This window comes from Actinospineispora spinosispora DSM 44797, assembly GCF_000429025.1.
Lineage (GTDB): Bacteria > Actinomycetota > Actinomycetes > Mycobacteriales > Pseudonocardiaceae > Pseudonocardia > Pseudonocardia spinosispora.
On sequence record NZ_KE386833.1, the window covers coordinates 66,417 to 122,132 of the forward strand.

56 protein-coding genes (1 of these 56 cut by a window edge) are annotated in these 55,716 nt (G+C 70.2%); 27 read left to right on the plus strand and 29 right to left on the minus strand.

Translation table 11 applies throughout. The features are described from left to right. Positions 1-571 precede the first annotated feature (571 nt). The 4 genes from G406_RS0123895 to G406_RS0123910 all read right to left on the minus strand — a co-directional run bounded on the left by G406_RS0123895 (position 572) and on the right by G406_RS0123910 (position 5,109). Positions 572-2,314, minus strand: a complete 1,743-nt coding sequence (locus G406_RS0123895) for a CocE/NonD family hydrolase (RefSeq protein WP_037078289.1) — start codon at positions 2,312-2,314, stop codon at positions 572-574. A 29-nt stretch (positions 2,315-2,343) separates the two neighbouring features. After that, entirely contained in the window at positions 2,344-3,606 is a 1,263-nt protein-coding gene (locus G406_RS0123900; RefSeq protein ID WP_028935710.1) for an MFS transporter, read from the minus strand. Between the two features lie 64 nt (positions 3,607-3,670). Further along, on the minus strand, positions 3,671-4,429 hold the full coding sequence (locus G406_RS0123905) for an SDR family NAD(P)-dependent oxidoreductase (protein WP_028935711.1): 759 nt from the start codon (positions 4,427-4,429) through the stop codon (positions 3,671-3,673). Positions 4,430-4,521: 92 nt separating this feature from the next. Continuing rightward, positions 4,522-5,109, minus strand: coding sequence for a TetR-like C-terminal domain-containing protein (locus tag G406_RS0123910; protein ID WP_028935712.1), 588 nt, complete (start codon positions 5,107-5,109; stop codon positions 4,522-4,524). A gap of 127 nt (positions 5,110-5,236) precedes the next feature. Here G406_RS0123910 and G406_RS49420 point away from each other — a divergent pair, with 127 nt between their 5' ends. Further along, complete coding sequence (locus G406_RS49420; protein ID WP_051342578.1) at positions 5,237-5,821, plus strand: hypothetical protein; 585 nt, start codon at positions 5,237-5,239, stop codon at positions 5,819-5,821. Positions 5,822-5,847: 26 nt separating this feature from the next. Here G406_RS49420 and G406_RS0123920 read toward each other — a convergent pair whose 3' ends face one another. Genes G406_RS0123920 through G406_RS0123930 form a run of 3 tightly spaced genes read right to left on the minus strand, consistent with a single transcriptional unit; the run spans position 5,848 to position 8,746 of the window. Next, entirely contained in the window at positions 5,848-6,969 is a 1,122-nt protein-coding gene (locus G406_RS0123920) for a VOC family protein (protein ID WP_028935713.1), read from the minus strand. After that, complete coding sequence (locus tag G406_RS54495; RefSeq protein WP_051342579.1) at positions 6,969-7,946, minus strand: LLM class flavin-dependent oxidoreductase; 978 nt, start codon at positions 7,944-7,946, stop codon at positions 6,969-6,971. The genes G406_RS0123920 and G406_RS54495 overlap by 1 nt, the downstream gene beginning before the upstream one ends. Next, on the minus strand, positions 7,943-8,746 hold the full coding sequence (locus G406_RS0123930; protein WP_342666238.1) for a fumarylacetoacetate hydrolase family protein: 804 nt from the start codon (positions 8,744-8,746) through the stop codon (positions 7,943-7,945). Before G406_RS0123930 ends, G406_RS54495 begins: the two co-directional genes overlap by 4 nt. 163 nt (positions 8,747-8,909) lie before the next feature. Here G406_RS0123930 and G406_RS0123935 point away from each other — a divergent pair, with 163 nt between their 5' ends. After that, on the plus strand, positions 8,910-10,676 hold the full coding sequence (locus G406_RS0123935; RefSeq protein ID WP_028935715.1) for an FAD-dependent monooxygenase: 1,767 nt from the start codon (positions 8,910-8,912) through the stop codon (positions 10,674-10,676). Positions 10,677-10,742: 66 nt separating this feature from the next. Beyond that, positions 10,743-11,468: a GntR family transcriptional regulator gene (locus G406_RS49430; protein ID WP_051342580.1), complete on the plus strand. Its 726-nt coding sequence runs from the start codon at positions 10,743-10,745 to the stop codon at positions 11,466-11,468. Positions 11,469-11,542: 74 nt separating this feature from the next. Here G406_RS49430 and G406_RS0123945 read toward each other — a convergent pair whose 3' ends face one another. Next, entirely contained in the window at positions 11,543-11,761 is a 219-nt protein-coding gene (locus tag G406_RS0123945; RefSeq protein WP_028935716.1) for a helix-turn-helix domain-containing protein, read from the minus strand. A gap of 159 nt (positions 11,762-11,920) precedes the next feature. Between G406_RS0123945 and G406_RS0123950 the strand changes: the two genes are divergently transcribed. Then, positions 11,921-13,228: a cytochrome P450 gene (locus G406_RS0123950; protein ID WP_028935717.1), complete on the plus strand. Its 1,308-nt coding sequence runs from the start codon at positions 11,921-11,923 to the stop codon at positions 13,226-13,228. Positions 13,229-13,253: 25 nt separating this feature from the next. Here G406_RS0123950 and G406_RS49435 read toward each other — a convergent pair whose 3' ends face one another. The 3 genes from G406_RS49435 to G406_RS49445 form a co-directional block, all read right to left on the minus strand. Further along, positions 13,254-14,342 carry a lactonase family protein gene (locus G406_RS49435; protein ID WP_051342581.1) on the minus strand — a complete coding sequence of 363 codons (1,089 nt, stop codon included), beginning with the start codon at positions 14,340-14,342 and terminating at the stop codon, positions 13,254-13,256. Positions 14,343-14,370: 28 nt separating this feature from the next. Further along, positions 14,371-15,678: an MFS transporter gene (locus G406_RS49440; RefSeq protein WP_051342582.1), complete on the minus strand. Its 1,308-nt coding sequence runs from the start codon at positions 15,676-15,678 to the stop codon at positions 14,371-14,373. 260 nt (positions 15,679-15,938) lie between these two features. Next, positions 15,939-16,538 (minus strand): DUF308 domain-containing protein, encoded by a 600-nt coding sequence (locus G406_RS49445; RefSeq protein ID WP_037078296.1) that lies wholly within the window; start codon positions 16,536-16,538, stop codon positions 15,939-15,941. A 112-nt stretch (positions 16,539-16,650) separates the two neighbouring features. Between G406_RS49445 and G406_RS49450 the strand changes: the two genes are divergently transcribed. Beyond that, positions 16,651-17,292, plus strand: coding sequence for a TetR/AcrR family transcriptional regulator (locus tag G406_RS49450; protein WP_051342583.1), 642 nt, complete (start codon positions 16,651-16,653; stop codon positions 17,290-17,292). Positions 17,293-17,391: 99 nt separating this feature from the next. After that, positions 17,392-17,883 carry a flavin reductase family protein gene (locus G406_RS0123975; RefSeq protein WP_028935718.1) on the plus strand — a complete coding sequence of 164 codons (492 nt, stop codon included), beginning with the start codon at positions 17,392-17,394 and terminating at the stop codon, positions 17,881-17,883. Between the two features lie 124 nt (positions 17,884-18,007). Here G406_RS0123975 and G406_RS0123980 read toward each other — a convergent pair whose 3' ends face one another. The 4 genes from G406_RS0123980 to G406_RS0123995 all read right to left on the minus strand — a co-directional run bounded on the left by G406_RS0123980 (position 18,008) and on the right by G406_RS0123995 (position 21,527). After that, positions 18,008-18,883, minus strand: coding sequence for a dioxygenase family protein (locus tag G406_RS0123980; RefSeq protein WP_028935719.1), 876 nt, complete (start codon positions 18,881-18,883; stop codon positions 18,008-18,010). A 46-nt stretch (positions 18,884-18,929) separates the two neighbouring features. Further along, positions 18,930-19,688 carry a 2-keto-4-pentenoate hydratase gene (locus tag G406_RS0123985; RefSeq protein ID WP_028935720.1) on the minus strand — a complete coding sequence of 253 codons (759 nt, stop codon included), beginning with the start codon at positions 19,686-19,688 and terminating at the stop codon, positions 18,930-18,932. 5 nt (positions 19,689-19,693) lie between these two features. Beyond that, complete coding sequence (locus G406_RS0123990; protein ID WP_028935721.1) at positions 19,694-20,473, minus strand: 2-keto-4-pentenoate hydratase; 780 nt, start codon at positions 20,471-20,473, stop codon at positions 19,694-19,696. A gap of 112 nt (positions 20,474-20,585) precedes the next feature. Next, the gene (locus tag G406_RS0123995; RefSeq protein WP_028935722.1) at positions 20,586-21,527 is read right to left on the minus strand and encodes an NAD(P)-dependent oxidoreductase; all 942 of its coding nucleotides are present in this window, start codon (positions 21,525-21,527) and stop codon (positions 20,586-20,588) included. Between the two features lie 116 nt (positions 21,528-21,643). Between G406_RS0123995 and G406_RS49455 the strand changes: the two genes are divergently transcribed. Then, positions 21,644-22,681, plus strand: a complete 1,038-nt coding sequence (locus tag G406_RS49455) for a LacI family DNA-binding transcriptional regulator (protein WP_037078298.1) — start codon at positions 21,644-21,646, stop codon at positions 22,679-22,681. A gap of 41 nt (positions 22,682-22,722) precedes the next feature. Here G406_RS49455 and G406_RS0124005 read toward each other — a convergent pair whose 3' ends face one another. Both G406_RS0124005 and G406_RS49460 read right to left on the minus strand, forming a co-directional pair. After that, positions 22,723-23,649: an amidohydrolase family protein gene (locus tag G406_RS0124005; protein WP_156935130.1), complete on the minus strand. Its 927-nt coding sequence runs from the start codon at positions 23,647-23,649 to the stop codon at positions 22,723-22,725. 8 nt (positions 23,650-23,657) lie between these two features. Further along, a complete protein-coding gene (locus tag G406_RS49460; protein ID WP_051342584.1) occupies positions 23,658-24,869 on the minus strand; it encodes an acyl-CoA dehydrogenase family protein in 1,212 nt (403 codons plus the stop codon). Between the two features lie 345 nt (positions 24,870-25,214). Here G406_RS49460 and G406_RS0124015 point away from each other — a divergent pair, with 345 nt between their 5' ends. The 3 genes from G406_RS0124015 (at position 25,215) to G406_RS0124025 (ending at position 29,707) form a co-directional block, all read left to right on the plus strand. Further along, complete coding sequence (locus tag G406_RS0124015) at positions 25,215-26,690, plus strand: 2-hydroxymuconic semialdehyde dehydrogenase (RefSeq protein ID WP_037078301.1); 1,476 nt, start codon at positions 25,215-25,217, stop codon at positions 26,688-26,690. Positions 26,691-26,746: 56 nt separating this feature from the next. Then, complete coding sequence (locus G406_RS0124020; RefSeq protein ID WP_051342585.1) at positions 26,747-27,799, plus strand: PEP/pyruvate-binding domain-containing protein; 1,053 nt, start codon at positions 26,747-26,749, stop codon at positions 27,797-27,799. Positions 27,800-27,880: 81 nt separating this feature from the next. Further along, positions 27,881-29,707 carry a PEP-utilizing enzyme gene (locus G406_RS0124025; RefSeq protein WP_028935726.1) on the plus strand — a complete coding sequence of 609 codons (1,827 nt, stop codon included), beginning with the start codon at positions 27,881-27,883 and terminating at the stop codon, positions 29,705-29,707. A gap of 88 nt (positions 29,708-29,795) precedes the next feature. Here G406_RS0124025 and G406_RS0124030 read toward each other — a convergent pair whose 3' ends face one another. Continuing rightward, positions 29,796-30,602, minus strand: coding sequence for an IclR family transcriptional regulator (locus tag G406_RS0124030; protein ID WP_169736774.1), 807 nt, complete (start codon positions 30,600-30,602; stop codon positions 29,796-29,798). A gap of 104 nt (positions 30,603-30,706) precedes the next feature. On the opposite strand from G406_RS0124030, the gene G406_RS0124035 reads away from it, so the two are divergent. The 11 genes from G406_RS0124035 (at position 30,707) to G406_RS0124085 (ending at position 38,062) form a co-directional block, all read left to right on the plus strand. Then, positions 30,707-31,714 (plus strand): DODA-type extradiol aromatic ring-opening family dioxygenase, encoded by a 1,008-nt coding sequence (locus G406_RS0124035; RefSeq protein WP_084216352.1) that lies wholly within the window; start codon positions 30,707-30,709, stop codon positions 31,712-31,714. Continuing rightward, the gene (locus G406_RS0124040) at positions 31,707-32,540 is read left to right on the plus strand and encodes a DODA-type extradiol aromatic ring-opening family dioxygenase (protein ID WP_028935729.1); all 834 of its coding nucleotides are present in this window, start codon (positions 31,707-31,709) and stop codon (positions 32,538-32,540) included. The genes G406_RS0124035 and G406_RS0124040 overlap by 8 nt, the downstream gene beginning before the upstream one ends. Beyond that, entirely contained in the window at positions 32,540-32,833 is a 294-nt protein-coding gene (locus tag G406_RS0124045; protein ID WP_028935730.1) for a BMC domain-containing protein, read from the plus strand. Before G406_RS0124040 ends, G406_RS0124045 begins: the two co-directional genes overlap by 1 nt. 11 nt (positions 32,834-32,844) lie before the next feature. After that, the gene (locus G406_RS49465; RefSeq protein WP_037078305.1) at positions 32,845-33,180 is read left to right on the plus strand and encodes a BMC domain-containing protein; all 336 of its coding nucleotides are present in this window, start codon (positions 32,845-32,847) and stop codon (positions 33,178-33,180) included. Beyond that, positions 33,180-33,425: a EutN/CcmL family microcompartment protein gene (locus G406_RS0124055; RefSeq protein ID WP_211241250.1), complete on the plus strand. Its 246-nt coding sequence runs from the start codon at positions 33,180-33,182 to the stop codon at positions 33,423-33,425. Before G406_RS49465 ends, G406_RS0124055 begins: the two co-directional genes overlap by 1 nt. Beyond that, positions 33,422-34,165, plus strand: coding sequence for an HAD-IA family hydrolase (locus tag G406_RS0124060; RefSeq protein ID WP_028935732.1), 744 nt, complete (start codon positions 33,422-33,424; stop codon positions 34,163-34,165). The genes G406_RS0124055 and G406_RS0124060 overlap by 4 nt, the downstream gene beginning before the upstream one ends. Then, a complete protein-coding gene (locus tag G406_RS0124065; RefSeq protein WP_028935733.1) occupies positions 34,162-34,614 on the plus strand; it encodes a RidA family protein in 453 nt (150 codons plus the stop codon). The genes G406_RS0124060 and G406_RS0124065 overlap by 4 nt, the downstream gene beginning before the upstream one ends. Further along, on the plus strand, positions 34,607-35,380 hold the full coding sequence (locus G406_RS0124070) for a histidine phosphatase family protein (RefSeq protein ID WP_169736775.1): 774 nt from the start codon (positions 34,607-34,609) through the stop codon (positions 35,378-35,380). The genes G406_RS0124065 and G406_RS0124070 overlap by 8 nt, the downstream gene beginning before the upstream one ends. 164 nt (positions 35,381-35,544) lie before the next feature. Then, a complete protein-coding gene (locus G406_RS0124075; protein ID WP_028935735.1) occupies positions 35,545-36,333 on the plus strand; it encodes an SDR family NAD(P)-dependent oxidoreductase in 789 nt (262 codons plus the stop codon). A gap of 26 nt (positions 36,334-36,359) precedes the next feature. Next, positions 36,360-37,154: an SDR family NAD(P)-dependent oxidoreductase gene (locus tag G406_RS0124080; RefSeq protein ID WP_028935736.1), complete on the plus strand. Its 795-nt coding sequence runs from the start codon at positions 36,360-36,362 to the stop codon at positions 37,152-37,154. Positions 37,155-37,246: 92 nt separating this feature from the next. Further along, on the plus strand, positions 37,247-38,062 hold the full coding sequence (locus tag G406_RS0124085; protein ID WP_028935737.1) for an IclR family transcriptional regulator: 816 nt from the start codon (positions 37,247-37,249) through the stop codon (positions 38,060-38,062). A gap of 98 nt (positions 38,063-38,160) precedes the next feature. Here the strand turns inward: G406_RS0124085 and G406_RS54500 are convergent, their stop codons facing one another. From G406_RS54500 to G406_RS0124130, 8 genes are all read right to left on the minus strand, one after another. Beyond that, positions 38,161-38,841 (minus strand): class F sortase, encoded by a 681-nt coding sequence (locus G406_RS54500; protein ID WP_051342587.1) that lies wholly within the window; start codon positions 38,839-38,841, stop codon positions 38,161-38,163. A 13-nt stretch (positions 38,842-38,854) separates the two neighbouring features. Further along, the gene (locus tag G406_RS0124100; RefSeq protein WP_028935738.1) at positions 38,855-39,802 is read right to left on the minus strand and encodes a DUF4397 domain-containing protein; all 948 of its coding nucleotides are present in this window, start codon (positions 39,800-39,802) and stop codon (positions 38,855-38,857) included. A gap of 37 nt (positions 39,803-39,839) precedes the next feature. After that, a complete protein-coding gene (locus G406_RS0124105) occupies positions 39,840-40,568 on the minus strand; it encodes a hypothetical protein (RefSeq protein ID WP_156935131.1) in 729 nt (242 codons plus the stop codon). A 305-nt stretch (positions 40,569-40,873) separates the two neighbouring features. Next, positions 40,874-42,070, minus strand: coding sequence for a CaiB/BaiF CoA transferase family protein (locus G406_RS0124110; protein WP_028935740.1), 1,197 nt, complete (start codon positions 42,068-42,070; stop codon positions 40,874-40,876). Then, a complete protein-coding gene (locus tag G406_RS49475) occupies positions 42,067-43,737 on the minus strand; it encodes an acyl-CoA dehydrogenase family protein (RefSeq protein ID WP_051342588.1) in 1,671 nt (556 codons plus the stop codon). Before G406_RS49475 ends, G406_RS0124110 begins: the two co-directional genes overlap by 4 nt. A gap of 17 nt (positions 43,738-43,754) precedes the next feature. Further along, positions 43,755-45,095 (minus strand): MFS transporter, encoded by a 1,341-nt coding sequence (locus tag G406_RS0124120; RefSeq protein ID WP_084216354.1) that lies wholly within the window; start codon positions 45,093-45,095, stop codon positions 43,755-43,757. A 131-nt stretch (positions 45,096-45,226) separates the two neighbouring features. Next, positions 45,227-46,120 carry a LysR substrate-binding domain-containing protein gene (locus G406_RS0124125; protein ID WP_028935742.1) on the minus strand — a complete coding sequence of 298 codons (894 nt, stop codon included), beginning with the start codon at positions 46,118-46,120 and terminating at the stop codon, positions 45,227-45,229. Between the two features lie 85 nt (positions 46,121-46,205). After that, a complete protein-coding gene (locus G406_RS0124130; protein WP_028935743.1) occupies positions 46,206-47,165 on the minus strand; it encodes an aldo/keto reductase in 960 nt (319 codons plus the stop codon). Between the two features lie 109 nt (positions 47,166-47,274). Between G406_RS0124130 and G406_RS49480 the strand changes: the two genes are divergently transcribed. After that, a complete protein-coding gene (locus tag G406_RS49480) occupies positions 47,275-47,775 on the plus strand; it encodes a type II toxin-antitoxin system PemK/MazF family toxin (RefSeq protein ID WP_084216355.1) in 501 nt (166 codons plus the stop codon). 43 nt (positions 47,776-47,818) lie between these two features. On the opposite strand, the gene G406_RS0124140 is transcribed toward G406_RS49480, so the two are convergent. After that, on the minus strand, positions 47,819-48,823 hold the full coding sequence (locus G406_RS0124140) for a TerC/Alx family metal homeostasis membrane protein (RefSeq protein WP_028935744.1): 1,005 nt from the start codon (positions 48,821-48,823) through the stop codon (positions 47,819-47,821). Positions 48,824-49,186: 363 nt separating this feature from the next. On the opposite strand from G406_RS0124140, the gene G406_RS0124145 reads away from it, so the two are divergent. Beyond that, entirely contained in the window at positions 49,187-49,519 is a 333-nt protein-coding gene (locus G406_RS0124145; protein WP_156935132.1) for a hypothetical protein, read from the plus strand. Positions 49,520-49,591: 72 nt separating this feature from the next. On the opposite strand, the gene G406_RS0124150 is transcribed toward G406_RS0124145, so the two are convergent. After that, on the minus strand, positions 49,592-50,674 hold the full coding sequence (locus G406_RS0124150) for a sensor histidine kinase (RefSeq protein WP_028935746.1): 1,083 nt from the start codon (positions 50,672-50,674) through the stop codon (positions 49,592-49,594). Between the two features lie 17 nt (positions 50,675-50,691). After that, the gene (gene vanR-Sc, locus G406_RS0124155; protein ID WP_028935747.1) at positions 50,692-51,366 is read right to left on the minus strand and encodes a VanSc-type vancomycin resistance response regulator transcription factor VanR; all 675 of its coding nucleotides are present in this window, start codon (positions 51,364-51,366) and stop codon (positions 50,692-50,694) included. An 89-nt stretch (positions 51,367-51,455) separates the two neighbouring features. Here vanR-Sc and G406_RS49485 point away from each other — a divergent pair, with 89 nt between their 5' ends. The 4 genes in view from G406_RS49485 to G406_RS0124175 are tightly spaced (each overlapping or abutting the next) and all read left to right on the plus strand, a layout consistent with a single transcriptional unit that may run on beyond the window. Then, positions 51,456-51,788 (plus strand): hypothetical protein, encoded by a 333-nt coding sequence (locus tag G406_RS49485; protein WP_051342589.1) that lies wholly within the window; start codon positions 51,456-51,458, stop codon positions 51,786-51,788. Continuing rightward, positions 51,785-52,711, plus strand: coding sequence for a M15 family metallopeptidase (locus G406_RS0124165; RefSeq protein WP_245607205.1), 927 nt, complete (start codon positions 51,785-51,787; stop codon positions 52,709-52,711). The genes G406_RS49485 and G406_RS0124165 overlap by 4 nt, the downstream gene beginning before the upstream one ends. Beyond that, the gene (locus G406_RS0124170) at positions 52,711-53,409 is read left to right on the plus strand and encodes an ABC transporter ATP-binding protein (RefSeq protein WP_028935749.1); all 699 of its coding nucleotides are present in this window, start codon (positions 52,711-52,713) and stop codon (positions 53,407-53,409) included. The genes G406_RS0124165 and G406_RS0124170 overlap by 1 nt, the downstream gene beginning before the upstream one ends. Further along, positions 53,409-55,716, plus strand: the 5' portion of a protein-coding gene (locus tag G406_RS0124175; RefSeq protein WP_028935750.1) for an ABC transporter permease. Its footprint extends 167 nt past the window's final position; 2,308 of the gene's 2,475 nt are visible here — the first part of the coding sequence; its start codon is at positions 53,409-53,411; its stop codon lies off the right edge, out of view. The genes G406_RS0124170 and G406_RS0124175 overlap by 1 nt, the downstream gene beginning before the upstream one ends.

The following is a 55,716-nucleotide window of genomic DNA, read 5'->3' on the forward strand; positions in this document are numbered from 1 at the left end:
GTAGCTCTGCGAGGTGGGCCAAAGTAACCACAGAGACTCATGGGACTACGCGATCGCGTGGGGGCGCAGCCACCTGCGGCATGCACGTACACCACTCCCATCCCCGCGATCCTGGTCACGCCAAGTGCCGGCCAGGATCGCGAGGGAAGGGGAGCTGCGCGGCGCTGTTGTTGGTCACGGCTGCGCCGCGCCCTTCACGGTCTCGGGGTGCACCGCGCTCGTTGCGTGCACATGCCCAGCACCAAGATCGCCCCACCTGTCACACACGTAACGGCCAGGGCGAGGCGGTACAAAAGTGACCATTGAGACTTCTGGGACTCAGCGCAACGCGCGAGGGCGCAGTCCGATGCGCAAAGAAAGCGCCATCGGTCCGCCACCACCTACGGCGTGCACGCACAGCTGCCCCTTTCCCCGCGATCCTGGCTAAGCACTTGGCGTGGCCGCCCGCTGTCAACCCTGAAACCTCGCCCCCGAGCCCGTGCAACCAGGAGCCTGCGCGAGGCCGGCGTCAGCCGGGGGTTGAGAGCGGGCGGCCACGCCAAGACAATGTGAGCCAGCGGGGATGAACCACTCACCCCGGAATCACCGGCAACAGGACATAGGGACGCTGCCCGGCGCGGCTGCTCAACGTGGTGCGTCCGCTGTAGTCGGGGTGGTCGCGGTCGCCGGGCAGCTCGTGCCAGTACGCGCCGCTGCCCCGCAGCTCCCGGCCGTAGGTGAGTTCGGGTTCGCCGGGTAGGTCGTGGGTGTAGTCCTGGCCGCGCACCGAGAGCCCGATGCGGTGACCGGCGGGCGCGACGATCGACAACGGCCAGATTTCGACGTCGACCTCGTAGGTATCGCCGGGAGTCAGCGGAGACGGTGCGGTGTGGGAATGCCAGGGGCGGTAGGGCAGTGACCGGTCGGTGTCCAGGGCTCGGTGGGATACGCGGAGCCAGCCCTGCGCGAGCGGACCGTGCGGCTCGAACGCGGTGGGGAAGAGCACCTCCGCTCCGTCGGGGTCGAACAGGTGCATCGTGACGAACAGGTCCGCGTCCGGGGTGCTCGACGCCACGAACAGCTTGAGGGCCGCCGGTCCGGTGAGCTCGAGCTCCTGGGTCAGCGTGGGGAGGGTGAACAGGATCCCGCTGGACCTTGCCTCGAACGAGACCTCCTGGGTGCCCGCCGACGGCTCTTCGGTGAGCGCGCCCGAGTCGAGGTCAAGGTAGAAGGGCGTCCAGTGGGTGCGGGCCAGAGGCCACTCCTGCTCCTCGCGCACGAAGAAGCTGTCCGGGGTGCGCACTTTCAGCTGTACCGGGGGTCGAGAGTCCCAGCCGTTGTTCTCGCCCTTTAGGAAGTGGTCGAAGAACCGTCGCTGCAGGTCGACGCCGTAGTCGGTGTAGAACTCCGTCCAGTGTTCGAGCCCGTGCACCTCGAGCCACTTCTGTTCGGACGAGACGCGGGTGAACGCTTCGAAGTTGCCGCGCGAGTGCAGTCCCATCCCGCCCCAGTTCGAGCTGGACAACACCGGGACGGTGATCTTCTCCAGCACGGCGGACCGCTCGCGGTAGTAGTCGTCGTCGGTGGGATGGGTCAGTAGAACGTCGTCGATAGCGATGGCGTTCTCGTCGAGTTGGGCCGGGGGGAGCGTCGACTTGCCGGACACGCGGCGACCGGTGTGCGGGTTCACCGGAGCCTCGGCGCGCCCGTGCTGCACCGGCCGGACCTGGTAGGGCATCCAGCTGGGCATGAACTCGGTCGGGATGCCGCCGTGGTGGGTGTATTCGCGGTAGAAGTCGGAGGCGCCTTCCCAGGGGCAGATCGCCGCCAGGTGCGGTGGCGCGAGCTCGGCGACCAGCCACTGGTTGCTGGCGAGGTAGGAGATCCCCAGCAGGCCGACCTTGCCGTTGCTCCACGGCTGGACGCCGGCCCATTCGATGCTCTCGTACAGGTCGCGGCTCTCTCTCGGCGAGAAGAAGTCGATCGCGCCCTCGCTCCCGCCGACTCCCCGGGTGTCGATCCGGACGCAGACGTAGCCGTTCGGTACCCACCGTTCCGGGTCGGGGAACTCCCACACCTGGTAGGCGTTGGTGGATCGGGTGGTGAGCTCCGGATGGTCGTTCATCAGGCAGGTGAACTGGTGTGCGTAACCCTCGGCGAACGGAAGCCCTTTGCCGTAGGGCCCCGCGGCCAGCAGGACCGGATGGGGTTCGTCGTCGTCCGGGCGGAACACGTCCGCGGCCAGTGTCAGGCCGTCGCTCGTGCTGATCCGGACGTCCCAGTCGATGCGCATCCCGTCGCGCTGTTCGCTCTCGGGCAGGTAGTGCTCGCTCATGGATGGTTCCTCTCTTTGTCCGTGGGTGGTCATCGGGTGCGCCGCGTCGGCATGGCGGCCATGGCGACGAGGCCGAGCAGGGGGATCACGCTCAGTTGGACGAGACCGGCGGCCCGCCAGCCCAGGTGCGCCTGGAGCGCGGCGAAGACGTAGCCGGACACGCTGGCCGGGATGTACATCGCGGCCACGAAGAGCCCACTGACCCGGCCGACGTAGCGCACGTCGACCGATCGCTGCATCAACGAGCTCGTGTTCGTGTAGACGATCCCGGTGAAGGCGACTCCCAGCAGCAGCGACAAGATCATCTGGATGGGGAACGGGGCGGCGAAGCCGAAGATGCCGATGCCGAGGACCGCGATCCCGAGGAATCCCGCCATGTTGAACGCGCGTTGGTTCACCCGGTCGGCCACGACGCCGCACAGCACGGAGCCCACCGCGCCGAGACCGAACATGCTCGCCGCCCAGCTCGCCTGCGCCGGCGTGAATCCGTGCGCCTCGCGCAGGTAGGTCGGGTAGAGACCGAGGTAGCCGTAGATGGTGAACCCGCCCGCGACCGCGGCGCACGCGGCGCAGACCACGCGCTGGTTCAGCAGACCCGGAAGTGGCGCGGCCCCGCCGGTGTCGGCCCCGGTGGACCCTCGGCCGACCTCGGTCACCGACCGGGGGACCGTGAGGTACACGAGAGCGAGGATCAGCAGCCCCAGCCCGCCGAAGACGACGAGCGGGATGCGCCAGTCGCCGGTCGCGGACCGCAGCGCCCCACCGAGCAGCGGGCCGGTGAACGCGCCCAGCCCGAACGCCGCGTTGACCGAACCGATCGCCACGCCGCGATGCCGGGCGAAGTACGCGCCCACCGCGGCGTAGAGCGCGGCGTTCTGCATTCCCTCGCCGACGCCGGACAGGATGCGCCAGAGCGCCATGTCCGCGACCCCGACGGCGGCGGCCTGCAGCGCGCAGCTGACCGAGAAGACCAGCAGGCTCGCCAGGATGAGCTTCTTGCGACCCACCCGGTCCGCGAGGTAACCGGCCGGGATTCCGGCGAGGCCCATACCCAGGGTGAAGATCGTCGACAGGGTCCCGGCCTGGCCGCCGGACAGGAGATAGGTCGCCTTGATGTCCGGCAGCAGAACGGCGAAGACCTGCCGGTCCATGGCATTGATGAGATACGACAGGTCGAGGACGAGAAGGATGACCAGCGCGCGCCGCCCGAGGGAGGTCGACAGCGACAGGGATGCGCTGGACTCCGGCCGGGCGGCGACGTCGTTGTCGCGCGCGAGATCAGGGGAGGACATGAGTGGTCTCCTGGGGTGCCGTGGTGACCGGGAGGAGGAGTCGAGCCGGGGTGGGGCCGGATGGTCAGGAAGCGGCCCAGCCGCCGTCGATCAGGAGGCTGTGGCCGTGGACGTACGAGGCGGCGGGAGAGGCGAGGAAGGCGACGGCGGGTGCGATGTCGGCGACCTCACCGACCCGGCCGGCGGGGGTGCTGTCGAGCATCTGTCGCTCGTAGTCCGCGTCCGCGAAGAGATGTGCGTTCATGCTGGTCCGAACGTTGCCGGGGGCGACGGCGTTGACCCGGACGCCCTTCGGCGCGAACTCCGCCGTGAGCGACTTGACGAGCAGCTCGACGGCGCCCTTGGTCGCGCAGTAGGCGCTCGAGTTCGGGAAGCCCACATGGCCGCAGATCGACGAGACGAAGATGACGCTGCTGCCCTCACCCAGGTGGCTCGCGGCGCGGCGGGTGAGCCGGAACGGCGCCCGGACGTTGATCGACCACTGGCTGTCGAGCACGTCGTCGGAGGTGTCGCCGAAGGGTGTCGGGAGGAAGACGCCCGCCGCGTGGACCAGGATGTCGATCGCGCCGAACCGAGCCAGGGCCCTGTGCACGACCTCGTCCGGGGCACCGTCGGCTCCGATGTCGGTCTGGACGATCTCGGCGTCCGCCCCCGCCGAGGTGAGCTCGGCGTGTACGTCGGTCAGCCGGTCGCGGTCCCGCCCCACCAGGACGACCTTCGCGCCCGAGCCGCTCAGCTCCCGGGCGATCTGCGCCCCGATCCCGGAGCTGGCGCCCGTCACGATCGCGACCATGTCGCGCAGAGGCTGCCGCTGACTGCTCATGTGCATCCCTCGTTAATGTAAGAAAACTTGCATTAACGGAAGTATGCGGGCCGCGCAGCACTAACGCAAGGTTTCTTACAAAAGGGGTCTGGTCAGTGCTGGCCGAGTGCTCGGTCCACCAGTTCGGCCAGGTCGGCGTCGGGACTGTCGTAGCCGAAGATGGCCCGCAGGTAGATCGGCGCGAGGATCAGGTCGAAGATCCTCGCCACGGTGGGCGGCTCGTCGTCGGCGGTGCTGCCGTGGTCGATCGCCCGCTGGATCTGGTCGGTGCGCCGGCGTAGGTAGTCCGCCGCGTCGGTCGCCGCCGGCGTTCCGGCTCCTGTGTGTCCGGCTGCGCTGGTCGCGGCCAGCGCACGGAAGAAGGCGAACCCCTCACGGGTCTTGACCTGCGCCGCGACCGCATGCGCCCAGGTCAGCAGATCGCTGCGCAGGTCCCCGGTGTCGGGGAACGGTGACTCCTCGTTGAGCTCGGTCACCGCGACGTCGAGGACCAGCGACTCGACGGTTCCCCAGCGCCGGTAGATCGTCACCTCGTGGACGCCGGACCGCTCCGACACCTCACGGACGGAGACCGTGTCCCGTCCCTCGACGAACAGCTCCCGCACGGCGGCGTGCACCGCCTGCCTGGTTCGTGCCGTCCGCCCGCCGGGACGGCCCCGACCATCGGGTGCCTTCGTCATGGTCCGAAGGCTAGCCGAGCCGGATGTTCTCAGGGTCTCAGGAACACTGGTTGCCGATCCAGGAAGGGGTCGGGCAGGCTCACTGACTCCGCGCCCGAGCCACACAGGAAGTCACGAGGCCGACACGATGACCCGAGCCGCCCGGCTGCTGATGGTGATGTTGCTGTCCCTGCTGGTCCTCACCGGCTGCGGACCGTCGAGCCATTCGGCGGCCGACGGCTCCACACAGGAGTCGATCCCGGCCGACCCGACCGGCACCGCGGCGGACAACCAGCCGATCGACGAGTCGTGCCCCACCAGCAACACGATCTCGTTCGCGAAGACGAAGTTCGTACTCCACTCCGGTCTGGCTTTCGGGGCGTTCCACCGTTACCTCTACAAGCCGTACCAGGCAGGGACGTTCAAGAAGGGCGCGAAGGGCCGGATCGGCGCCTTCGTCAAGGGCGGGCTCGCCGCACTGTTCGTCAAGCGGGAGATCCGATTGGCGAGCGAGGACGTCAAGGCCAACCCGACGCTGTGCAAGGCGATCGCGGCGCCGCTCGGCAAGATCGGTGACGGGGTCAAGGCGGCGCTCGACAAGCTCAAGACCGGCGACGCCAGCGGCGTCACCTCGGTGAACGGGCTCGTGTCACAGGTCAGCGACACGTCGAGCAAGGACGGTGTGGCGATCACCGAGAACGACGATCCCGATCTGACCTCGACCCCGAAGTGACCACGCCGTCGGCATGTCCGGAAGGGTTACGTCCTGGTCACCGTGATCAGGCCGCGCAGACGCTCGAGGTCGAACTCGTTGTTCCCGCGCAGTGCCTCGATGAGTGAGCGCACCTCACCGAAGGTCCCCCGGCCGGCCTTGAGCCCGAGGAAGTCCTTGGTCACCGCCGGGCCCCACTGGGCGAGGCCGGAGGCGGTGAACGGCGACCAGCCGGTCTCGACCGTGTCGTCGAACATGTCGCCGTCGCTGAAGTGTTCGACGAGGAAGCCGTCGGGGTCGCGCCAGTAGTCGAAGATCTGTGAGCCCTCGACGTGCCGGCCGACTCCCCAGGAGTGGTGGTAGCCCTCGTCGCCGAGATGCCGACCGCCGGCGGCGAGTGCGTCGAGGTCGGCCACCTGGTAGGCGGAGTGCAGGTAGCGGTCGGCGGGGCCGAGCGCCATGGCCAGCGTGTGGTGGTCGGCCGGTGTCGCGCCGCGGTCGCAGCGGACGAAGCTCATCGTGGGGCCGCGCTCCCGTTGGCCCTCGTAGTACTGGAAGTCGCTGACGATCAGCCCAAAGTGCTCCAGGTACCAGTTCAGGGTCTCGGAGTAGCGGGTGGACTGCAGGACGACATGCCCCACCCGCTGCACCCGCGCCGGTTCCCTCGGTGGACGCTGGATGGCGTTGGACCGGGCCAGCCGGTGGCCGGAGTTGAAGTCGTGCGGCGCCTGCTGGGGCAGCGGGTCGAGCTGTCTGACGTCGGCGACGACCGACACACGCAGGCCCGTCGGGTCGGTCAGCTCGATGCCGGACCCGCCGAGGGACTCGGCCAGCGGCCGGACCTGACGGCCGGTCCTGCCGGCCAGCCGGTGCAGGTCGGCGGTGGCGCCGGCCAGGAACGTGGGCCCGAGGAACCGTGAGCCCGGACCCTTGCGGATGAGGACGCACGGCGCCCCGGCGTCGGTGCCGCGCAGGTGAAGCTCGCTGTCGGTCCGCAGGGTCGTGCTGAAGCCGAAGGCGTGGGCGAACCGCTCCGCACGGGCCAGGTCCGGTTTCTCGAACTCCAGCCAGGCCAGGTCATGGACCTTCATGATCGGGTTCCGTGCACGGCCGGGATGTTCCCCTCGCCGGGCGCCGTGCTCACTGTGCAGATCGCTGTGGTCGGCCATCAGATGCTCCCCGTCGCGGCCGCACGCAGGGTGGCCGAGTAGTCGGTGCCGACGACCCCGGTGATCACCGGGTTCGTCGCACCGGCCGTCCGGTAGCGCTCGATGCCGCGTTGCACGTCGGCGACGTCGCCGAGCGCGCACAGGCTGTCGATGAACTCCTCGCTGATCGCCTGCTTCTGCGCCTCGCGGTCCGGCGCGGCGGCGTCGTACGCGGCGAGGTCCTTGCCGTATCCGGCCGTCTCGAACATGGCGCGGTAGAACGGCAGCCCGAAGTAGCGGTGCAGCTCGGTGCGCACCCCGTCGAGCATGACCGAACGGTCGGTCCCGACCGCCGCCGGGATGGCGGCGCCGATCGCGAACCCGTCGAGGTCCTTGCCGGCGCGCCGGCGGCCGGTCGTCACCTCGGGCACCACGACGTCGCGCACGTAGTCGGCCGGCGTCGCCCAGAGCAGCACCCCGTCGGCGTGCTCGCCCGCGAGGCGCAGCATCGCCGGGGACAGCCCGGCCAGGTGGATCGGGATGTCCGCGCGCGGGGTGAACCCCATGAACGCGAAGGTGGAGCGCCAGCGCTGCCCTTCCGGCGGCGGTTCGCCGGCCAGGATCGCGCGCACGATCGCCAGGTACTCGCGCATCTCGGGTACCGGCCTGCCGATGTCCTGGCCGTGCCAGCCGCCCATGGTGACCCGGTGTCCGGTGCCCAGCCCGAGCCGGAACCGCCCGTCGGACAGCTCGTCCAGCGTCGCCGCGGTCTGGGCCATCGACGCGGGCGAGCGGTGATAGATCGGCGCCACCGCGGTGCCGAGGTGGATGCGTTCGGTGTGCGTGGCCAGCCCGGCGAGCAGCGTGAACGAGTCGCGGGCGGCGATGTGTGAGCAGAGGACGGAGTCGTAACCGAGCTCTTCGGCCAACCGGGTGTACCCGACCGCCTCGGCGAACGGCACCATCGGCAGGATCTGGCAGCTCAGCGTCTGGTTCACCGGGCCACCAGCGGGTTGCGCAGCTGCCCGACGCCCTCGATGCGGCTGACCAGCGTCGTCCCGGGGGAGAGGAACCGGGGTGGGATGCGGGCCATGCCGACGCCGGGTGGTGTTCCGGTGAAGATCAGGTCTCCGGGCAGCAGCGGGCACACCGCCGAGAGCCGGGCGACCAGCTCGGGCACCGAGAACACCATGTCCCGCGTGCGGCCCTTCTGCAGCACCTCCTCGTTCACCGAGCAGGACAGCTCCAGGTCGTCCGGGTCGGGTAGCTCGTCCGGGGTGACGATCGACGGCCCGAGAGGGCCGAACCCGGGATAGGACTTGCCCAGGGAGAACTGGGGCACCGGTCCGGCCAGCTGCAGTGCGCGCTCGGAAAGATCCTGTCCGACGGTCAGCCCGGCGACATGTGACCAGGCGTTCTCCTCGGCGACGTCGTCGGCCCGACGCCCGATCACCACGACCAGCTCGACCTCCCAGTCGACGCCGGCGCTCGGCAGCCGCACGGTGTCGTACGGCCCGGTCAGGCACGAGGCGAACTTGGTGAACACCGCGGGTGTGGCGGGGACGCCGACTCCGGACTCGGCGGCGTGGTCGCGGTAGTTCAGCCCGATGCCGAAGATCTGCGCGGGACACAGGACCGGAGCGCCCAGCTGCTCGTCGGCGTACGGGACGCCGTCGCCGTCGGGGCGGTCCTCTGCCCATTCGCGCAGCTCGTCCCACCGCGCGAACACCGCGTCCGGGTCGGCGTCGAACCGGCCGCCGCTGGCCGCCTCGACGTCCACCGCCCCCGCCTCGGTCAAGAGTGCTAGTCGTCCGGAAACCCTGGCCACGCGCATCTCGTCAGCTCCTCCTGGATGGCGACCGCTTTTGCTTGAACTTTCAACACAGTGCCTCGGAAGTCTGGCTTCGTCAACGATATTCGCCTAAAATATCGATAAACTGGCGACGGAGAGGGTGGGCGGCATGACGGCAGACAGGGAAGTCCCGGTGCTGATCGTGGGGGCGGGTCCGGCGGGACTGACGCTGTCGAACCTGTTGTCGCGCTACGGCGTCCGCCACGTGCTGGTGGAGAAGCATCCGGGTACGGCGCACACACCGCGTGCGCACATCGTCAACCAGCGGACCGTGGAGATCTTCCGGCACCTGGGCCTGGAAGACCGGCTGCACGCGGTGGCGACCCCGAGCGAGCTGATGGCCAACAACGTCTGGCACACCAGCCTGGCGGGCACGGAGCTGGCGCGCTTGTGGGCCTGGGGCACCGGGCCGGACCGCGCCGCGGACTACCGCGCGGCCAGCCCCAGCCCGATGGTCAACTGCCCGCAGACGTTGCTGGAGCCGGTCCTGCTGGATGCCGCGCGCGAACACCCGGACGCCGAGCTGCTGTTCGAGCACGAGTTCCTGTCGTTCACCCAGGACGGTTCACCCGAGGACGGCGCGGTGCGTGCGCGGGTGCGGGATCGACGCTCGGGCGAGGAGTTCGAGGTGCGGTGTGCTCACCTCGTCGGTGCCGACGGGGCGCGCAGCAGGGTGGTCGAACAGGCCGGGCTCACCCTCGAGGGCCAGGCGGGCCTGGGTGCGGCGATGAACGTGTGGTTCGAGGCGGATCTGTCGAGCTATCTGGCACACCGCCCCGGCGTGCTCTACTGGCACGCCGCGCCGGGTACCCCGTACCTCACCGGCGCCGGCACGCTGATCTGTCACAAGCCGTGGACCGAGTTCGTCATGGTGATCGCCTACGACCCGGCGACGCAGACCGCGCCGGGCACCGAGGAGGTCGCGGTCCGTCACATCCGGCAGGTCGTCGGCGACCCGACGCTGCAGCCGGTGATCAAGGGTTTCGCCGAGTGGACGATCAACCACCTGGTGGCGTCGAGCTACCAGTCCGGTCGCGTGTTCGCCATGGGCGACGCGGTGCACCGGCACCCGCCGACCAACGGCGTCGGGCTCAACACCTCGATGGCCGACGCGTTCAACCTCGGCTGGAAGCTGGCGATGGTGCACCACGGTCGCGCCGACGCCTCGCTGCTCGACAGCTACACGGCCGAACGTCAGCCGGTCGGGCGACAGGTGGTCGACCGGGCGATCCAGAGCCTGGTGGAGATGGAGCAGGTGCACCGGGCGTTCGGGTTCCGTCCCGGCCAGTCCGAGGCGCAGGGCTGGGCCGCCCTCGACGGGCTGTACCAGCCGGGACCGGACGGCGACGCCCGGCGCGCGGACCTGTGCGCGGCCGTCGAACTGATGAACTACCAGTTCAATGCGCACGGCGTCGACCTCGGCTACCGCTACCGAACCGGCGCGGTGGTCCCCGACGGCGCACCCGAACCGACGCCCACCCGCGACCCGCAGCTCTACCACCACCCCACCACCTGGCCCGGCGCCTCGCTCCCGCACGCGTGGCTCGACCGCGACGGAACCCGGCTCTCGACCCTCGACTTGGTCTCCGGTACCCGGTTCAGCCTGCTCACCGGCGTCGGCGGGGAAGGCTGGGCGGAGGCTGCCGCCGCCGCGGGCAAGGACACCGGAACCGACATCGACGTGCACGTCGTCGGCACCCGCGACGGACTGTTCGACTGCTACGGGGAGTGGGGCCGGCTGCGCGGCACCGAGACCGACGGCGCGGTACTGGTCCGGCCCGACCGGCACGTGGCGTGGCGCAGCGGCTCCTACTCCGAGGCGGCCGCGGGTGATCTGACCCTGGTGCTTCGTCGGCTGCTCAGGGCGGCGACGTGAACAGCCCGACACGGCAAATCGCACGCAATATCGACATAGTGCAAAAATCGCGGATACAGTTTCGTGATGTCTGTTGATCGTGTGGCCGACCGTGGGGCGGGCACACGCACCGAAGAGGTCTTCGACGAGCTGCGCGCCGAGCTGCTCAATCTGAACGGGTCCTACCAGCCGGGCCAACGGCTGAAGCTGCTGGACCTGACCTCCCGCTTCGGTGCGAGCCTTTCGGTGATCCGCGAGGCGCTGACCCGGCTGGCCGAACAGGGGCTCGTGGTGGCGAGCCCGCAGCGCGGGTTCCGGGTGCGGGAGCTCTCGGTCACCGATCTGGCCGACCTGACGCGGGTCCGGGTGCAGATCGAGTCGCTGGCCTTCCGCCAGGCCGTCGAGGAAGGCGACGTCGCGTGGGAGACCTCGGTCGTCGCGACCCAGCACACCCTGGAGCGGACCCCGGCGGTCGGCGCCGACGGCCAGTTCAACGAGGGCTGGGCGATCGCCCACCGCGCCTTCCACCGGGCGCTGCTCGCCGGGTGCGGCAGTCCTCGCCTCGAGGTCATCGCGACCTCGCTACGAGATGCCGCGGAACTCTATCGCCGCTGGTACTGGGCACTCACCGACGATCACGCCCGGGACATCCCCGGGGAGCACCGACGGCTGCGTGACCTGGCGGTCGCCCGGGACGCGGATGCCGGCGTCGCGCTCCTGGTCGAGCACATCGAGCGTGCACCGCGCGAGCTCATCGCCTACGCGCGGCAACACGACCTGGGCGCGGGTCCGACCGAGACGGCCACCGCCTGACCGACGGTCGCCGTACGGCTCACCTCGCGCGCACGACGGGGGAGCTGTCGACGGTGTTGTACTTCCCGTACCGGTCAGGACTGTTGTACGGCCCGGAGTGTCTCGACCGCGTGGGTCGGAATCCGGATGGAGCGCCCCACTCGCACCGAGGGCAACTCGCCGGCATGCGCGAGCCGGTAGATCGTCATCTTCGAGACGCGCACCATCGCGGCGACCTCCGCCACGGTGAGAAGCGTCCTGTCTGTCTCGGGCTCGGGGCTCCGCGCCGCGCTCTGTCGGGTCTCGTTGTCCATGAGTGTCCTGTCGCCACCGCTGGGGCAAATGTTACTCATGAGTAGAAGTGACGCATGTTGCCTTACTTGTGCAATCAGGTGGCGCCCGACGTAGATAGTCTACTTGACGATATTTTAGTGTTAGAAGACAATGACGAGGAGCCCACCAGGAGGAGTGCCATGTCAACGGCGACGACGACGTCGGCTGAGGCCACGATGCCCGACGAGATCGCTCGCGCGGTCGTACTGCCGGAGTCCTACGTGGACGAGAAGACGACCAGCTACCCGGCATTCCGGTGGCTGCGGGAGAACAACCCGCTGGGGGTGGCCCGGGTCGAGGGATTCGACCCGCTGTGGATCGTCACGAAGTTCGCCGACATCCAGAAGGTCGAGGTCGACAACAAGACCTTCGGCGTCGGTGAGCACAATCCGATCCTGGCCACCCAGGCGGGCGACGAGTTCTTCCGCTCGATGTCCCCCGAGGGCAAGGTCCGCAACATGGACGTCGTCGTCTACATGGACCCGCCCGAGCACGACAAGATCCGCAAGATCTTCAACCCGTGGTTCCGTCCGGGCAACGTGCGCCGCTTCGAGGACCAGCTCCGTGAGCTGGCCAAGAAAGAGGTCGCCCGGATGATGGACTACGACGGCGAGGTCGACTTCATGGCCGACATCGCGGGATGGTTCACCCTGCGCGCGATCGTCACGTTGTTCGGGGCGCCGATGGAGGACGAGCAGATCTTCATGGACCTGTCGAAGGCGTTCTTCGGCGGTAGCGACCCGGAGGAGAAGCGCGACGACGTCGGGGACGACCCCGCCGCGGCCGCCCAGCAGTGGGCCAACACCGTCCGCGACTTCAACACCTACTTCACCCAGAAGACCCAGGAGTACCGGGGCCGCTCCGGCGAGGACCTGCTCTCGATCATCGCCAACTCGGAGGTCGACGGCGAGCCGATCAACGACGGCTACGCGAACGGCCAGTACATCGCGATGGTCACCGCGGGCCATGACACCACCAGCGCGACCGCGTCGGGCACCATGCTGAAGATGATCGAGCAGCCGGAGCTGCTCTCCCGCGTCGCCTCGGACATCTCGCTGGCACCGAAGCTGGTCGAGGAGGGCGTGCGCTGGGTGTCGCCGGTGAAGCACTTCATGCGCACCGCGCTGTGCGACACCGAGCTGCGTGGCCGCCGCATCAAGGAGGGCGAGCGGCTGATGATGTGCTTCCCGTCCGGCAACCGGGACGAGGAGTCCATCCGGGATCCCGAGGTCTTCGACCTCGATCGCAAACCCAACCGTCACCTGGGGTTCGGCCACGGCGCGCACATGTGCATCGGTCAGCGAATCGCCCGCTCCGAACTGCAGATCTTCTGGGAGGAGCTGCTGCCCAAGCTCAAGTCGGTCGAGCTGGCGGGGGAGCCGAAGTACCTGCAGACCAACTTCGTCGGTGGTCTGAAGAGCCTGCCGATCCGGTTCAAGAAGGCCTGACGCCCTCCGCCGGATGCGGGTCGGATCAGGGCCCGGTCCGGGGCGGCAGGTCGAACAGCAGACTCGCGGGTGTGGCCGCCGTGACGGTATCGACGCGGCTCAGCGTCGATGCGGTCTCGTCGAGCCGGAACGACACGAGCAGGTCGCTGTCCTGGTCGGCGACCACGGCGAACCGTCCGTCCGGGGTGAGCGTGAAGTCCCTCGGTTCGCGGCCCAGCGTGGGCTCGGCGCGGACCAGGGTCAGCTCGCCGGCCGTGCCGTCGACGCGCAGCACCGCGAGGCTGTCGTGGCCCCGGTTGGCCACCAGGACGTGTCCGCCGGACGGTGTCACCCGGATCGCGGACGCCTGGTTGTGGCCGGTGAACCCGTTCGGCAGGGTGGCGGTGACCGCGACCGGCAGGAATGTCTCACCGCCGCGACGCGCGGTGAGCACTGTGCTGTCCAGCTCGTTCACCACGAACAGGTGCTCTCCGTCGGGATGGAACGCGAGGTGGCGCGGCCCGGCGCCGGGAGCGACCGGAATGGTGGCCTCCGGCCGCGCGGTGAGCCGTCCTCCGGGCCCGAGCCGGTAGCTGAGCACCTCGTCGGTGCCCAGGTCGGGCACGAGCAGGTCACCGGTGACCGGGTCGAAGCCGATCATGTGAGGATGCGGGCCGGTCTGCCGGTCCGGATGGATGCTCGAGCCGCGATGGTGGACGGTGTCGGACGACTCGCCCAGGCTGCCGTCGGGCGCGACCGGGAACACGGTGATCGAGCCCCCGCCGTAGTTGGCAACCACGACGAACCGCCCGCTAGGGTCGAGCGCGAGGTGGCAGGCGGCGTCGCCGCCGGAGGGGCGGGAGTTCAGCTCGTCGAGCGCGCCGGTCGCCGGGTCGTGACGATAGGCGGTGACCCCACCGCCCGTGGCGCCCTCGAACCGCTCGGTCTCGTGCACCACGTACAGACGCCTGCCGGTGTGGTCGAAGGCGGCGTAGCTCGGGTTGCGGGCGGTGGCCAGCGGGGTGACTGCCCCGAACCGTCCGGTCGCGGTGTCGTACTCGGCGCCGAGCAGGCCGTCCGCCGTTCCGTCCACGTGCGGCAGCTTCTCGGTGTAGGTGTCGATTACCAGGTGCAACGAGGCCTCCAGCCTGGGATGCGGGGGGCTAGGCCCGACCGCGGGTGATCGTCTCGGTCATCCGGGCGAGCGGGAGGAAGCCGATCAGACAGATGGCGGCGAGCACTATGTAGTGCACCGGGAAGCCGTAGTGCTCGATGATCCAGCCGGCGACGACCGAGGCGAACAGCCCGGACACCCCTACCGCGATGCCGATCATGAGGCCCATCGCTGTCCCCGCCGCCTTCGGCACCGAGTCGATCAGCAGCGCGTACACCACGGGGAAGGGCGCGTTGCGGAACAGTCCCCAGGCGAGCAGCACGATCCAGGCGCTCGTCGTGCCGTGGATGGCGATCATCGCGAGGAGCGTGACCGCCCAGCCGGTGATCAGGAACGCGATCGCGAACTTGCGTCCGATGTGGTCGGACAGCGAGCCCCACAGGATCTGCCCGATCCAGCCGGTCAGCCCGGATGCGCCCGCGATCAGCGCCGCCTGGCTGCCGCTCATCCCGAGCTGGCCGAACTGCGTGGTCAGGAAGGTGACCGCGCCCGCCTCGCCCCACAGGAACAGGAAGATGAGCAGGATGGACCAGCGCACGTTGGAGCTGCGCAGCGCTTCGCGTACCGGCGCCAGTACCGGTCCGGTGAGCCGGGTGGACAGTTCGGGCTGAGGGCGGGTCAGGCCGTTGCGGTCGATCCAGTCGTAGACGCGTTGCTGCTTGGCCCGGGTGCCGATCACCGCCTGCAGGATCATGATCGGGATGCCGAGCAGTGGGATGAGCAGGAAGGCCTCTCGCCAGCTCGCGGTGCTGAGCACCACGGCGATCAACGCACCGGTGGCGAACTGACCCAGTGGGAAACCGATGTGATGCACTCCGACCGCGAAGCCGCGGAACTGCTTGGGCCACCATTCGCTGACGATCGCCACGTTGACCGGCTCGGAGCCACCCCGGCTGATGCCCATGGGGATGCGCAGCAGGATGAACGCCAGGAAGCTGCCCGCGAAGCCGAACGTGAGCACGCCGCCGAGGATGGCCAGGAGCATGGCGATGTTCCAGACCAGCGTGCGCCGGTAGCCGGTTCCGATCCGGTCGGACAGCCAGCCGAAGATCAGCCCACCGGCGAGCAGGCCGGCGTTGAACACCGAGTTGACCGCGCCGGCCTGCGACGTACTGAGCCCGAACTCCTGGGAGATTTGCGGCAGCACGGTCGGCAGGATGCCGCCGTCGATCGCCGTCATCAGGATCGCGCCGCTGGTCACCGCCAGGGTCAGCCAGGAGATCGGATGCGCGCGTGGCATCCAGTGCACGGGCGGAGCGGTGGGCTGTGCCTCGGTGTGGCGAGTCGCGTCAGACATTCGGTGCTCTCACTCCGTTGATCTCAGCGCTGAGCGGCGTGGGGTGGGCGCTGGTTGTCTTTCTGATCGCCCGGTGAAAGACGATACATCAGATCAATGGCTCAAGATATTGCCGAATGCGCTGTACCGCAGAGGGCGAATTTCTCCGATCGATGAGTAAAGAACCTGTTCAAGCGCTGCACACCGTGATGTTTGTGCTGCTACGCGGGCGACGCCACGTCAGATACACATCTGATGGGTATGCGGATTGAGGGTGCAGATCATGCGGTGGTGGCGACTGTTCGCCGAGACCACCACAGGCGAAGCAGCGCGACGGTGAAGAACACCGCGCCCAGCACTGCGTAACCGGGGATGCTGGACAGGCTCGGCTGGCTGGCAGCGGCCTTGGCGATGAAGGTGAATCCCACGATGCAGGACAGACCGCCGCTGATGATCAGTGGCCACTGACCCTGGTGGGAGCGGCGCCGGGCGAGCGCGACGACGAGTTGTCCCAGTCCGGCGACCGTCGCCCAGATGCCCCATACCCGGAGGATCGCCGGCAGGCTGCTCGCGGCCGCAAGGCCCAGTGCGATCGCGGCGGTCACGCTGACCGCGACGTTGAAGGCCAGGCCGGAGCGGGCTGCTCTGGTGAGGGCCTCGCGACGGCTGGTCAGTACGGCGTCGGTGATCACGGCGGCGGCGTCGACGGCGGGATACAGAACGACGAGTACCGCGATCGTGGTCGAGAGGCCAGGCCCGGCGGCGGCCAGCGAGGCGGCCCATGCCAGCGCGAACAGGATTCTTGCCAGGTAGAGGGTGGCGGGCGCGGCGAAGTCCCCTCGCGTGGGTGACTGCGGGCTGGCGGTGTCGTTGGCGACCATTCCGGGTGCTCCTTGATCGTTCCGTGGGTAGAAAGACTGTTCTCTCTCTTTGAGGTTGCACGGACGAGCTCGCCTTGTCAAGAAAGACTGTTCTTTCTGTTATGGTGTGCCGATGACGACCCCGCAGGGTTCCGCCGGACGGTCCGAGGCCCGGGAACGTCTGCTGGCCACGGCCAGCCGGTTGTTCTACCGCGAGGGCATCCGCTCGGTCGGCGTCGAGCGCATCCTGGCCGAGGCCCCCGCCACCCGGGCGACGTTCTACCGCCACTATCCGTCCAGGGACGACCTGGTTCTCGCCTACCTGGGCAGTGTCGACACCCAGCTGCGCGCGCAGGTGCGGGCCGCGATCGACGCCGTTGCGTCCGCCGCCGACGCCGTGCGGGCCGTCGGAGCGACCGTCGCCGACGCGCTCGGCACGCCCGGATTCCTCGGGTGTGCACTCCTGCGAGCCGCGGCGGAGTTCCCGCATTCCGACGATCCGGTGCATCGTGTCGTCGCGGAGCATCGAGCCTGGTTCGCGACCACCATGACCGGCCTGTTCGCGCAGGTCTACGGGTCGGAGCCCGGGCGACCTCGGGTCGACCACGCCGCGCAACACTTCGTCATGCTGCGTGACGGCGCCATGTCCGCCGCCCACATCGACCACGCCGAGGACATCGCCATGGTCTTCCAGCGGGGGGTGGAGGGATTGCTGGCGGTGCTGCACACGGGCCCTGACCATGGCGCGGGTCCGCAGCCTCGCTGGCCGTCATGACCTGAGTCCGACCGCGTCCCGCTCAGCTGGACGAACGCGCTGGGAACGACCCGCCCAAGTGGTTGAATGCTGAACGACCAGGATCGGAAGGGGCGGGGAATGACATCGATATCGCTTCCGGAGGCATTCCGAGGGGTGATGGCGAACGTGGCCCAGCCGGTCACGGTGATCACCGTGAGGGAACGGGGCACACCGTACGGGACCACCGTGGGGGCGTTCACCTCCCTGTCGATGGAGCCCCCGATGGTGCTGGTCTGCCTGGATCGCCGGTCGGACCTGCTCGCCGTACTGCGCCGCGCGGGACGTTTCGGGGTCAACGTCCTTGGCTCATCGCACTCCGAGCTCGCGCTCCGCTTCGCCAAGAAGGGGACCGACAAGTTCCTCGGGGTCGCCTGGGACGACCAGGACGGCCTTCCTCGCCTCGGCGGTGCTCCGGGCTGGCTGGCCTGCGACGTCGCCGACCTGGTGGACGGCGGGGACCACGTGATCGTGCTGGGGACAGTGCTCGCGGCCCAGGCCGCCCATGTCGAGCCGCTGACCTATCACCGGCGGTCGTTCGGGACGCACGCGCCGCTGCGCGAGTCGGCCTGAGCCGAGGCCGGATCGCGTGTGTCACGCCTCGCAGAGCTCCGTGTCGTATCGCAGATGTTGCAGCGTCTGCGACGCGACCTGAGCCTCTGCGAAGTCCGTCCGACGTTATGTGTGTGATGGGGGATCAGGGCCGGCGAGGTGGCCCGGTTCGCTCGAGGACGAGGTCCAGCCGCGCGTGGCGGAAGGGGGCCGGGACGCCGAAGGTCGCCGCCTCCTGCTCGTCCGTGGTCTCGGCGAAGTCGACCACGAGGCTGTCCTTGACCGCGAACACCGCATCCGAGTCGAGGTACGGGCTCCCGGCGACGAACGCGTGGGTCGTCACCTCCCGATGGCCGGGGGCGCTGACGATGAAGTGGATGTGCGCCGGCCGGTAGGGGTGACGTCCGGATGCGGCGAGCAACCGGCCGACCGGGCCGTCGGTCGGGATGGGGTAGTGACTCGGCACCACGGTCCGGAACCAGAATCCGCCCTGTTCATCGGCTGTGAACAGGCCGCGGCCGTTGCCCGCCGGCTGGACGTCCGGCTGCTGGACGTCGTAGAAGCCGTCCTCGGTGCACTGCCAGACGTCCAGGACCGCGCCCGGCAGCGGCTCGCCGTCACCGCCCAGCACCCGCCCGGACACGACACACGACCGGCCGCCGCCCATCTCGTCGATCGAGTCACCGAGCGCCCGCTCTGGCGAGCCGGTCATGTGGAACGGTCCCAGCACTGTGCTCTCGGTACCCGCGCCCTGCCCGTTGATCGTCTCGACCAGTGAGGACACCCCCAGGACGTCGGACAGCAGGATGAACTCCTGACGCGTGTCGGTGCACTGCTTGCCCGTCTCGGTGAGGAAGTCGATCGCGTACTCCCACTCGGCGATCGACAGCTGGGTCTCCTCGGCGAAGGCATGGAGGTGCCCGACGAGCGATCGCAGCAGGTTTCGGAGCCGAGGGTCCGCTGTCGTGTCGAAGCTGGCCTGAACGGCCTTGGTGAACGTACTCGGCGCGTCGTGTGTCATGGTCGTTCTCCCACCTCGAGGGGCCTTGCGCGGTGTGTGGACGGTGTCATCGGCAGGCGAGCTCGATCGAGCCGAGCCGGTCGATCGTGGCGGTGACGACGTCGCCGGGCGTGACGGGCACGGCGGCGGTGAGTCCGCCGGACAGGACGATCTGGCCTGCCAGTAGACCTTCCCCTTCGGTCGCCAGCTGTCTTGCCAGCCAGGCGACGGCGGCGGCGGGATGGCCGAGCGAGGCCGCTCCGGACGCGGTGGCCACGACCACGCCGTTGTGCTCGAACACGACGCCGACGAGTCGTAGGTCGATGCCCGCCTCGGGGCGGGGCGCCCCGACGACGAAGCGGCTCGCCGAGGTGTTGTCCGCGATGACGTCGGCCATGGTGAACGAGTAGTCGCGGAACCTGGAGTCGAGGACCTCGATCCCGACGGCGACCCCTGAGGTCGCGGCGAGCACATCGGCAGCGGTGACCCGAGGGCCGGCCAGGTCGCGGCCGAGCACGAACACGATCTCCGGCTCGCACCGTGGCTGGATGAGCGCGGACGTGTCGAGTGGCGCTCCCATGTCCAGCGCGCCGGCGGCGGGAAGAAAGCCGTAGATGGGGTCGCTCACACCGACCTGAGCCTGTTTCGCCCGCGAGGTCACCCCGAGCTTCCAGCCCGCGATCGGACCGGCGGCCGTGCGCAGTTCGCGCTGGACCCGGTAGCCGGCCGGGATGTCCAGCCAGGGGTGCTGGTCGGTGAGCCTGCCGATCGCGGTCCGGCCGGCCTCGGCCTCGGCCAGCCGGGTCGCCAGTCCTGAGATGTCCATCCCGCTCACGCCACCCTCACCGTGACCGGTCCGAGCCGGTCGAAGTCGGCCCGGAACACGTCGCCCCGCTCCATCGGGACGGCGGCGTGCAGGGAACCCGTCAGGACCAGATGACCCGGTTCGAGGACGGTGCCGCGCTCGCCGAGTACGTTGGCGAGCCAGGCGAGTGCGGCCACCGGGTCGCCGAGCACGGCGGCTCCCGCGCCGGTGTCGATCAGCTCGCCGTTGCGGCTCAGGCTCATCCCGATGAGGCGGGTGTCCATGTCGTCGAGCGGGACGATCCGGCTGGAGACGGCCGCGGCGCCGTTCGAGGCGAGGTCGGCGACCGTGTCCGCGAGCGTGATCCGCCAGTCCGCGATCCGGGAGTCGATGATCTCCAGTCCCGCGACGGCTCCGGCGATGGCGGCCCGGGCCCTGGTGACGGTGACCCCCGGCCCGGACAGCCGCTCACCGAGCACGAACACGATCTCGGCCTCGATCCTCGGTGCGATGAAGCGGTCGAGCGGGATCGCGTCGCCGTCGCGGTAGAGCGTGGATGCCAGCACGGGGCCGTAGTCGGGCGAGTCGACACCGAGCATCGTCCGCATGGCCTCCGAGGTCAGGCCGACCTTGTGCCCGATGACCCGGTCGCCGTCCGCGAGGAGCAGCGCGAGCAGCTCCCGCTGGATGGCATAGCCCTCGTCGACTCCGAGTCCGGGGTCGTCGTCGGTGAACGGAGGTACCGCCACCCGGGTGCGGCGGGCGTCGTAGAGGGCGCGGGCGCGGGCCGCCGGGGTGATACTCACGCTGCGATTCCTTTCAACGATTGGTGCGACGGCTCCAGTTTTTCCTCGTGACCGACGTCGGCAAAGGGCCGCGTCCAGCGCAGTGGGACGTGCCGGCCGCCTGCGCGTTCGCTCAGAAGTCCAGCTCCGGGTCGACGGCAAGACCGTCGTCGACAGGCACGCCCTCGGACCGCAGCGTGATGCCCGACGCCGCGGCCTGCAGGTCCAGGAGAACGGCGAAGTCCTCCTCTGCCCGGCCGCTGCCGATGCTCGCCTGCACGAACGCCGCGGTCAGCGCCGCGAGCGGCAGTGGCACGTCGAGCCTGCGTGCCTCGGCGAGACCGAGGTCGAAGTCCTTGCGCAGCAGGGTGGGGGTGAAGGTCGGCGTGTAGTCGAGGTTGACGAACGCCGGTGTCTTGTAGCGGGTGAAGACCGAGCCCATGACGCTGTTGTTGAGGAACTCCAGGAAGGCGTGCCGTGACACGCCACCCTTCTCGGCCAGCACGGTGATCTCGGCAAGGCACTGCGTGACGACGCCCAGCATCACGTTGTGGGCGATCTTCACCAGCCGTGCCGCCTCGCCCTCGCCCACGTAGGTCGCCGAGGCGCCGATGTGCTCCAGCAGCGGTCGGACGCGCTCGAAGACCTGCTCGGTGCCCGAGGCGACGAGCGTGAGACCGCCCGAGCGGGCCACCGTGCCGTTGCCGCTCACCGGGCAGGCCAGGAACGCGACACCGAGCTCGGCGCACCGTCGGCGCACCTGCGCGGACTCCTCGGTGGCGATCGTGGAGCAGTCCACGAGCACCTCGGGCAGGGCGCCCGGACCCGCCAGCAGGCCCGCTTCCCCGAACAGCACCGCGTCGAGGTCGGCGGCGGTGGACACCATGGTGAAGACCACGTCGCTCGTGCGCAGCTCGGAGATCGAGGACGCCACGGTCGCGCCGAACCTGGTCAGCGGCTCGGCCTTCGCCGCCGTGCGGTTCCACACGGTCAGCGCGACGCCGGCCCGCGCGAGGTTCGCGGCCATTGCGACACCCATCCGGCCGGTGCCTATCCAGCCGACACGCATCTCCATGCCCCACCTCCACTGCAATCGTTTGCTATCGACCACGATGCTCCCTGGTGAGGACCCGGGTCAAGAGTCGGGTCGGAGTAGACCGGCGGGGGTTCAGGTCGCAGTAGGCTGCAGCGATGGCCAGGCCGACCTTGCGTGACGTAGCGGCGGCGGCCGGGGTCCACATCGCGACCGCCTCGCGGGCGCTCAACTCCGGGACCCGGTCCAAGGTCAACGACCAGACCGCCGAGCGAGTGATCGCGGTGGCGGAGCGGCTGGGCTACATGCCGGACCCGGTCGCGCGCAGCCTCAAGACCGCGCGTAGCCGCAGTATCGGGCTGGTGATCCCGGACATCGCCAATCCGCTGTTCCCACCCATCATCCGCGGCATCGAGTGCCGCCTCGAGGCCGACGGCTACGACCTGGCCATCGTCAACACGGACAACGACGCCCGCCGGGAACGACGGCTCATCGAGTCCCTGCTCAGCCGTAAGGTCGCCGGGCTGATCATCGCCACCGCGCGACGCGAGCACGCGCTGCTGGAGGAGCTGCACGCCCGAGGCCTCGCGCTGGTGCTGATCAACCGCGACAGCGAGGGGCTCGACGTTCCCGCGATCACCCCGGCGGACGCGGACGGGATGCGTCTTCTCGTGGCGCACCTCGCGGACCTCGGACACCGGCGGGTCGCCTTCGTCGGCGGGCCCCCCACGACGTCGACCGGCTGGCGGCGGGCACGGGCGTTCGTCGACGCCGTCCGGGAGCACGACCTGGTGTCCCGGGGAGGGTGGCGGACCTCATCCGACTCGTGGAGCATCCCGGGCGGTCACGCGGCGATGTCGGAGCTACTCGAGGACACCACGCCGCCGGCGTTCACCTCGGTGATCGCGGCGAACGACCTGCTGGCGCTGGGCTGTTGTGACGCGCTGTGCGAGCGGGGCCTCACCCCCGGGACCGACATCAGCGTCGCCGGGTTCAACGGCATGGACTTCCTCGACCGGCTGGCCGTGCCGCTGACCTCGGTGCGGATCCCGCACCGAGCGCTCGGCGAGCGTGCGGCCGAGCTGCTCCTCGACCTCATCGGACGCAACCAGGTCGGCTCGGCCACCATGTCGGCCGAGCTTCCGGTCCAGCTCATCCCCCGCGCGTCCACAGCCCCGCCCTCCCCGACCGGCTGAGCCCTCACCGATCGAGGCGCGGTCGGCGGTTCCCCGGTGGGTCAGAGCTTGAGCTCGTCCCTGGCGGTCCCGCCGAGGACCCGCTCCAGGTCCGCAGCTCCCAGGCCGGCCGTCGCCGTCCGGACGCGGCCGATCCAGTCGGTGGCCGTGACGCGTGGGGCGTCGGTGCCCAGGACGAGACGGTCGGCGCCCAGCGAGTCGACCATGAACCGGTAGACCTGAGGATCGTCGGTGAGGGACGTGTCGTAGTAGAGCGTGCGCAGCTCACCGCGCAGGTCGTCGACGAGCCACTGCGTCTGACGCAGGCACTCGGTGATCTCCTCGAAGCGTCGCCAGAGGTAGGGAACCGTGCCGCCCATCGGCGAGATGATCCAGCGGATCGAGGGGAAGCGGCGCGTGACCCCGGACACGACCAGATGGATCGCGGCGAGCCCGGCCTCCTGCGGCCCACCGAGCTTGGGTCCGAGCAGGTAGCTGTCCAGCCCCGTGGACACCGTGTCGGGGGTGCCGACCGGGTGGACGAACACGGTCGTACCGCGCCGGTCGAGCTCGGACCAGAGCGGCTCGAACACCGGGTCGCTCAAGGAGCGACCCAACGCTGTCGTCCCGATCCCGATTCCCGCGAACCCGAGATCGTCGAGGCAGCGCGCGGCCTCGGCCACGGCCGCGTCGATGTGCGGGAGGGGGATGGCGCCGAACGCGCCGAGTCGTCCGCCCCACGGCGCGACGGCGTCCGCGTAGAGATCGTTCGCCAGCCGCGAGACCTCGGTCGAGCCGTCGGCGTCGGCGAAGTACGGCTGGTTGTGTCCGAGCCCGATCAGCTGCCGCTCGAGCCCCGCCGCGTCGAGGTCGGAGAGCCGGTCGTCGAGCTGCGCCGGGTGCTCGGGCCATGCCTTGCGGCCACCGCTGAACCGGGCGAACGCCTCGGTGAACGCCGGTGGGAAGTAGTGCGCGTGAACGTCGATCATGGTCTGCCTCACAGGAGAGAAGTGACGGTGTACGGGTCCTGATCGAGCAGGACCTTGCCGTGCAGCTCACGGGGAACGCTGGCGCCGGTTCCGGCGTGCCGGCTGGCGACGTTGAGGTCCCGGAAGATCCGCTGCAGCGGATTGACGTCGGCGAACGACCCCGCTCCGTGCGCCGAGACGAGCAGGTCCATCGCCTCCTTGATCAGCTGGCTCGCGGTCGCCCCGTCGAGCCGGTTGCGGCTGCGCAGCTGCAGGTCGATGCGGGTACCGGCGCGGGCGTGGTCGTCGATGACCTCGGCGGTGCGGTGGAGCAGCAGATCGGCGACATCGATCTTGTGTGAGGCCTGCGCGATCTCGCTCTGGAACGAGACGGAATCGGACTGCTTCGCGTAGCTGGTGGTCGTCACCGAGCGCTGCGAGGCCTTGTCGCACACGTACTCGAAGGCCGTTCGGATCGCGCCCAGCTGGGCTCCCAGCAGGCTGAGGATCTTGATGCCCACCACGTTGCTCTGATAGAGCGGCTCCTCGGGATAGGCGTCGGCGAGCGCTCCGGACAGGACCTGCTCCTGGGAGAGGATGCGGTCGTCGGGAACGAAGACGTCCTCGGCGAGGACCGTGTTGCTCGCCGTGGCGCGCATGCCCATGACGTGCCAGGTGTCCTCCACCGACAGCTCGTCCATGGGGATGAGCGCGAGGCCCGCCCCGGAGCCCTTGCCGCCGCTGCTGGGGATGCCCATCATCGCCCACTGGGCGATCTGCGAACCCGAGGAATAGCCCCACCTACCGGTCAGTCGCACCCCGCCGTCGACCTGCTCGGCCCGGACGCTGGGTGCCAGTACCGAGATCGTGGCCGCGTTCGGGTCCGATCCCCAGACCATGCGGCGAACCTTGTCCGGGAACAACGCCGCGTGGAGGTTGCCGGTGTTGAGGATGCCGGTGACCCAGGCCGTCGAGGTACAGCCGCGGCCGAGCTCCGCGGTGACGTCCAGGAGCGTGCGCACGTCGGCCTCGTGACCGCCGAACGCCTTCGGAACGGTCAGTCGCAGCAGTCCGCCGTCGCGGAGCGCGGACGCGGTGCGGTCGGTGAGCCCGCGTTCCCGATCCTGCTGCGCGGCGTCCTCCTGGAGCTGCCCGCGCAGCTGAGCGGCGGCGGCGACCAGCCGGTCGTGGGTCGCATCGGCGTCGGTCGGATTTCGAGGGTTGTCGAGAGAGGTGTTCATGGGCCGCAGTGTTCACCTCAGCCGCTGACCGTGACAAACCATTGCAGCCAACTTTCTCGATTGCCCAGGACAGTCGTCCAACCCTGCTGGACAGCGTCAGGTACCAGGCTTCACGCCGAGTCCGGCGTGGTGCTCGCAAACGTTTGTCAGCGCGCGATCAAGGTAGGGGCGTTCGACCGATCCGGCGTCCAGCACAGCAGGACGGGAGCCTGGACCGAGAGGGTGTGACCTGCTGACCTGTGCCCTCATCGCACTGGTGCGCTCGGTCGCGCACACAGGCACCCGCGCACGACACTGACGTCACGACATGCCCGTAGGGCCGGTCTGTCAGGTTCTGGAGATTCGATGGCGACAGTTGCAACGCTGCTCAACGTGGTGGGAGGCCGCGGTGTCGAGGGCGAACGGACCTTCACGAAGGTGAGTCCCGTCGACGGGAGCCTCGTCGCCCAGGTGCACGAGGCGAGTGGCGAGACGGTCGACGCCGCGGTTCGGGCAGCCCGCGACGCGCTGAGCGGGCCCTGGGGGAGGCTACGCACCGTGGACCGGGCCGCGCTGCTGCGCCGGGTGGCTCGCACGGTGGAGGAGCGTGCCGAGGAGTTCGTGGCCGCCGAGGTGGCGGACACGGGCAAACCGCTCGAGCTCGCGCGCAGGCTCGACGTCGCCCGCGCCGTGGCCAACTTCGACCACGCGGCGGACTTCGTCTACGGCACCGAGCGGCAGGAGAGCTACTCCACCGAGACCGGCGACGGGCGGCGCGCCCTGAACTACGCCTACCGCAAACCGATGGGGGTCGTCGCCGTGATCGTCCCCTGGAACCTGCCGCTGCTGCTGCTGACCTGGAAGGTCGCCCCCGCGCTCGCCGCGGGGAACACCGTGGTCGTCAAACCCTCCGAGCTGACACCGTCGTCGGCGACGCTGCTCGCCGAGGCGATGGCCGAAGCCGGGGTCCCGGACGGCGTCGTCAACGTCGTGCACGGCTTCGGGCCCGGTTCGACCGGCGAGTACCTCACCTCCCATCCCGGTATCGACGCGATTACGTTCACCGGTGAGTCCGCGACCGGCTCGGCCATCATGACCGCGGCGGCCCCGAACCTGACCCCTGTCTCGTTCGAGCTGGGCGGCAAGAACGCGGCGCTGGTCTTCACCGACACCGACCTCGGGCGAGCCGTGCGGGGCACCGCGCGCTCGGTGTTCACCAACGCCGGACAGGTGTGCCTGTGTACCGAGCGCGTCTACGTCCAGCGCCCGATCTTCGACGAGTTCGTCGCGGGCCTCACCGACGAGGCACTCGCGCTGGTGCCGGGCCGTCCCGACGATCCGAGGACCGGCATCGGTCCGCTGATCTCACGGGAGCATCGGGCGAAGGTCCGGTCCTACTGCGAGCTGGCGATCAAGGAAGGTGCCACCGTGCACGCCGGTGCTGAGCCGATCCTGTTCGGGAACGAGCTGGACCAGGGTGCGTTCTTCCCTCCGACGATCTGGACCGGGCTGGGGCGGGACGCGGTCACCGTCACCGACGAGGTCTTCGGCCCGGTCTGCCACGTGGCGCCGTTCGACACCGAGGAGGAGGCCGTCGCGCTGGCCAACGGGAGCGAGTACGGCCTGGCCGCCACCGTCTGGACCGGCGATGTCGACCGTGCCCACCGGGTCGCCCCCGCGCTGGACGTCGGCCTGGCCTGGGTGAACTCCTGGTGGCTGCGTGACCTGCGCAGCCCGTTCGGCGGTAACGGCCGGTCCGGGCTCGGCCGTGAGGGCGGGCGGGCCGCCGCGGACTTCTACAGCCATCCCACCAACGTCTGTATCGAGATCGGACCGCGATGACACGGCGCACGACGACTCGCCCCGCCGCTGCCGGCGAGTCCCTGAGGGAGGCCCCCGTGACCGAGTCACACATCGTCTGGATCGACCGCGCCACCGGCGCCGGCAGCGACCTGCTCGGCGGTAAAGGGGCGAGTCTCGCTCGGCTCACCGAGGCCGGCCTGCGGGTCCCGCCGGGATTCGTCGTGACGACGGCCGCGTTCCGCGCCGCGGTCGGCCCCGCATTGCTCGCCGAGATCGACTCGCTCGTCGCGGCAGGCTCCGAGGACGCCGAGCCCGACGACGGTGTCGGCGCCCGGGTGCGCGAGCTGATCGGCTCGGTCCCGTTCGAGGACGAGCTCGCCGAGGCGATCGGCGACGGGTACGGCGCGCTCGGTGACCGTGCGCCGGTCGCGGTCCGCTCCAGCTCGGCGGCCGAGGACTCGGCCGACCACAGCTTCGCCGGGGAACACGACACCCACCTGTGGGTCAGCGGCACGGCCGAGCTGCTCGACCGGATCCGGGACTGCTGGGCCAGCCTGTTCACCGCCCGCGCCATGGACTACCGGCGCAAGGCGGGCCTCAGCGGTGCCGGCGCCTCGATGGCCGTGGTCGTCCAGCTGATGGTGCCCGCCAGGGCGGCCGGTGTGTTCATGACGCTGAACCCGGAGAACGGAGACCGGTCCAAGGTCGCCTGCGAGTCCGTCTGGGGACTGGGGGAGCCACTCGTGTCCGGCACGGTGACTCCCGACCGCTTCTACCTCGACAAGGTCACCGGCGAGGTCACCAGCCGAGACCTCGCGGCGAAGGAGACCAAGGTCGTGCGGGCCGCGTCAGGACAGGGCATCGAGACCGTCGCCGTCGCCGAGGACCAGCAGCGGAGCCCGTCGCTCGCCGAGGAGGAGCTCGCGGAGCTGCTGCGCATGGCGACACTGGTCGAGCGTCACTTCGGCTGCCCCCAGGACGGCGAGTTCGCCGTCGGAGAGGGCGAGGGCGCCGGGAACGTCTTCCTCGTGCAGAGCAGGCCGGAGACCGTCTGGTCCCGCACCGGTCCTCGGCGGGCGACCGGTGACGGCTCGGTCATCGACTCGATCCTCTCGCACCTGGTCCCCGGCACCTCTCCTCGGACCTGATCCCGCCCACCCCACCCATCCCTCGGCGCGCCGTGTGCCGCCGCCGGGGCGTCTGCCCTTCCCCTGAACCAGGAGCGCGACATGGCAGAAGTGAAGTTCCCCAGCCCGTTCTCGATCGAGACGCCCGCCGGCGCCGAAGGCTGGGAGCGGATGTACAACTGGTACCACCTGTTCGCCGAGGACCGCAGGGACCAGGACGAGGACCGGTTCTGGTTCGCCGACCGGCTGCACCACCCCGAGGTGATCCACCCCTACGACGAGATCCAGTGCGAGTGCTGGTGGCAGGCGCTCGGCGCGTTCAACACCCGGGTGTTCGCGATGCCGCCCGCGTTCGGGGTCGACCAGCGCATAGTCAACGGACGGCTGTACATCACACCGGTCGCCGCTCCGCCGGAGCAGATCGAGCAACGCGCCACGGAGTTCGCCGCCAGGGCGAGTCACTACTACGAGAACTGGGACTCGATCTACGGGGAGTGGAAGGAGAAGGTCTCCGCGAAGCTGGCCGAGCTGCGCGCGTTGAGCTTCGCCGCGCTACCCGACCTCGAGCCGATCGAGACCATCCACACCCACCTCGGGCATTCGGCGGGATACCGGATGATCCGCGACTTCGACCGGCTCGTGCAGACGATGTACGAGACCTACCAGTACCACTTCGAGATGTTGAACATCGGGTACGCGGCGTACCTGAACTTCTTCCAGCTCTGCAAGACCGCGTTCCCGGGGATCGGTGACCAGTCGATCGCGCGCATGGTGGGCGGCCTGCGGGTGGACCTCTACCGCCCGGACGACGAGCTGCGCCGGCTGGCGAAGGAGGCGGAGCGGCTCGGCATCGGGGACGCCGTACTGGCCGGCGACTCGGCCGGGCAGCTGTTCGACGACCTGTCGGCGGAGCCGTCCGGACGGGCCTGGGTCGAGGACTGGCGCACGACCGCCGACCCCTGGTTCCTGATCAACACCGACCCAGGGCACCCCGGCGGGTACCACACCTACGACACCTGGGCGGACGATCCCGACATCCCGCTGGTGTCGGTGCAGGAATACCTGCGACGCCTGCGCGGCGGCGAGAACATCGATCGTGACACCGCCGGTGTACTGCGGGAACGCGACCGCATCACCGCCGGGTACCGCGAGCTGCTGTCCCCCGACGACCACAAGGGCTTCGACCAGGCCGTGGACCTGGCCCGTTTGGTGTTCACCTACATCGAGGAGCACGTGCTCTACATCGAGCACTGGATGTGGGCAGCGTTCTGGGCCAAGTCCAAGGAGCTGTCGCGTGCACTCGTCGCGATGGGCGCGTTGGACGACCCGGAGGACATGTTCTTCCTCCGGCGAGGCGAGGTGGCCGAGCTGATCTACGACACGGTTGTCGGCTGGTCGGTCGGGAGCCGGTCGCGCGGGACGGGGTACTGGGGGCCGATCATCGGCGAGCGCAAGGGCATCTTCGCGGCCCTGCTGGAATGGGAGCCGCCGCCCGCACTCGGTCCGCCGCCAGCCGAGATCAACGAGCCGCTGACCGTCATGCTCTGGGGGATCACGACCTCCACGGTCAAGGAGTGGCTGGCCGAGGACGTCGAGGGAGAACCCACCACCCTGCGTGGGCTCGGCGCGTCGCCCGGAGTCGTCGAGGGCCCGGCGCGTGTGTTGCGGCACGTCAGTGAGCTCGGTGCGGTCCAGCCGGGAGAGGTGCTGGTGTGTCCCGCGACGTCACCGGCCTGGGCGCCGATCTTCACCCGGGTCGTGGCCACGGTGTCCGACGTCGGCGGAATCATGAGCCACACCGCGATCGTCTGCCGCGAGTACGGAATGCCCGCGGTGGTCGGCACCGGCAACGCGGTGGCCACGATCACCACGGGCCAACGCCTCCGCGTGGACGGCTCCACCGGCGTAGTCGTGATCCTCCCCGACTGACCTCGCAGACCCTCGTGTCGCGTCGCAGACCCTGCAGCGTCTGCGACGCGACAGGAAGCTCTGCGAACTGATGCCCGACAGGTGGGGATCAGCCGATGTCGCTCATCGGCGCGGGCGTGCGTGCGGTGTGGTCCCGGTACGCGGTCCGGGGGCGCGGGGTTGCCTGTTGGAGGCGGTGGCTGGCGACGGCCGCGGCGTGGGCGACGGTGCGGCCGATCTCCGGTATCCGTGCGGGGGCGAAGGTGGAATGGGGTCCGGCTATCGACAGTGCCCCGGCCGGTTGTCCGTCGGCGCCGACGACGGCGGCCGCGACCGAGGTCCGGCCGCGTTGGAAGGCGCGGCACACCACATGGCCCCGCGCCCGAGCGGTCGCTAGCTCCTCGGCCAACGCCGCCATGTCCGGTAGCGGGAGGTTCTCCTGCGCGCAGATCCGTCGCACCCGCAGGTCCGCATCCGCCGGGTCCAGCGCCGACAGAGCGCTCTTGCCGCACCCGGACAGAAACGCCGGAGCCCGCATGCCCACCCGGTTGATCATGCGTACCCGGGTCGGCCCGGACTCGCGGTGGAGGTAGACGATCCATCCGTCGACGAGCTGCCCGACGTGAAGTTCTTGGCCGGGGCCGCGGTGCACCGCCGAGGTGCTGCCCTCGACCGCCTCGACCAGACCGGTGCGGTCGATGATCAGTCCGCCCAGCTCGAGCAGGAGCGGGCCGAGTCGGTACCCACCGCGCGGGACCGACTCCAGCAGGCCCTCCGCCACCAGGGTCCGGCACAGCAGATGGACCGTGGATCGCGGCAGCCCGGTGTGCTCGGCGAGTGACCGCACGGAGAGCACCTCGAGGGTGGGGCGAAACGCCCGGAGGATCGTGGCCGCCTTGCCCACGGATGCGCTCATGAGGGGAGTCTGCCGCTCCTCGGGGGTGCTGTCTCGCCAGGTGTCCCAGCCTGTTGGACGCAGCGCTGGCCGAGGGCGGGGCCGAGCGGGGAACATCCCGCCCCATGAGCCGGGTCTTCCATGCGCAGGTGGGCAGTGCCCTTTCGCGTTCGCGGCGGCCGGGACCTCCGCCGTCCTCAGGGGCCGTCGCGTCACCGAGCCCCCGCGCGGCGCCCGCCGGCGGCGCGCGGCCCGACGGGGGAATCGTCGCGGGCTACCTGGCCCCGCATCCGCCGCACCTGGTCTACGCCGAGAACCCGCCGAGGAACGAGCCGCGTTCCCGCGGCGGCTGGGACGTGTTGCGCTGGGGCTACCAGGAGCTACGCCGCCGAATGGCCGGGCGCGACCGACCGGACGTGCTCGTCGTGCACGCGCCGCACTGGATCACGATGGTCGGTCACCACGTGAACTGCGTGGCCGATCCCCGGGGCGTCTCCGTCGAGCCGATCTTCCCGAACCTGTTCCGCTACCACTACGACTTCCGCACCGACGTCGAGCTGGCCGAGGCCATCCTGGGGGAGGCCGACGGGCTGGGACTGGTCACCAGCGCCCTGCGCGATCCGGGGGTCCGGGTCGACTACGCGACGATCGGCGCCCTGCACCTGGTCAACCCGGCGTGGGACATCCCGGTCGTGTCGATCTCGGCGAACAACAACCCCTACTTCTACTCCGACGCGTCGCTCGAGGAGATGGAGACGCTCGGCGAGGCGACCCGGCGCGCGGTCGAACGCACCGGCAGACGCGCGGTACTGCTGGCGTCCAACTCGCTGTCGCACCTGCACTGGGACACCGAGCCCGACCTGCCAGAGGACATGTCCCGGGAGCACCCCTACAACCAGCACCAGTACGAGTGGGACATGCGGCTGCTGGACGCGGTGCGCGAGGGGCCGTCGAGCCGGCTGCGCACGCTGATCGGCGAGCACATCGAGCAGACCGAGTCCGAGACCAAAGCGGGCAGCCTCACCTGGCTGCTCTCCGCGATGGACTGGCCGGACGTCGCCGGTGACGTGCTGGCGTACGGCACCGTCATCGGCACCGGCAACGCGGTCGTCGAATGGATGCCCCATGGCTGACGGACTCGTGGCGGCCGCCATCGTGCCCGGCCTGCCCCACCTGCTGGCCGAACGCGACCCGGCACCGAGCTGGACGCGGCTGGCGGACGCGGTCCGGGTGACCGGAGACCGTTTCCGTGACGCCGGCGTCGACACCGTCGTCATGGTCTCCACCCAGTGGTTCACCGTCCTCGGGCACCAGGTGCAGCTCGACCCACATCTGGTGGGGGAGCACGTGGACGAGAACTGGTACGGCTACGACTTCGGCCGCCAGCGCTACGACATGCGGGTCGACACCGAGCTGGCGAGCGGCTGGGCCGACGAGATCGACCGAGCCGGTCTGCAGTCGCGCCGGACCCGCTACGACGGATTCCCGATCGACACCGGCACGATGACCGCGATGGGCCTGCTCGACCCCGCGCGGCGGCTCCGGCTGGCGCTCGTGTCGTGCAATCTCTACGCGGGTCCCGACGCGATGGCGTCGGTCGGAGCCGCGGCAACCGCGTCGGCCCGGACACTGGGTCGCCGGGTCGCCGCCGTCGCCGTGACGAGCCTGTCCTCCGGTCTGATCCAGCGCTGGATCTGCCCGGGTGAGGACCACGTGACCGGTGAAGGCCACGAGCAGTGGGACCGCCGGGTGCTCGATCTGGTCACCGAAGGCAAGCACGCCGACGTTCTGGCACTGCGCGAGGAGTACTCCGCCGAGGCTCAGGCCGACAGCCAGTTCCGCACCTACCCGTTCCTGACCGGTGCGGGCCTGGACCGGCTCGGACGGGGAGAGCTGCTGGCATACGGACCGATCTGGGGCACCGGCGCGGCCGTAGTCAACTGGATGCAGGAGGAATGATGGCCAGAACCGCAGTGGGTTTCATCGAGGCCGAAGGCTTCGTCCCCATCTTCGACGCCGTCGACGCCATGACCAAGTCGACCGAGGTCGACATCAGCGGTGTGGTCCGCCTCGGCGGTGGACTGATCGCGGTCGCGATCGTGGGTGACCTGGCCACGGTCGAGGAAGCCGTGGAGATCGGCGAGGAGACGGCCAGGGCCATCTCCGGACGAGGAGTCAAGTCCATCGTGTTCGCCAGCCCCGCCGATTCGATCGTGGCGCTCGCCGGCGACATCACTCTCATCGGAAGCTGAGGACACCGCACATGGCATCCACCGATCGCGCCATCGGCATCATCGAGACCCGAGGGGTAGTCGCCCTCACCGCCGGGATCGAGGCGATGATGAAGACCGCCGACGTTCGCACCATCGCCGTCGAGCGGGTCAGCAGCGGCTACCTCGCCGCCGCGGTCCAGGGCTCGTTGGCGGCGGTGAGATCGGCGGTCGACGCAGGCTCGGCCGCCGTCAGACAGTACGGCGAGCTGCGCGCCGCGCAGGTCTACCCGAAGCCGCACCAGCAGGCGGGTGCGCTGCTCGAGGGTGCTCCGAACGAACGTCTGCGCACCGCGATCGCGGCGATCGAGGCCGGCGGGTCGTCGTGATGCTCGGCAAGGTCGTCAGCCGGGTCTGGGCGGACCGCCAGATCTCGGGGCTCAACGGACGGCGCCTGGTGCTCGTCGCGGGAATCGGGTCGGACCGCAGGGAGGTGGCGGTCGACCTGGTCGATGCCGCGCCGGGCGTGACCGTCCTCGTCGCGACCGACGAGGCGGCCGCCGCGGCCGCGAACGATCCGATCGTCGACGCCGCGGTCGTCGCGCTCGTCGACGACAGGGAACCGACCCGGTGACCCAGCCGTGCAGCCGTCTCGTCGGGGCCCGCGCGCCCGAGGGCGTCGACCCGGACGCCTCGCGGGCCCGCCGCCGCCACGCACTGCGCCGCACCCGGTCTCCTTCGGTCACGACACTCGTGCTGGATGTGGGCGGGGTGGTCATCCCGACCCTGTTCGAGAGCGCCGCCGCCCAGGGGCTGCCCAGCGGGCCGTTCCCCGGGGACGGGGGCAGGCCCGACCCGGAGTACTCCCTGGTCGAGAACGGTCAGCTGGCCGAGCGCGACTATTGGGCCCGGCTCGCGCAGCGCCGACCGGACCTGGACATCGGGGCGCTCTGGCGGGGCTGTTCGGTGGTGCGTGCGGACGTGACGGCGCTGATCGAGCGGATCGACGGACGGGTGCGCCTGGTCGCGTTCACCAACGACATGGCGCACTGGTTCGGGTCCGACTGGGAGCACACGTTCCCGATCATGCGCTGGTTCGACACGGTTCTGGAGGCCGCTGTGCTGGGAGTGTTCAAACCTGATCCACACGCGTTCCGGGTCGCCGCCTCGGCTCTCGGCGAGGAGCCGTCGCGGTGCCTGTTCGTCGACGACCTGGCCGCGAACCTGGCCGGGGCCGCCTCGGTCGGCATGCACACCGAGCTGTTCGACGTGCGTGCGCCCGCCGCGTCGATGAATCGCGTGGCGTCGAGTCTGGGACTGCCACCGCCCGACGCTCCCCGGCGGGTCTTCTCGGCACCGAGGATCGGTCGATGAGCGGCCGGGCGGAGCTGGACCGTCTCGCCGAGCTCGGTCTCGAGCTGCCGGAGCCGCGCGCGAAGGCCGGCAACTACCTGGGCTGGGTGCGTGCCGGCGACCTCCTGTACCTCTCCGGGCAGGGCGCCGACGGGTGGAACGGCCGGGTCGGCGACAGCCTGACCGTCGATCAGGGATACCGAGCGGCTCGTGCCTGCGGCCTCAACCTGCTCGCGCAGGTACACGACGCCGCGGGTGGGCTGGCGGCCGTCCGGCAGGTCGTGCAGGTGCGCGGCTTCGTCTGTTGCACCGACGACCTGGCCGAGGTTCCCCAGGTGATCGACGGCGCGTCGGACCTGTTCATCGCTGTCTTCGGTGAGCGAGGACGCCATGCCCGTACCGCCATCGGGGTCCGGGCGCTTCCGCTGGGCTTTGCGGTCGAGGTCGACATGGTGGTGCAGCTTGGCTGACCTGGTGGGTGCCCGAACCCTGACCGTGCACCTCGTGCGGCACGGCGAGACGGAGAGCTACGACCACGACGTCGGACTCACCGGGCTCGGCCGGGCCCAGGCCGGGGAGCGCGGAACGGCACTCGCCGACGAGTTGCACGACGGTGACCAGGTGGCCTTCTGTCATCCGCCGACCCTGCGGGCCCGGGAGACGTGTGAACTCGTCCGACGAGCCGTGGTCGATCGGGTGCGGGCGCGAGGGATCGTCGTGACCGACACCGGGACCGTCGTCGAGCCCGGCTATCGCAACGTGCAGGTGTGGGCGGACGGTACGCCGAGGGAACCGACCCAGGTGCGACGTCGGGCGACCGAGCTTCTGGCCGGGACGTCGCTACCTCCGGGTTGGGCCGTCGAGGCCGACCGCTTCTGGCGTGCCCACGACGAGACCGGAGACGCCATGCGCTTCTGGCTCACGACGCCGTTGCTGTGGCACGAGCCCCCCGCGTCGGTCGTTCGGCGCATGCTCGACACGTCGGCCGCGCGCCTCGCGGCCGGGCTCACCGGCCATGTCGTGGTCGGGACCCACTCCGGCTGTCTGCGTGCGCTCGTCTGGTGGGCGGCGGGCGCGGATCCGGGCGAACCGGACAACGGCGCCGAGGTCGTGGTGCGGCTGACGGCCGGTAGCGACCTGGTGAGCGTCGGTTACGGCGGGCAGGAGTGGCGGTGCCGGGCTCCGAACGGTCCTCCCGACTGGTCGGTCGCGCGGGACCAGTGGGCAGGCTCGTGAGCTGAACCGGCCGTTCGGGCCGGATGTCCAGCCCGGTGTCCGTCCCTGTTGGACGGCAAAGTCGCCGAGGTCGTCACACCTGGCTCGGTGGTTCGGCTCGACCGATTTGGTGTAGCGTTCAACTAAATGCAAACGTTCGCATTCGATGAAGGCGAGATCGGATCGTGAAGATCGACTACACCGGCCGGCGAGTGCTGGTCACGGGTTCCACAGGTGGCATCGGCTTCGCCGCGGCCCAGGGCTTTCTGGCCGCGGGGGCGAGCGTCGTGGTCAACGGACGCAGCGCGGACAGGGTGGACGCCGCAGTGGCCAGGCTCGGCGGCCCGGGGCCGGCGGTCGCCGGGTACGCAGGTGATCTCAGTGGCGAGTCCGTGTGTTCCCGGCTGGTCGGGGAGTTTCCGGACATCGACGTCGTCGTCAACAACGTGGGGATCTTCGGGCCGAGGGACTTCTTCGACACCCCGGACGGAGAGTGGGAGCGGTTCTTCCAGACCAACGTCATGTCCGGCGTCCGGCTGGCGAGGGCCTATGCGCCCGCGATGGTCGAGCGCGGCTGGGGGCGCATCGTCTTCGTCTCCTCGGAGTCGGCCGTCAACATCCCGGTCGACATGATCCACTACGGATTCACCAAGACGGCCCAGCTGGCGGTCTCCCGCGGCCTGGCGAAGCGCCTCGCGGGGACGGGTGTCACGGTCAACGCGGTGCTGCCAGGACCGACCCTGTCGGAAGGCGTGGCGGAGATGTTCAGGGAGGACGCCGAGCGGACCGGCCGCAGCCTGGACACACTGGTCGGTGAGTTCATCGCGACCCAGCGCGGGTCGTCGATCATCCGTCGCGCCGCGACGGTGGAGGAGGTGGCGAACATGATCCTCTACGTCGCTTCCGACCTAGCCTCGGCGACGACCGGAGCGGCCCTGCGGGTCGACGGCGGTGTCGTGGACACCATCTTCTGACAGCCGGTTCCGAGGAGGGCACGGTCATGGATCTCGAACTGAACGGGCGGGTGGCGCTGGTGACCGGCGGCAGTCGCGGGCTGGGGCTGGCCATCGCGCGCAGGCTGCTCGGCGAGGGTGCCCTCGTCGAGCTGTGCGGTCGAGGCGAGGCCGAGGGGCGCACGGCGGTACGGGAGCTCGGGGCCGGGGCGCAGTGGTCGACCTGCGACGTCACCGATGACGCCGCGGTCGCCGTGATGATCACCGGGGTGCTGGAACGGCACGGGCGGCTCGACGTCGTGGTCAACAACGCGGGGCGGTTCGGCGGAGGCCCGCTGGCCGAGCTGGAGGACGAGACCTGGCGGGAAGGGTTCGACACCAAGGCCCTCGGTGCGGCGCACACCGTCCGGCACGCGCGTGCGGCGCTCATCGCCTCCGGGAGGGGGCGGGTGGTCAACATCTCCGGGATCACCTCGGCCCTGGTGGTCCCGGGCGTGGCCGTCACCGGGGTGGCCAACGCGGCGCTCACCGCGTTGACCGCCTACCAGGCGCGGGACCTGCGGGAGTACCGGACGACGGTGAACTGTGTGGTGCCCGGCTACACCACCAGCGGAGTGTGGGAGGACCGGATAGCCGCCAGGGCCGAGGTCGACGGCACCGACGAGGCGACGGCCCGAGCGGCGATCCTCGCCGAGCGGGGGTTCGGAGAGGGCGCCCGGTGGGGCACCCCGGACGAACTCGCCTCGGTGGTGGCGTTCCTGGCGTCGGGACCGGCGAGCTATGTCAGTGGTGCCACCATCCGGGTCGACGGTGCGCAGTTCCCGGCGGTCAGCGCGCCGTGACGGTCGGGCCGGCCCGCTCGCGGCGGTGATGTGTCCAGCACCGTGGGACACCCTGGGAGACAGTTCTTCGAGAGGAGCGTCAGACTCCAGACATGAGCGCATCGGTGGGTAAGGCGGCCGTGATCCTGCGGGCTTTCCGCCCGACGCTGGAGGTGCTGTCGGTGCGGTCGTTGGCCGAGTACACCGGCCTGCCCCGGTCCACGGTGCATCTGCTGTGCCGGACCCTGGTGGCGGAAGGTCTGCTGGAGTCGGTGCCGGGTGGTGGATATCGACTCGGTCCGCTCCTGCTCGAGCTCGGCGGGCTGATCATCGACCGCACCGGTCTGGTCGGCGCGGTGGAGGGGAGCGCGGCGGCGGTGCGCCGAGGCCCCGGCCAGGAGCTGCACGTCGGGCAGCTCGTCGACGGCTGGATCGTCTACGTTCACCGGGAGTCGGGGCCGACACGCGTCCGGATGATCAACTGGGTGGGCATGCGGGCGCCGGCCTTTCTGTCCGGGTGCGGCAAGAGCGCACTGTCGGCGCTGGATCCGGCGGACGCGGAGCACCGGGTGCGTCGTCTGTGCGCGCAGGAGGACCACCCGCTGCCGGACATGGCCGCGCTGGCCGAGGAGCTGGCGGCCGCTCGTGTCCGAGGCCACCTGGTGTGCCGTTCCTTCCAGCGTGGCCGGACCTCGGTCGCGGCCACGGTCATCGGTGCCGACGGACAGCCCGCCGGAGCGCTGTCCATAGCCGGACCCCACTCCACCTTCGCCCCCGCGCGGATACCGGAGATCGGTCGCGCCATCGCGCATGCCGCGGCCGTCACCAGTCACCGGCTCCAGCACACGATGCCTCGGTCGCGGGCCTTGGACCGAACGTGGCCGCCCAGCTCCAATCCGGCCCGCGCGTTCAGTTCGCGGGCGCTCTAGCGTCCCGTACCGCCTCGCAGACCGCCGTGTTGTGTCGCAGACGCCGCAGTGTCTGCGACACGACGTGACGCTCTGCGAAGTCGGGCGGCAGGGCGGGGTCAGCCGGGGGCGGCGGAGACGACGATGTTGTCGGCGTACTGCCGGGTGATGGTGTTGAACTCGCCGCCGCAGGTGATGAGGACGAGATGTGGTGGTCCGGTCGTGGTGAACGTGCTCGCGGGTAGGTCGGCCTTCGCGTAGTGCTCGATGCCGGTGACGACGTAACGGTGCGGGCCGAGGTTGGTGTCGAGGGTCAAGGTCTGTCCGACCTGTGCCTGGGCGAGACGGAACAGTGCCCCGGGGCCGTCCTCGGCGGTGTCGACGTGGCCGGCGATCACGACCGCGCCGGGTCCGTTCGGGTCCGCGCCCTGCTGCCACCATCCCAGGGTGCGTGGCTGCTCGGGTATCCCGAGCTCCCCGTTGCCGCCGACCGCCACGGGGACCACGGGCGCGTCGACACCCACGTTCGGCATCCGGACCCGCGTCGGGATGGGCCGGATGGGCTGATCCCACGACGCGGAACCCCGCCAGGACGTGTCGGCCCGCGTCGGCGGCGGGGCGGGCGGTGAGCCGGGCGTGGCCCAGACGAACCCGGCGAGCGCCGCGCTGGCCAGCGCGACGAGCGTGAGCGCCGCGGCTGCCCACAGCGCCTTGACTCGTCGCGCCGGCCGGCCCGGTGCCGGCGCGGTGTGCGGTCGATCCGATGTCGGTGATGACGGGGCGAGAGAGCGCCGTGTCATGTCTCGGCTGGTCCTAGGCCCGGCGGCGCCGCAGGGACAGGCCGGTCGCCACCGCTGCCGCCACGATCAGCAACGCACCCGCGATGAGCTCGGCGCCCGTCGGCGGCCAGGTCGAGGTGGCGGCTTCCCCGCCGCTTCCGGTGTTGACCGACGCGGGTGGCTGCGCGGGGGTCGGCGGGCCGTCCGGGGCGAGCGAGTCGGACGTCGAGCTGAGTCGCACGCCGTCGGGTCCCCGGGTGACCAGCACGGTGGTGCTCGAGTCGGGTGAGACCTGAACGGTGAGCGGGGCGGCGGCCTGGGTCGCGGTCACGGTGAGCGGTCCGGCCGGTCGGGCCTGGTAGGGGGTGATCGTGCCGTACGCGATCTGTTGTGCCGGATCCTGACCCAAGGTCACCGAGATCGGCTCGCCGGTGGCTCCCTGCACCACGCGGACCAGGCCGGTGCCGGGCGGCGGGTTCGCCAGGTTCGCCTGTGCCGCGTTCCCCTGCAGGTCACCGTTCTGCCCGTTGTTGAACAGCACCACTGTGCTGGCCTCGCCGGCCTTGACGTTCACCAGCTTGGTGAGCGTCGAGGGTGTACTGGCCGGGGAACCGGCCGGACGCATCGACCAGACGTACTGGCCGGGTGGCAGCTCCATGAACGGGGTGAGGTTCGGGTATCCGCCGGTGGCGATGTACCTGCCGTCCTGGCCGATCGCGGAGAAGTAGACGTCGAAGACGGGAGCCTGCGGTGCCAGGTGTCCCAGCTGCAGCAGCCCCTTCGACTCGTCGTGTGGGGCCAGTGGGCTGTTCGGATCGGGCCGTGTGGCCGGTGCGTCGGCCGCCGGTGCCGCCTGGGCACCGGGCCCGCCCGCACTGGCGGGCGCGCTGTTGCCGCAACCACCGACGAGCAGCACGGCACCGCCCGCCAGCAGGACCGCGCTCAGAAGCCGACCGACCGGATGGCCAAGTCCAACACGCATTGTTGCTCACGGTCCTTTCGTCAGAGATCAGTGGCTGTCATGAGCCGGCCAGTCCTTGCAACAGGTCGGGCGGTGCGTCGGGTGGGTAGACGACCTGGACACCGGTCGGTGTGGCCGTCACGGCGGCAGGCCGGTAGGGCCCTTCCTGGGCCAGGAAGAACCCGCGTACCGACTCCACCTGGGCCGCCGGCACGTCGAGCATGAGCTGCCTGCGGGGCTGGTCGGCGGCGTCCGGATCGTCCATGGCCGGGAGGTCTCGTACCTGCACCGGTCCTCGCTGGACCAGCACCGCCAGGGTGGCCAGGATGCGCGGGTCGACCTTGCCCGCCGTGAAGAGGTTCTGCACCGGTTCACCGGCTTCGATCCGGCCGCTCCTACTGAGTGCCTGACCGACCGCGATCCGAGCCTGGGTTCCGTCCGCGACCTGGGTGTCGGCGACGGGCGGGCCGGCGATCGGCTGGACGGCGGGAGCCGCGCCGCCGCCCAGCGTGCTGACCGCCACGACGACAGCGATCACCCCGACCAGTACGGCCAGCCCCACCATGTGTGTGGCCCGCCGCGAGAGCCCGGTCTGCTCCTTCTTCGCGTGAACCCCCCGGGGCGGCAGGCCCGGCATCGACGCCGGCTGCTGAGCCCGGCTCTTCTGATGCCGGCCCTCGGCTCCGGAGCGTGCGCGAAGCTCTCCCACGTTGACCCGGGTGCGGGTCTTCTTGGCGCGGTCACCGGAATGGCGATGGCGCGTGGGTCGTGCTGGAAAGCGCTCCACCGGGCAACCTCCCAGAGATCGTCTGCACGATCACACGAGTCGTCTTGTTAACTCACCGTTAACGAGCGCAACACACGTTACAACAGGAGGGAGTGCCTTCGAACCTCCAAAAGAGCCTCGGTGTCCGCCTGATAGCACTAAGGCTCGCGCGAATTTCGCTCTTTTCTGTCACCTGTAGTCAGCAAACGAGTGACGACATGTCCACCACTGGGTGGAGTCCGCCGTCACAGCCGCAGGTTGATAAGGATGCCCTCAGTGGGTTCTCGGGCCGCCTTCGCTAGGTCTCCCGGCCGGCCCGACCACGCTCATCCCCGCCGCAGGATCCGGTCGATCTGCTCGGCGTCGTAGCCGAGGGATTCGAGCACCTCGCGGCTGTGCTGGCCGAGAGTCGGCGGCGCGGACCGCATGGCCGGTCGACGGCCGTCGAAGGTCAGGGGTGACGCGATCTGTTCGAGCGGGCCGACCTCGGGGTGATCCACCGTGCCGATCATTCCGAGTGCCTCGGTCTGCGGGCAGACGTAGACCTCCTCGAGCGTCCGGACGGGAGCGACCGGGACACCCTCGGGTTTCAACAGCCCGAGCCAGTGGGCGGTGGGCCGTGTGCGGATCTCCCCGGAGAGCTGGCGGTTGACCTCCTCGCGGTGGCCGACCCGCCCGGCATTGGTTGCGTACCGAGGGTCGTCGGCGAGGTCGGACCGGCCCAGCGCGCGGCACAGCGATCCCCACTGGGCGTCGTTGCCGACGGCGACGACGAGATGCCCGTCGGCGGTCGGATAGGCCTGGTAGGGCACCAGGCTCGGATGCCCGGAGCCGAGCCTGGGCGGGTTCTGGCCGGTGGCGAAGTAGCCGGTGGCGAAGCTCCCGTGGAAAGCGAGCTGCGATTCGTAGAGCGATGTGGAGACGTACCGGCCGCGTCCCGTGCGTCCGCGTTCCACGAGCGCCGCGAGCACACCGGAGAGACCCCACATCGCCGCGCCGAGGTCGCCGAAGGCGAATCCGGCCTTGACCGGCGGGCCGTCGGGCTCGCCGGTCAGCGACATCAGCCCGGCGGCGGCCTGGACCACCATGTCGTAGCCGGGTTCGTCGCGCAGCGGTCCCGCCTCCCCGTAGGCGGAGATGTGCAGTGCGACCAGGCGCGGGTAGCGCTCGACGAGCGTCGGGCCGTGGTAGAGCCTGGCCAGCGAGCTGCCGGGGCGGAAGTTGTCGATGACGACGTCGCTGCGGTGCAGCAACCGGTCGGCGACCTCCTGCCCGTCCTCGGTGGTGAGGTCGAGGGTGAGGGAGCGTTTGTTCCGGTTGACCGCCAGGTTGTAGGTGGCGTCCGTTCCGTTGAACGGCGGTCCCCACCGGCGGGTGGGGTCGCCGCCCTGTGGATGCTCGATCTTGACGACGTCGGCACCCAGGTCCGACAGTGCCTGGCTCACATAGGGGCCGGCCAGGATCTTGGACAGCTCCAGGACCTGGATCCCGGCGAGCGGAGCGGGTGGGGCGCCGTCCGTCACGAGTGGACCTCCTCCGGGTCGTTGCCGTCGACGACCAGCGCGAGGGCGTTGATCGCCGCGGTCGGGACCTCCTCCGGGGTGAACAGGCGTTGCAGGAAGGCGTGCGCGACGAGGGTCTTGCGCGCCCCGGCTCCGGCCTTCGTCTCCCAGACCGCCTGCTCGACGAGCAAGGTGGCCATGACCGCGTCGCCGAGAGCCTGCGTGTAGTCCCCGACGGCGAGCTCCCGGTCGCCCGGTTCGCGGGCGAGAATGGCGTCACCGCGCTCGCGCAGGCGTCTCCACTGCAGCGCGAGGCGCTCGACCAGCGGATCGGCGTCGGCGACGCCGCTGGAGTCGAGCCGGTCCAGGTAGGTGTCGGCGAGCACCCGGTGCGCGTTCTGCAACCGCATACAGCGCAGCACGTCGAGCGCTACGACGTTGGACGCGCCTTCCCAGATCGAGCCGAGGTGCGCGTCGCGCACGAGCCGGGGGTTGATCCAGTCCTCGATGTAGCCGTTGCCACCCCGGACCTCCATCGCCTCGGCGGTGACCCAGCGGCCGCGCTTGCACACGGTGTACTTCGCCATGGGGGTCAGCACCCGCGCGAGGACGCGGGCACGCTCGTCACCGCCGTCGCCCTTCTCCAGCTGGTCACCGATCTCCAGGACGACGCCGAGCGCGGCCTCGGTGTCGAGCTGCAGGCCGAGCAGGGTGCGACGCATGAGCGGCTGGTCGAACAGCGCCCTGCCGAAGACGATCCGCTGCCGGGAATGGGTGATGGCCTCGTGCACCGCGCGGCGCATGAGCGCGGTGGAGCGCATGACGTTGGAGACCCGCGAGTGGTTGACCATCTCGAGCATCTGCTGGACGCCGCGCCGGAGATCGCCGACGGGACGGGCGTAGGCGTCGAGGAGGCTGACCTCGCCGCTGGCCATCGAATGGGTGCCGAGCTTGTTCTTGAGCCGGTCGATCCGATAGCTGTTGCGGCTGCCGTCCGGACGTAGCCGGGGGAGCAGGAACATGCCGAGTCCCCGGGTGCCTTCGCCCTGCCCGGGGACCTGGGCGAGGGTCAGGATGACGTCGGCGGTCACGTTGGAGCAGAACCACTTGCGGCCGGACAGGGTCCAGTGGTCGCCGTGGTCGGTGGCGACGGTCGCGGTGCGGCCGAGGTCGGTGCCGCCGTCCACCTCGGTCATGAACATCGCCCCGGTCGCGTGGGTGACGGGGTCGATCGAGGTCAGCGCGTCGATCTCGGCGCGGAACGACTCCGGGTCGAACATCTCCAGCACCCTGGCGGCGGAGTCGGTCATGTTGATCGGGCAGCCGAGGCCGTACTCGGCCTGGGAGAACAGGTACGACAGGGCGTACTTCACGACGTGCGGGGCGGACCCGGACCAGCCGAGCACACCCCGGTGGGACAGCGCGGCCAGGCCGAACCGGCAGAACCCGGCTTCGACCAGCTCGCCGTAGGCGGGGTGGAAGTCGACCTCGTCGATGCGCTCGCCCGCCGGCGAGTACTGCCGCAGGGTCGGCACGTGGATCTCGGCGGCCGCGGCGAGGCGGTCGAGATCACCGGCGGCCAGCCCGCCCAGCTCGGTGATCACCGGTTCGAGGCGTGCGCGGTCGTCGGGCATCAGGTAGCGGTCCAGCAGGGGACGGAGCGCGGGGTCCAGGTCGGCGAAGTTCACGGATTCCTCCCCGTGGGTCAGTGCGCCGGAGCGGGCGCGGTCGCGGAGTGCTGCCCGGTATCGGGGATGCGACGCAGCAGCGGGACGAGTGCGGCCAGCGTGATCCCCACGTAGGCCAGGCCGAGCGCGACGACCGACCAGATGGTCCCGGTCGTGGTGAGCAGCAGCTGGCAGACGAACGGCGCGGTGCCGGAGAACAGCGTCGCGCACAACTGGTAGGACAGCGAGATGCCGGTGTAGCGGACCTCGGTCGGGAAGGCCGGGGCGAGCATGCCCGCCATGACCGCGTAGTACATGGCGTGCGGCAGCGTGGCCAGCGTCATGCCCGCGACCGCCCACCAGAACGAACCGGTCTGGACCAGCACGAACAGCAGCGGCAGGAAGACGATCTCGGGGAGCAGCATCCAGAACACCGCGCGCTTGAGGTCGATCCGGTTACCGAGGACCGCGCCGAACGGCTGACCGATCACCTGCACCGCCAGTGAGAGGGCGATGATGGTCAGGAACACGGACCGGTCGAACAGCGGAGTGTCGCCCTCGGTGGCCCAGGACAGCACGAACGTGCTCTTGACGTAGGTCAGTGCGACCCCGGCGACGCCGGCGAACACCCCCAGCGCCACCAGCCCTGGGAAGCGGGTCAGAACGACCTTGGCGGGCAGCCCGGTGTCCTTCTTCTGCTCCAGCAGCCTGGTCATCTCGGGCGTCTCGCTCAGCTGGAGCCGGATGAACAGCCCGACGATCATCAGGGCGGCCGAGGCCAGGAACGGGATGCGCCATCCCCACTCGATGAACGCGTGGTCGGGGAGCTGGGCGACGGCGAGGAACGACAGCGTGGCGAGGAGGTTGCCGACCGGGGAGCCCTGCTGGGCGAAGGCCCCGTAGAGCAGCTTCTTGCCCGGCGGTGCGTACTCGGTGGCGATGAGGACCGCCCCGCCCCACTCGCCGCCGACCGCGACCCCCTGGATCATGCGCAGCACGACCAGCAGGATCGGTGCGAGCACACCGATCTGGGCGTAGCCGGGCAGCAGACCGATGCAGATGGTGGCCAGTCCCATCATCACCAGCGTGATGATCAGCGCCGACTTGCGGCCGTGCTTGTCGCCGAGGTGCCCGAAGATCAGGCCGCCGAGCGGACGGGCGAGGAAACCCACCCAGAAGGTGCCGAACGCGGCGAGCGTCCCGATCGCGGCGGGTGCGCCCGCGAAGAACACCTTGCCGAACACCAGTGCCGCGGCCGAACCGTAGATGTAGAAGTCGAACCATTCGAGCGTGGTGCCCGCGAAGGCGCTGATTCCGGCGCGGCGAGCGTCACGGGTCATCGTGGCCGGCGCCGGGGGACCGGTGCGCTGCTCGGTCATGGCGTGCTCCTCTCTGAGCCTGCCTCCTCGGGTCGCGTCGGCGACCGAGGATGTGTGACCGGGACACCATGTCATCGCACATTAGGATTGGTCCAAGACCAATCCTGGCGCGCGGTGAGCTGATTTCCGACTCAATCCGTCGGTGTGGGCAGTGCCTGCTCCGCGACGTCCAGCACCGCGCGCAGGATCGCCGAGTCGTCGTTGTGCCGCCACACCAGGCAGACCTGCAGTACCGGAGCCGGTTCCTCCAGCGGTACGAACACCACGTGATCGAGCCGGATGGTCCGTGCCGCCTCGACGACCAGCGCGACACCGACCCCGGCGCCCACCATGGCGAGCAGGCTCAACGAGTCCGGCGCCTCCTGTACGACTCCGGGGCTGAACCCGGCCTCCAGGCACGAGCGCATCGCCAGCTCGCGCACCTCCGAACCGCGACCGGAAGGGAACGCCACGAAACGCTCGTCGGTCAGATCGGCGAGGGCGACCGAAGGTCGCTCGGCGAACGGGTGGACGTCGGCGACCGCGACCATCAGCGGATCCCGCCGCACCAGGCGGGTGGCGACCCCGCGCGACCCCGAGACGGACGCGAACCCGAGGTCGAGGCTGCCGTCGGCGATGCGGCCGACCGTCTCACCCGAGTACTGCGGGCCGTGCAGCGCCAGCTCGATACCGGGAAGCCGCCCGGCGACCGCCCGGGTCAGGACGGGCAGCGTCACCGCACTGCTGACCCCGGCGAAGCCGAGGGACACCTGGCCGACCTCGCCGTGGCCCGACGTCCGGGCGGCCCTGCGGGCCACCGATGCCGAGGCGAGTACGTCCCTGGCCGGTTCGAGGAAGGCACGGCCGGCCGCGGTGAGCCGCACCGAGCGGGTGCTGCGTTCGAACAGGTCGACACCCAGGTCCCGCTCCAGCAACCGGATCTGCTGGCTCAGCGGCGACTGCGACATGTGCAGCCGCGCGGCCGCCCGTCCGAAGTGGAGCTCTTCGGCGACCGCGACGAACCCGGCGAGGTGCCTCAGCTCCATGTGACCTCCCTGCGCGGTCACCGAGATTATCGCGGAACACGTCTCAGTGGAGCGGAGGATCGACCTCGGAGCGCACCTGGTCGCGTCAGGACGAGGCCGCGTCCAGGAGCTGCAGCTCGGCATCGGACAGATGAACGTCGTCCATGGCCACCAGCGCCGGCAGCTGGTCGACGGTGCGCGCGGACGCGATCGGCGCCACCACGGTCGGTTGCTGCGCGAGCCAGGCCATCGCGACCGTCGCCATCTCGATTCCTCGGGCCTGCGCGACCTGTTCCACCGCGGCGAGCACCCGTACGCCACGCTCGGTGTCGGCGTACCCGCCGGCGAGCCCCGGCATGTTCCGGACGTTCTCGAGGGTCTTTCCCGGACGGTACTTGCCGGTGAGGAAGCCGGACGCGAGCGCGAAGTACGGCACGCAGGCCAGTCCCTCCCGCTGCACGATGTCCCGCCTCGCCCCTTCGTAGGTGTCGCGTGAGACGAGGTTGTACTGCGGCTGCAGCGCCACGTAGCGGGCGAGGCCTTCGCGGTCGGAGAACTCCAGCGAGGCGGCGAGCCGTTCGGGGCTGATGTTCGAGGCGGCGATGGCGCGCACCTTGCCCGCCGTCACCAGGCCGTCCAGCGCGCCGATGATGTCGTCGACCGGGATCGCCTCGTCGCGGTCGAAATGGGTGTAGTACAGGTCGATGTGATCGCTGCCCAGCCGCTTCAGGGACTCATCCGCGGCCGCCTTGATGGTGGCCGGCGCGAGACCGAGGTAGTCCGGGTGGTCACCGACCTTGGTCGCCACGACCACGTCATCGCGGTTGCCCCGGGCGGCGAGCCACTCGCCGATGATGGTCTCGGACTGCCCCGGCACGTTGCCCTGCTCGGTGAAGTAGTTCATGTACGAGTCGGAGGTGTCGATGAAGTTGCCGCCCGCGCCCACATAGGCGTCGAGGACCGCGAACGACTGTTCCTTGTCGGCTGTCCAGCCGAAGACGTTGCCACCCAGACAGAACGGTGACACGAGGAGATCGGACGGGCCGAGGGCGCGAAGTTCAGTCACACCGCGATCAACGAGTCGTTCGTGTTCGATGTTCCGGGCTCGCCGGTCGCGAATCTGAGGGGCTGCTGAGGCCCGCGCGGCGACCCTGATTGCCGGACGGGGTGGGAGCATGGTCGTCATGCCCGGATTCCTGGACTCGCTCCCACCGCTGCTCGCCCGCGCCCTCCGCTCGCTGCGCCGGTCGGGCCGCCCGACCGCGTCGAGCAGCTCGGTGGTGCGCGATCTCCCCACCGCCGAGCGGTCCCGGCAGATCGTCTACGCGCCGGACCCGGACGGAGGCGCCGACCCGGGGGAGATCGTCTGGGCGTGGGTGCCCTTCGAGGAGAACGACGGGCGCGGCAAGGATCGGCCGCTGCTGATCGTCGGCCGCGCCGGCACCGGTGCGCTGCTGGGGTTGATGCTGTCCAGCCAGCACGACCGGGCGGACGACCGCGACTGGCTGCCCATCGGCTCGGGTGGCTGGGACCGGGAGGGCCGGGAGTCTTTCGTGCGGCTGGACCGTGTGTTCGAGGTGCCCGAACACGGCATCCGGCGGGAGAGCGCGGTGCTGGCTCGGGACCGGTTCGACCGCGTGGCGGGTGAGCTGAGGGACCGCTTCGGCTGGACCTGATCCGCCGACGGACCGGCGGCACCGTCCACTGTGACCGTCGGGCTCAGTGCTCGGAATCGCGCTCGCGTGCGGTCGCACGCAGGGACCCGGCGTGTGCGGTCAGCGTGGAGTCACGCCTGGTCTTGACCAGGCTGGCCACCGTGACGATCACCAGCACGCCGATGATCACACTGAGGCTGACCGGTGTGGAGATCTCCGGCACCGACGCGCTGATGTCGACGTGGGCCCAGTGCATCGCCAGCTTCACCCCGATGAACACCAGGATCACCGCCAACCCCGCCGACAGGTACACCAGCCGATCCAGCAGGCCCTGTACCAGGAAGAACAGTGCACGTAGCCCGAGCAATGCAAAGGCGTTGGCGGTGAACACGATGTACGGCTCCTCGGTCACCCCGAACACCGCGGGAATCGAGTCGAGCGCGAACAGCAGGTCGACCCCGCCGATCGCGACGAGCACCACCAGCAGCGGGGTCACCATCCGGCGCCCGTCGACCCTGGTGAAGATGCGGCCGCCGACGTAGTCGTCGGTCACCGGGAGCAGTCGCCGCGCGCTGCGCACCACCACGTTGTTCTCGACGTCCGGGTCCTCGTCGCGGTGCCGGAACAGCTGTACCCCGGTGTAGACCAGCAGAAGCCCGAACAGCAGGAACATGAAGGAGAACAGCGACAGCAGCGCGGCCCCGAGCGCGATGAAGATCGACCGCATGACCAGAGCCAGCACGATGCCGAACGTCAGCACCTTGTGCCGGTGTTCCTCGGCCACCGCGAACGTCGTCATGATGATCACGAAGACGAACAGGTTGTCGACCGAGAGGCTCTTCTCGACGATGTAGCCGGCGAAGTACTGCGTCCCGGCATCACCCCCGTAGGCCGAGGCGAACCACACCCCGAACACGATCGCCACGGCCACGTAGAAGACCGACCACAGCACGGCCTCGCGGAACGTCACGCGGTGCGGCCGCCAGGCGGCGACCGCGAAGTCGACGGCGAGTAGCAGTAGCACAAGGCCGACCGTGACCGCCCAGGTCAGCCAGCTGATCTCGAGCATCGAGTTCCCCCGTCACACATGCAGGTGCCCTGACAACGAGCCACGCCGTCCGCTCGTTCCTGACCTGATCGTCAGTTATACCCCTCCGACCTCACCAACCTCACCGGCCACATCGACCCCACTCCGCGAAACCCTCGGGCCGCGTTGGCCAAACTCATGATCACCACCGCCTCATGGCTGTTTCTCGGCTGAAAAACAGCCATGAGGCGGTGGTGATCATGAAAATGACCGTCCGTCGTGGTAACGACTGGGATGGAAGCGACGAATGTTGGGTTAGGTGTTACGCCGCGCTGGGCATTCGCCACGTCGCGGTCGAGTGCAGCGGTCCACGTCCATGAACGGTTCCAGCGAGCAGGAGATCCCGTGAGCCAACCCGCACCCCAGCCCGCCGCCCCTGCCCGGCGGAACACCGCCGTGCTTGTCCTGTCCGTCCTGCTGGTGTTGTCGTTGATCGGTGCCGCGGTCACGACGACACTGTGGCTGAGCACCAGCCAGCAGCACGGACAGGTGACCGCCCAGCTCGCCACGCGCGACGGGGAGCTGGCCGAGGCCAGGAAGTCCCTCGCCGAGGCCAAGGCGAAGCCGGTCGAGGTTCCGAATGACGGAGCGGGTCTCGCCAGGTGCCAGGATGCGCTCCGTCAGATGATGGCGGGCGGTGTGGAGAACGGGATGCTCCAGTCGGCGTGCGGAATCTGACGGGCCGGGTCGAACCTCGCCCGGACGGAGTCGTGCCCCGCGTAACGAGACAGGCCTTCGGCGGGTTGACCGTCAGGTGCCGGAGTGCGCCGGGGGCAGTCGCACGGTGACACGCAGGCCACCCTCGGCCAGCGGGGTGAGCGTGAGGGTTCCGTCGTGTGCCTCGGTGATCCTGGTGGCGATCGCCAGGCCGAGCCCTACTCCCGCGTGGTCGGCGCGGGTGCGTCCGGTGCCGCGCTGGAACGGCTCGGCGAGCGTGGACACCAGCTCGGGGGCGAGCTGCTCACCGGTGTTGTCGACCACGAGAGTCACGCAGTCCGGGTGGACGTCGGTTCTGACCAGCACGGTGCCGTGTTCGGGCAGATTGTGGACGATCGCGTTGTGCACGAGGTTCGTCGTCAGCTGCAGCAGCAACGCCTGCGAGCCGGTGGTGGGGGTGATGTCGCCGGACGTCTCGATCCTGACGCCGTGCTTCTCCGCGAGCGGCAGGAGCGTCTCGGTCGCCTCCTCCGCCAGCAGGGACAGGTCGACCGTCTCCCGGGTGAACGAGCGTCGGTCGGCGAGGCCGAGCAGTAGCAGCGCCTCGGTGAGGTTGATCGCGCGGGTGTTGACGACCTGGAGCCGGTCGACCAGTTCGCCGGTGTCGTGGCTCGGGTCGTTGCGGGCGACGTCGAGCAGCGTCCGGGTGATGGCCAGCGGGGTGCGCAGCTCATGGGAGGCGTTCGCGGCGAACCTGCGCTGTTCGGCGACGTGCGCCTCGAGGCGCGCGAGCATGGTGTCGAAGCTGTCGGCGAGCTCGCGGAACTCGTCCGCGCGCCCGGGCAGCCGGATCCGGTGGGAGAGCGAGCCGGTCGCCGCGGTCCGGGTCGCCTCGGTGATGCGGGTCAGGGGCGCGAGCATGCGGCCGGCGAGGATCCATCCGCCGACGAGACCGAACACCAGCAGGAACGCCAGCACCGCGGTCGCCGCCGGGATGAAGATGACCGGGCCGAAGTTCCCGGGGACGAGCACGCGCCCGAAATCCGAGAGGTGCGGCACGAACGTGATGGCGGGCCTGCGCGGCAGGAGGAACATCCACACCGCGGTGAGCAGCAGGACCCCGGCCAGCATGAGGAACCCCGCGTAGCTGAGCGTGAGTTTGAGGCGAACGCTCACGCCGGGCTTCCTGTCGCTCACCCCGGGGCCCCTTCGGTGTCGATGCGGTAGCCGACGCCTGCCACGGTGGCGATTATCGCGGGCTCACCGAGGCGTTTGCGCAGCGCCGAGACGGTGATGCGCACGGCGTTGGTGAACGGGTCGGCGTTCTCGTCCCAGGCTCGTTCCAGGAGGTCCTCGGCGCTGACGACACCGCCCTCGGCGGCGACGAGCACTTCGAGCACGGCGAACTGCTTGCGGGTGAGTGCGACGTAGCGGCCCTCCCGGTAGACCTCGCGGCGGAACGGGTCTAGCCGCAGTCCGGCGATCTCCCGCACCGGTGGCCGGTTGTGCACGCGGCGACGGTCCAGCGCCCTGAGCCGGAGCACGAGCTCGCGCAGCTCGAACGGCTTGGTGAGGTAGTCGTCGGCACCGAGTGAGAAGCCGGAGGCCTTGTCGTCGAGGCGGTCGGCGGCGGTCAGCATCAGGATCGGCATGCCGCTCCCGGAGGCGACGATGCGTTCGGCGACCTCGTCGCCGGAGGGCCCGGGGATGTCGCGGTCGAGGACGGCGATGTCGTAGGCGTTGATGGCCAGCAGCTCCAGGGCGGTGTCGCCGTCGCCCGCGATGTCGGCGGCGATCGCCTCCAGACGCAGCCCGTCACGGATGGCTTCGGCCAGGTAGGGCTCGTCCTCGACGATCAACACGCGCATGGTCCCGGGATGCTACGAGGCGGCGCATATCGCCGGCATATCGAAATCCGGATACGTGCCGGCAACACCACGCTGCCTTGACTGTGCACATGACCCACAACGGATCAGCACGCGCAGCGGCCCGGCCCCCGGCCTCCCCCTCGGCACCGGCCCGGCGCCTGCTGGCCACCCTCGCCCTGGCCGCACTGATGAGTGCGGGCTGTTCGAACGCACCCGCCGAGACCCCCACCCCGGCCACGACCCCGAATCCCGAGCTGACCGCGAAGCTCACCGAACTCGCCCGGTGCATGCGTGACAACGGGGTGAAGGACTTCCCTGACCCCGGCGCCGACGGGAGCATCCAGTACCAGGGCGACTCACCGGAGTTCAAGGCCGCGGGCGAGAAGTGCCACGACATCCTTCCCGGGAAGGGGAACGGATGAAGCGGGCGAGCCGGGTGCCGGCCGCCCTGGTCCCCGTTGCCACGACCGAAGTGCTGGTCGGTCGATCTCGTGACCGGCGCGACGATCGCTTCGGCGATTCTTCCCCGACCCAGCCCATGACGCTCGCCCCGTGCCGGGCGGGGCGGGGCGTCGGCGATCACCGAGGACGTCTCTCCGAGGTCACCGACCGGCGTATGTCGGCGGCATGCCGACAGTCGCCTCCGCCGCGTCGTCCACACAGCGGCCCGGTCCACCGCGTGGTCCACCGTGAGCGGCCGCGGGCATCCACCCGTCTCGCTCGGTCGGCGATCCTGGTCCTGATCGCGGTGGCCGTCGCCTCGGCGATCGCGGTCCTCGGCTACCAGCTGTCGACGCCGCCCGATGTCGGCGCGCACTCGGCGGAGGCGGGCGACAAGCCGAGGCGTCCTCCGTCACCACCCGGTGGTTCCCCGCTCGGCGACCGCGGCGGCGCACTCGGCAGGGCCGATGGTGCCGTCTCCGGCGAGGTGACGGTCTTCGACTCCGTCCCGGCCGTGGCCAGGCTCGACCCGGCTCTGCTGACGGCACTGCGCACGGCTGCCAGGGACGCCCGGCGCGACGGGGTCACGTTCCACGTCAACAGCGGCTGGCGTTCCGCCCGGTACCAGGAGCAGCTGCTGCGCGAGGCCGTCTCCGAGTACGGCTCGCACGCCGAGGCCGCCCGGTGGGTCGCCACGGCGGACACCTCCCGGCACGTCTCCGGTGACGCGGTCGACATCGGGCCGGCCGATGCCGCGGCATGGCTGTCCGAACACGGCGCCGGGTACGGGCTGTGCCGGGTCTACCGCAACGAGCCCTGGCACTTCGAACTCCGCCCCGCAGCAGCCTCTCGCGGCTGCCCTCAGCTGTACGCCGACCCCACACACGACCCGAGGATGCAGTGATGACCAGCGACGTCGAGGCCACCACCACGCTGGCCGCCAGCGCCAGGGGACTAACCAAGGTGTATGGCCGGGGCGACGCCGAGGTGCATGCGCTGCGCGGTGTCGATCTCGATCTGCCCCGAGGCAGGTTCACCGCGATCATGGGGCCGAGCGGATCGGGCAAGTCCACGCTGATGCACTGCCTGGCCGGGCTCGACCGGGCCGACCGAGGCACGGTCACCGTGGCGGCCACGGAACTGGGATCGCTCGACGACGACGCGCTCACGATCTTCCGCCGCGAGCACGTCGGGTTCGTGTTCCAGTCGTTCAACCTGCTGCCGATGCTCACCGCGGAGCAGAACATCGTGCTCCCGCTCGAGCTGGGCGGTCGCCGGGTCGACGACGCGGCGACGGAGCGCGCGCGCACGCTCGCCGAGATCCTCGGCGTGGCCGACCGGCTCGGTCACCGGCCCTCTGAGCTGTCCGGCGGCCAGCAGCAGCGGGTCGCGATCGCCAGGGCCCTGATCACCCGGCCGGACCTGCTGTTCGCCGACGAGCCCACCGGGAACCTGGACAGCGCCACATCCGCGGAGGTGCTGGAGCATCTGGGCCGGTCGGTGCGCGAGCTCGGCCAGACCGTCGTGATGGTCACCCACGATCAGGACGCGGCGGCCCAGGCCGACGACGTGGTCACCATGCGGGACGGGGGGATCGCCTGATGCGCACCGTGTTCCGCGCCTCGCTGCGCACCCACGCCCGCCGCTACCTGGCCGCGGCGGTCGCGGTGCTCGTCTCGGTGGCCTTCGTCGTCGTCATCGGTGTGCTCACCGCCGGAGCGCGTGCCGGGATCATGGAAACCGACGGGTCGCCCTACCGAGGCGCGGACTACGTGGTCCGCGCCGACCCCGCCGCACCCGCCCGTGGCCCGGCATGCTGCCCCGAGCTCATGGACCCGTCGGCCGCGATCGGGCTCGTCGAACGCCTCGGCCACAACGCGGCCGGGCTCGGCCGGATCCTGCTGCCGGCGCACGGACCGGACGGCGCCCCGCTCGGTGTGGGCGAGGACAGGGGAGCAACGACCGTAGGGCCGATCGCCGACGCACCGGAGCTGCGCTGGCAGAAGCTCTACGCGGGCCGCTTCCCGATTCGGCCGGGCGAAGCGGCCGTGCACGTCTGGGACGCGCACGCCTGGCACGTGGCGGTCGGGGACCGGATCCGCGTCGGCGAGGGCACCGACGCGACGGTCCTGGACGTGGTCGGGCTCGTGGAGTCGCCATCGACCTGGACCCAGGCCTCGGTGTACGTCACCTGGTCGCAGTACCTGCGGTGGCGGGACCAGCCCGACTTCATCGTGGGGGAGGTGGCGGTGCGCGGCGACGTCGGCCGGCTCCCGGACGCCACGATCGCATGGCCGGCGCGGGAGTACGTGGAGCGATCACTGACCAAGCTCAACAAGGGCACGGACGCGTTCGCGGTGATGTCGTCGCTGTTCGCCGGTGTCGCGCTCGTCGTGTCGGTCCTGGTCGTGGCGAACACGTTCTCCATCCTGTTCGCCGGTCGCCTGCGCGACTTCGCGCTGTTGCGCTGCGTCGGCGCGACACGGCGGCAGGTGACGGCGTCGGTACGCCGCGAGGCGGCCGTCCTCGGGGTGCTCGCCTCGCTCGCCGGGACCCTGGTCGGTGTCGCCCTCGGCTACACACTGATCGCCGTGATCAACACCCTGGCGCCCCGAACCCCGATGGCGGCGCCAGCACCGCCCGTGCCGTGGCTGGTGGGCGGGTTCGCGGTCGGCCTGCTGGTCACGATGGTCGCGTCCTGGTTGCCGACCAGGCAGGTGGTCCGGGTGCATCCGCTGGCCGCGCTGCGTCCTCGGGCCGCGCTCGACGTGCACACGGCCACCGGCCGGGTGCGGCTGCTGCTCGCCGCGCTGCTCGTCGTCGCCGGACCGGTGCTGCTCGGGGCCTCGATGATCAGAGGCAGCAGGGTGCTCATGGTGGCAGGCGGTGGAGCGCTGTTCACCGGCATCCTGCTGTTCGGGCCGGTGCTCGTCCCTCGTCTGGTCCGGGTCGTCGGCGCGCCACTGGCGGGGCCGGCCGGGCGGCTCGCGGTCGAGAACGCCGTGCGCAACCCGCGCCGCACCGCCGCCACCACCGCGGCCCTGCTGGTCGGGGTCACCCTGACCACCGCGGTACTCACCGGTGGAGCCACGTGGCGGGCGGCGATGGACTCCCACCGCGACACGCGGCTGCCCATCGACGCCACGCTGACCTCACTGGGCACGCCGGTCACCACCGATCTCCTCACCCGGGCGCGTCGGACTCCCGGTGTGGAGCAGGCCATCACCGTCGACGGCACCGTCGGCCACATCACCGGGTGGGACGCGCCGATCCCGATCCTCACCGCACCGGACGCGGCGCGGGTGGCCCGCGACGGCGGGGCGTTCGCCCAGGTCGAGCCGGGGACGATCCGACTCGACAAGGAAGCCTTCCGGTCCTCTCACACACAGCTGAACATCCAGCCCAGTGGCCGTGTCACGGTGCGAGTCGGGGATCGCGGTGTGGAGCTGCGCGTCGTCCTCCTCGGCGGTTGGGGCCAGGCGGGCATGGTCGCGCCGCAGACCCTGGCGCAGCTCACCGACGCGCCGGAACCCCGCGCCGTCTGGGTCCGCGCCGCCGAGAACGCCGAGGCGATCGGGCTCGTCGACGACCTGGGCCGGCTGGCCGACGCGACGGGCACGAAGGCCGACAACCAGCTGCAGGTCCGGGCGGCCGGGAACCGGCAGCTGGACATCCTCATCTGGTCGGTGCTCGGCCTGCTCGCGGTCTCCGTGACGATCGCCCTGATCGGGATCGCCAACACCCTGGGGCTGTCCGTGCTCGAACGCGCCCGCGAACACGCACTGCTGCGTGCGCTCGGGCTCACCCGAGGGCAGCTGCGACGGATGCTGGCGACCGAGGCGGTCCTGCTGTCGCTGGTCGCGTCCCTGCTGGGTACCGCGGTCGGTGTGGGATTCGGCTGGGTCGCCT

Bases quoted from the DNA above. Each gene is read 5' to 3' on its own strand.
- G406_RS0123895 (WP_037078289.1), bottom strand. From the start codon at position 2,314: ATGAGCGAGCACTACCTGCCCGAGAGCGAACAGCGCGACGGGATGCGC.
- G406_RS0123900 (WP_028935710.1), bottom strand. From the start codon at position 3,606: ATGTCCTCCCCTGATCTCGCGCGCGACAACGACGTCGCCGCCCGGCCG.
- G406_RS0123905 (WP_028935711.1), bottom strand. From the start codon at position 4,429: ATGAGCAGTCAGCGGCAGCCTCTGCGCGACATGGTCGCGATCGTGACG.
- G406_RS0123910 (WP_028935712.1), bottom strand. From the start codon at position 5,109: ATGACGAAGGCACCCGATGGTCGGGGCCGTCCCGGCGGGCGGACGGCA.
- G406_RS49420 (WP_051342578.1), top strand. From the start codon at position 5,237: ATGACCCGAGCCGCCCGGCTGCTGATGGTGATGTTGCTGTCCCTGCTG.
- G406_RS0123920 (WP_028935713.1), bottom strand. From the start codon at position 6,969: ATGGCCGACCACAGCGATCTGCACAGTGAGCACGGCGCCCGGCGAGGG.
- G406_RS0123935 (WP_028935715.1), top strand. From the start codon at position 8,910: ATGACGGCAGACAGGGAAGTCCCGGTGCTGATCGTGGGGGCGGGTCCG.
- G406_RS49430 (WP_051342580.1), top strand. From the start codon at position 10,743: ATGTCTGTTGATCGTGTGGCCGACCGTGGGGCGGGCACACGCACCGAA.
- G406_RS0123945 (WP_028935716.1), bottom strand. From the start codon at position 11,761: ATGGACAACGAGACCCGACAGAGCGCGGCGCGGAGCCCCGAGCCCGAG.
- G406_RS0123950 (WP_028935717.1), top strand. From the start codon at position 11,921: ATGTCAACGGCGACGACGACGTCGGCTGAGGCCACGATGCCCGACGAG.
- G406_RS49440 (WP_051342582.1), bottom strand. From the start codon at position 15,678: ATGTCTGACGCGACTCGCCACACCGAGGCACAGCCCACCGCTCCGCCC.
- G406_RS49445 (WP_037078296.1), bottom strand. From the start codon at position 16,538: ATGGTCGCCAACGACACCGCCAGCCCGCAGTCACCCACGCGAGGGGAC.
- G406_RS49450 (WP_051342583.1), top strand. From the start codon at position 16,651: ATGACGACCCCGCAGGGTTCCGCCGGACGGTCCGAGGCCCGGGAACGT.
- G406_RS0123975 (WP_028935718.1), top strand. From the start codon at position 17,392: ATGACATCGATATCGCTTCCGGAGGCATTCCGAGGGGTGATGGCGAAC.
- G406_RS0123980 (WP_028935719.1), bottom strand. From the start codon at position 18,883: ATGACACACGACGCGCCGAGTACGTTCACCAAGGCCGTTCAGGCCAGC.
- G406_RS0123985 (WP_028935720.1), bottom strand. From the start codon at position 19,688: ATGGACATCTCAGGACTGGCGACCCGGCTGGCCGAGGCCGAGGCCGGC.
- G406_RS0123995 (WP_028935722.1), bottom strand. From the start codon at position 21,527: ATGGAGATGCGTGTCGGCTGGATAGGCACCGGCCGGATGGGTGTCGCA.
- G406_RS49455 (WP_037078298.1), top strand. From the start codon at position 21,644: ATGGCCAGGCCGACCTTGCGTGACGTAGCGGCGGCGGCCGGGGTCCAC.
- G406_RS0124005 (WP_156935130.1), bottom strand. From the start codon at position 23,649: ATGATCGACGTTCACGCGCACTACTTCCCACCGGCGTTCACCGAGGCG.
- G406_RS49460 (WP_051342584.1), bottom strand. From the start codon at position 24,869: ATGAACACCTCTCTCGACAACCCTCGAAATCCGACCGACGCCGATGCG.
- G406_RS0124015 (WP_037078301.1), top strand. From the start codon at position 25,215: ATGGCGACAGTTGCAACGCTGCTCAACGTGGTGGGAGGCCGCGGTGTC.
- G406_RS0124025 (WP_028935726.1), top strand. From the start codon at position 27,881: ATGGCAGAAGTGAAGTTCCCCAGCCCGTTCTCGATCGAGACGCCCGCC.
- G406_RS0124030 (WP_169736774.1), bottom strand. From the start codon at position 30,602: ATGAGCGCATCCGTGGGCAAGGCGGCCACGATCCTCCGGGCGTTTCGC.
- G406_RS0124035 (WP_084216352.1), top strand. From the start codon at position 30,707: ATGAGCCGGGTCTTCCATGCGCAGGTGGGCAGTGCCCTTTCGCGTTCG.
- G406_RS0124040 (WP_028935729.1), top strand. From the start codon at position 31,707: ATGGCTGACGGACTCGTGGCGGCCGCCATCGTGCCCGGCCTGCCCCAC.
- G406_RS0124045 (WP_028935730.1), top strand. From the start codon at position 32,540: ATGGCCAGAACCGCAGTGGGTTTCATCGAGGCCGAAGGCTTCGTCCCC.
- G406_RS49465 (WP_037078305.1), top strand. From the start codon at position 32,845: ATGGCATCCACCGATCGCGCCATCGGCATCATCGAGACCCGAGGGGTA.
- G406_RS0124055 (WP_211241250.1), top strand. From the start codon at position 33,180: ATGCTCGGCAAGGTCGTCAGCCGGGTCTGGGCGGACCGCCAGATCTCG.
- G406_RS0124065 (WP_028935733.1), top strand. From the start codon at position 34,162: ATGAGCGGCCGGGCGGAGCTGGACCGTCTCGCCGAGCTCGGTCTCGAG.
- G406_RS0124080 (WP_028935736.1), top strand. From the start codon at position 36,360: ATGGATCTCGAACTGAACGGGCGGGTGGCGCTGGTGACCGGCGGCAGT.
- G406_RS0124085 (WP_028935737.1), top strand. From the start codon at position 37,247: ATGAGCGCATCGGTGGGTAAGGCGGCCGTGATCCTGCGGGCTTTCCGC.
- G406_RS54500 (WP_051342587.1), bottom strand. From the start codon at position 38,841: ATGACACGGCGCTCTCTCGCCCCGTCATCACCGACATCGGATCGACCG.
- G406_RS0124100 (WP_028935738.1), bottom strand. From the start codon at position 39,802: ATGCGTGTTGGACTTGGCCATCCGGTCGGTCGGCTTCTGAGCGCGGTC.
- G406_RS0124120 (WP_084216354.1), bottom strand. From the start codon at position 45,095: ATGACCGAGCAGCGCACCGGTCCCCCGGCGCCGGCCACGATGACCCGT.
- G406_RS0124125 (WP_028935742.1), bottom strand. From the start codon at position 46,120: ATGGAGCTGAGGCACCTCGCCGGGTTCGTCGCGGTCGCCGAAGAGCTC.
- G406_RS49480 (WP_084216355.1), top strand. From the start codon at position 47,275: ATGGTCGTCATGCCCGGATTCCTGGACTCGCTCCCACCGCTGCTCGCC.
- G406_RS0124140 (WP_028935744.1), bottom strand. From the start codon at position 48,823: ATGCTCGAGATCAGCTGGCTGACCTGGGCGGTCACGGTCGGCCTTGTG.
- vanR-Sc (WP_028935747.1), bottom strand. From the start codon at position 51,366: ATGCGCGTGTTGATCGTCGAGGACGAGCCCTACCTGGCCGAAGCCATC.
- G406_RS49485 (WP_051342589.1), top strand. From the start codon at position 51,456: ATGACCCACAACGGATCAGCACGCGCAGCGGCCCGGCCCCCGGCCTCC.
- G406_RS0124165 (WP_245607205.1), top strand. From the start codon at position 51,785: ATGAAGCGGGCGAGCCGGGTGCCGGCCGCCCTGGTCCCCGTTGCCACG.
- G406_RS0124170 (WP_028935749.1), top strand. From the start codon at position 52,711: ATGACCAGCGACGTCGAGGCCACCACCACGCTGGCCGCCAGCGCCAGG.